The organism is Agaribacillus sp. DX54, assembly GCF_056858335.1.
Genome location: NZ_JBXEQE010000041.1, coordinates 1 through 49509 on the forward strand (window position 1 = coordinate 1; position 49509 = coordinate 49509).

The window sequence follows — 49509 nt, forward strand, 5'->3', positions numbered from 1 at the left end:
GCACAAAGAGACACAAAGCATTTTGTCGAAAACGTTTCGCAACAACCACGAGACGCTTGCGCCATCCGTTTTTTCGCTTATAAGATAAAAAGGTATAAAGGCGGCCTGCATAGATGGTCGCATCCGTGATACGCAGCAGATTTTCCCGTATTCTACAAATACCGGTCCTCCAATGATAGCCTGGGGCGATGCCTGATCACACATTATCAGATCCCGCTGCAGATTGATCAGGTGTTTATTAAACCCGGCGATGTGGTACTTGGTGATGTTGATGGCGTTTTAGGCGTACCGAGGGATATTGCCTGTCGGGTTTTGTTGCGTGCCGAATAAATCAAAGCCAATGAGCGGAAGATTTTCGGATGGGTCGGGCAAGGCAAATCCGTGCGCGGGATTGCGGACAGGGGAGGATATTTTTAGCAGGAGGCAGTTTTAAACCCAGTCCGCAAGGCAACCGCCAATTATTTTGGTTTTTGCCGCACTGTTAATCAAAGGCAACGGTAAATGATACATGTGGCCGGCATTGTCAAATAAATTGTTGCCGGAATTGACACTTTCAGGTAGATGTTTTAGCACATATTAATTATATTGCCGGCAGGGAAAAAAATTACAACATTCAACGAACTGCCTCCATGTTTTACATTGCCGACCTCCATGTACACTCTCACTTTTCCAGAGCTACCAGCAAAGATCTTAACTTAGAGTCCCTTTACCAATGGGCGCGTATTAAAGGAATTAATGTGGTAGGAACCGGTGATTTTACACATCCTCAGTGGTTCAGGGAGCTAAAGGAAAAGCTTGTTCCGGACGGAAATGGCTTTTTTAAGCTCAAAAATCCACCCCGGGAGCCGGCCATACCGGGGATAAAAGTAAAGGATATAGACGTGCGTTTTTGTCTGACTACCGAAATCAGTTCTATCTATAAACATGGCGATAAAGTCCGTAAAAACCATAACTTACTATATGCCCCGGACCTCGATACTGTGGCACGACTGAACGCAAAGCTGTCAGCTATAGGTAACCTGGAGGCTGACGGACGCCCGATTTTAGGACTTCCTTCGCGGGATTTATTAAACATTGCCCTGGAAACCTCCGAACAAATGCACCTGATTCCAGCCCATGTCTGGACGCCCTGGTTTTCTACCCTGGGTTCCAGGGGTGGTTATGACAGTGTCGGTGAATGCTTCAGGGACTTGACAGCATATATTTTCGCCCTGGAAACAGGCCTTTCCTCAGATCCGGCTATGAACTGGAAGTGGAGTGATCTGGACCGTTACACGCTTGTTTCCAATTCCGATGCCCACTCTCCTCAAAAGCTGGGCAGGGAGGCTAATTTATTCGATACCGAACTCAGCTACCAGGCGATGTTTGACGCCATAAGAACCCGGCAGGGTTTTGTTGGAACCTATGAGTTCTTCCCCGAGGAAGGCAAATACCATTTAGACGGCCACCGTAACTGTGGAATTGTACTCGAACCTGAAGCCACCGAGCAGTATAAAGGCCTTTGTCCCAAATGCAACAGGCCACTGACCGTTGGCGTATTGCACCGGGTCGAAAAACTGGCCGACCGTGCTTTACCCCAAAAACCTCAGGGCGCGGCGGACTTTCATTATATCATCCCCTTACCGGAAATGCTGAGCGAGATAGAGCACGCAGGTCCGGGTAGTAAGAAAGTATTAAAAGCCTTTCACAAGACCATATCTGCTTTTGGAAATGAGTTTACCCTGCTAAACCAAGTGCCTGTGGAAGATATAGAACGATATGGAGGGGCAGTGATCGCTGAGGCTGTCCGCAGGATGCGTGAACAGCAGATCAGACCGGTTTCGGGCTACGATGGTGTTTACGGGGTCATCCGGATTTTTAATGAAGGGGAAATCGAAAAGCTGCAGGGGCAGCTTAATTTTTTCGGCGCCGCTGCGACAGAACCTGTGAAGCAGCGACAAACAAAAGCCACAACTTTGGTCGGTCGCAAAGAGAAAAAAGCCGATGAACCCCCCGCTCCCCAATTGCTTAATGACGAACAATTATCGGCAAAGCACCATACTTCCGGGGCGGTTTTGGTGAAAGCAGGTCCGGGAACCGGAAAAACCAGCACATTAATTCACTGGATAGCCAATCAGATTAACGGGGCTGGGGTTAAACCTTCCGAAATAATCGCGCTGACATTCACCAACAAAGCCGCCGATGAAATGAAGGAACGTCTGGCCACGCTTGTAGGAGATCAGGCAAGAGGGATCACTGTGGGCACTTTTCATGCAGTTGGCTACCGGTTTTTGCAGGAGAGATACCCTGATTTAAATACAGTGTATGATCAGGAAAGCAGACAACTGGCTTTGAGCATTCTGTTTCCAGAGTTGAAGGAAGCTGCTTTGATAAAGCTAGGTAAAGCATTGGCCGGATATTTTGAACTGGGTGAAAGTGAGGAGGAGCAACACATACAGGAACAGGCTTTAAAATACCGTAATTTTATCCATGAACGGGGTGCTGTCGACCTCTCCGATATTATCTCCCGCCTGTTACAGCTATGGCAAAATGAGCCACAATGGCTGCACCATGTCCACGGTCTTTACAAGGCTATCGCTATCGATGAGTTTCAGGACATCAATGCTGTTCAATACAAACTGATTCAACAATTAGGACAGGGAAAAAACCTGCTGGCTATAGGTGACCCGGATCAGGCTATTTACGGTTTCAGAGGTTCTGATGTAAAGCTTTTTTTCAGGTTTAAGGAAGCATTCAAGGTACAGGAAATCAAACTTGTGCACAATTACCGCTCTACGGCAACCATCGTGCAGGCTGCGGCAAGTCTTATTGAAAATAACAGCCTGAACAGCGGTTTAAAACTGATACCCCATCGACCCGGAAGTAAGAAGATCAAAATCCACCATGCTTCCGATACCATCAAAGAAGCCAAATACCTGATAAAGCAAATTGAAAGTTATGTCGGCGGTACAGAAAACCTGACCATCGGAACCCCTTTGGAGCACAGTGACTATGCTTTTTCCGATATAGCCGTACTTTTCAGAACCAGAAAGGTGGGCGATGAAATTCTGAAGCAACTCCGCAAAGCCGGTATTCCTGCTCATTTTGGCGATAATACTTCCTTCCTGTCCGATCCACCTTTTACGATCGTAGCTGATATACTCAGACTTTACATCAACCACCATGATCTAATGGCGCTGAATGGGATCCTGACCAATGGTCTGGCATGGCCTAAGAAGGAGATCAGAACATTTTTAGGCACACTGCATCATGTAGCGGAAGATTGGATGGAGCGATCATCTTCGGTCCTTAAAACAAACCTGCAACAGGGCTGGGTACGATGGCTGGAATTTTTCCATTCACTTCCCAAGGCTTTTCAAAATAAAGGTGTCGAAGGTGCCTTAAAACTTATTTTTGAAGCATACCTTCCGGAAAACAAATTAAATGATGCTGAAAAACTCAAGCAAGAGGCTATTTTAGATTTGGGCAGGGAGTGTCAGGCTGATGTTCAGGATTTTTTGGAGAAGATGATTCTGAACCCATATACCGATGTAGGCCGTCTCCGCACAGAAGGTGTGCACCTGCTGACCTTTCATGCCGCCAAGGGGCTTGAGTTTCCGGTGGTGTTTCTTATCGGCGCTGAAGAGAGCATCACACCGTTACAACGGGAAGGTGTGGATGTTGAAGAGGAACGGCGGCTGTTTTACGTTGCACTTACCCGGGCCAAAGAAGAATTGCAGATCTGCCATGTGGCCAACCGCAGCCAATATGGCCAGACCAAATCCATGGAGCCTTCCGGATTTATAAGCGAACTTCCCCGGCAGCTCATTGAAAAAATCCACGCCGATGAAAAAAAGGTACCCAAAGAAACCCAGCTCCGGCTTTTGTATTAAACGAATAGATAATATCCTGTGTAAGCCTGTCATGGATTGGGCCTGGCCGTCCTAGCATGGCTCCAAGCCATACTATGACTATCATCCAAATAGCACAAACATCGCATTCGGGCCTTCCCGGCTTTACATCATTTCCAATTACCAAAACCCTGGTCAGCAATTACATTGAAATCCGTAGAGCCGTTGATGGTTAATATATAGTTATCGAATATATAAGACACGCCTCGCACAGATCGTGCATTCAAAACCTCCTTAATATCAACAAAAAAGTCTTGATCAAACGTACCATCCCGGTTTACGCTAAGTATTCCCCCTGTTGTAGGATGATCTGTACTGTTGCCATATCCGAATGTCAACTACCTATTTTGAGTGGTGATGAGTCAACCCCTCATCCAGGATTTAAAAACCGGCACCCTGGCTTTACTGATAAGAACGGTTTCCGGGGTAGGTGGAGCGATCTTCAGAGACAGCCGTCCATTAAAGAAAAACTCCATTTCCAGGATGGCTTTACGATTTACTATGTATTGGCGGTTGGCCCTGAAAAATTGGTTAGTTTCCAATGACTCTTCCAGTTCATCCAGTGTATGATCGATAGGATATAATTGATTCTGATGACTACAACCGCGAACCAGCCCCTCCCGAATATAGAAATAGGCCATGTCTTTGGCAGAAACCGGAATTAATTTATCCCTCAAATGAACCAGGAAAGTGGTGGCTTTTTGCTCTGACCGGATACTACCGAGGATCTTATCCACTACCTCAAGCTCCACGTTTCTTTTATTCAGCTTTTCATATTTTTCCAGGCTGAAAATAAGGTCATCTTCTTTGATAGGCTTAAGTATGTAATCAATACTATTCACCTTGAATGCTTCAATAGCATACTCATCAAAAGCGGTGGTAAAAATGACGGGAAAATCAACTTCCGCTTCTTTGAAGATCTCAAAGGACAACCCGTCTTCCAATTGAATGTCAAAGAAGGCAAGATCAGGATGTTTATTGGAGGAAAGCCACTCCAGGCTCTTCTTAATACCAGGTAAGATGGCCATGACGTTAATGTCAGTATCTATCTCCTTTAACATGAGCCGGAGGTTTTCCGCCGCCGTTAACTCGTCCTCAACGATGATCAGGTTCAGCTTCATAATAAAGGAAGTTTAACTCGGAAATAATGCTCATTTCTTTCAATTTCAATAGTGCTCCCCGCCATGAGATCATATCTTTTCGACAGGTTGGCTAATCCGATTCCGTACCGTACGGTGACTTGGGTCTTTAATTGGAGATCATTCTGAACTATGAGCTTTTGATCATTGGAAACTATACTTACATGAAGGGGTTTGGACTGACTGATCAGGTTATGCTTAACGGCATTTTCTACTAACAATTGCAGGGCAAATTGGGGCAATCTTTTGTCCAGGTGAATATCTTTCACCTCCGTTTTAACCTTCAGGGCATCACCAAACCGGGCCTTCATCATAAACAGGTACGAATCCAAAAAGCGAAGCTCCTCTCTCAGTGTTACTGCTTTTTGCTTTTGATTGTCAACTGTATATCGGAAGGTTTCCGAAAGACTGTTAACGAATTTAATGGCCTCGCGGGAATTGGTCCGGATCAGGCCGGTTAATGAGTTGAGTGCATTAAACAGAAAATGGGGGTCGATTTGTGATTTTAACATCGCCAACTCCGTTTCCACTTTTTCTTTATTAAGGGTGAGGATGCGGATTTTGTCAGATCTCGATTTAATCACGAGGTTGTAGACATAAACCACGATCATCACCACAAAGTCTGTCCCCAAATGCCTGAAAAAGTAGATAGTGAGGTACACTCTTCTGTGTTCCACTTCGAAGAGCCTTGAGGATATTCCGAAGAGTAATACGGTTAAAATTAAGACCAGCAAAATGTTGCTGACGAAATCCAGGCTAACCTTAAGCCAATTTTTCTTAATCCTGAAAAGCTTGTCCTTCCAGTGAAAATTGTATTGAAAGAGCAACAATGAAACCAGAAAGATAGAGATGGCCATATATCGCAAGCGGGTATGGGCCATGCCATCAGGCACAAATTTTTCAAGGCTAAATTGTACTTCCTGGAAGAGTGATATCCAGGGCAACACAAAAAACAATGTGATTAATAAGGAAACACTTATCGATATTTTGGTTTTGGTACTCACTATTTACTCTATAATAACCCGATCAGTAAAGCTTTTTTCACCTCCGGTGAACTTTACGATGTGCTTACCGGGCACTTCTCCTGTTTGTTTAAGATCGATTTTTAAACAGGCTTCGTTGAAAGCCTTCCCTTTAAGATAAATTCTTTTTCCGTACATATCAAATACTTCCGGATTTCCTGTATCAGCGGGCATAGTCGCCGTTACCCTGCCGGCGCTGGAAGGATTAGGAGCCTCATATCTTTTCACCTTTGAAAAGCCTTACTATAGGTGTTATCAATACCTTGAGAGGATTGTGACCTACAAAACCAGTAGTGACACCGTACTCAACTTTTTCCTGCTCTGGCACATAAGTCCCGAATATTCTGTCAAAGAGGATAAGTGTACCTCCGTAATTCTTGTCGATGTATCGCTCATTAGAGGCGTGATGTACCCGGTGTGCCGATGGTGTATTAAAGAACCATCCCTCTAAAAAGGGCAGCTTTCCTACAATTTGGGTGTGGAGAAATATTTGGTAAAACAAGCTGAAAGCTAATGACCCAATCACCACTGTCGAGGGAAACCCAATGAACACCAGCGGAACATAGAATACAATACTGGTAAATTTACCCAGCCAATGCAGTCTTCCGGCTGTCGATATATTCAGCCAGGGACTTGAATGGTGTGTGTGATGCAAGGCCCAGAGAAATGAAATCTCGTGGCTCAAACGATGATACCAATAGTAAACCAGTTCCGATAATAGAAAAGTCACGATTACCGTAAATACATTGATCGGTATTTCAAACAGCCTGATGGGCTCCACCAAACCAAAAAGCCAGGCTCCCCAAGCCAACGAGAGAGGTTTAATCAGTCTTCCTCCGAAAATGATAGTAAAATTGGCCAGTGAGTCTTTCCAATTATAAATGTCCTTCTTTTTATATATTGACCACAGAATCTCGATGACCATGGCAGCAACATATATGCCCAAAAAAATTCCTAAAGTTTCCATTTTTTTCCTTTTGTTTTTTAATGTTCACCATCTATTGGCCGAAAAACCATGTAATTATTCGGTGCGATCTTTTACCCGTTTCCATTTTTTCGCTTTTCCTTAAAATCTTCTTTCATCTCGGCCTGGAATTCCTTATAGGCCTCATATTGTTGATCGTCCAATACCGTTTTCATTTCCTTGTCCCTGGTTTTACTCAGGTTTTTCCATTCCCTGTACTTGACGAGACGGGTTTTATTTGACTTCCTTAATTCACTCAATCCCTCGAAATAAATCATGTTGATTTCCTCCACTTTTTCGGATTGCTTTTCGGTAAGGTTCAATCGCTCCTGATAAGTCTCATATCTCGCCCTGGCTTCGGCTTTCTCTTCTTCGGTCAATCTCGATCCCGTTTGTGCCTTGACGGTACTTGTCATTACTATTACTGCGAGTAGCAATAAAATCTTTAATGTATTTTTCATTTCTTTTCGATTTAAAGTGATTTTCTATGTTTTGTAAATTTAACGTTGCTTATTCCTGTTCTTCCCTGAAATCATGGTGAAGCTGAAACTTCGACCATTCATGCTGACATTTCAGGATGTGAATTTCTGAGCGTATTCGTTACCCGTCATCGGGAAATCGTAGGACAACCTCAGAGATCTTGCCGGCCCTCAGAATTTTAAGATGGAAGACCTTCCTTTCATTATCCTTCATGAAGAAGATCGATCTGATCAGCTCGATGATGCTATCTTCCGAAATAATCGATATGTTGTTTACCTCCAGAATGATATCACCACCGATAGTTATGGTTTGCCCTTTAAGATTTAATGGCACATTACCTCCTTTGAGATCCGCCATAAAAGCCGGAGATAATGCTACCACGCTTTGGATTAAAATACCACCAGGCTGAGGGACATTGAGTAATCGGGCCAGTTCTTCATCTACCAGAACACCATTAATACCGGTCCATCTGCGATCACTATCTATCACCAGTTGACGGGTAATATTGCTGGTGGCGGCAAATCCGATTCCATCGAAACCACCTGACTCCGTCAAGATGTGACTCACCAAGCCAATGACTTCTCCGTCCATATTAAACATTGGACCGCCGGAGTTGCCCTGATTGATAGCAGCGTCGGTTTGGAAAAACTCGGCAAATGTAAATCCGGCCATCCGTGATTGTTCCAAACTGATCCCGCTGATGATCCCTTTGGAAAGAGAAAATTCCAGTCCATACGGCGCTCCTATCACAAAAATATCATGCCCTACATCAACCAAATCCGAATCTCCGAGTTTGGCCACCGGATAGGTCCCGCGGTAATAAACCAATTTAATAAGGGCCACATCAGCTACCGTGGCAAGACGTGAAATCTTGGCGGGAAACGTCTCGCCATCATGAAATGTTACCCGGATATTTTCGGCGTTGGTTACTACATGAGCGGCGGTAAGGATATCTCCCTGCTCCGAAATTAGTACCCCGGATCCCTGGGAGCCCAGGTAACTGACGTGACCGTCACTGTCTTCTACCTTTTCATCTGTTTCTATCACTACTACGCTGGGACTCACTTTTTGGTAGAGCTCGCTTAATGATTGACCGAATAGGAAATCTGGCGCTGATATGGCTACTATAATGATCAAATGCTTCATAGTGTCCGAATATTTTTTAAAATGAAAAGACCAGACGACCGGTAATGCCCCTGGTCTTCATGATGGCTGTTCTAAGAATCAAGATGTTTTGTTAATTTCTCCGGTTTTCATATTGAGCGTGTAAGTTCCCCCATTGGTGAATGCTACCTCGGTGGCTTCCGGATCGCTGAAATTAATGGTGCCTTGAAACGTCTGACCATCAGTATCGATCTGGCTTCCTGATAATTCAAATTGCGACGTGCCTCCCACCAAATCGCCTGATGATTTATCAACCTTCAGGTCGGTAAAGCTCAGGTCGACGGTAATGAATGCCGAAGGTAATTCGTCGGTCTTGGAATCCCAGTCGGAACTCCTCTCATACACGCCGCTTAGATTGTAAGAGGGTTCGGAATTATCAATATCTGTTACGGTCCAGATACCGGAAATGTTAGAATCAATATCAGACCGCAACGTGGTGAGCTGCTGTTCCGCTATGAATGAATAACTCACAGAACCACCTTCACTATCACAGATATAGGAGTACGTCTCAGTAAAATCGTAGCTATATGAAATAGTCCCATCAGAAGAAGTTTCATTGATGATACCCGAATCCTGGGTTTGACTCCCACACAACAAGTTATCGGCCACTTCTTCACTAAACCGGATCGCATTGGATGAAAACCCATAAGTGTTTACTGATAATATCACTGCGACAAATTCTGCAGCATCTTCCTCGTTGACCACAAATACTACCGGTTCGTCGTCATCATCGCTGCAGGAGGAGAACAGAACGGCACTCAAGGTTAGTGCCAAGAGCATTAGCTTAAATTTCAACTTCATGTTTGTTGTTATTTTTTTCATCTTTCAAAACTTTTATCCAAAATTACGTGGCGTTTAAGGTGACCTTTTTGAATAATCTTGTGAAGCTGAAGAATCGAAGGGTGAAGTTCCCATAGAAGGGGTTGAAATTAATTGTCAGAACCTTGAAATGGCAAAATCCGAAAATTTTGCTAGCTTGAAAATACCCAAGTTTGGGTATTTCCGGATTGGTAACTACCTATCCCAAACAATCTACTTAATTGGAGCCCGGTTTGCTTAGTACGATACTGATTTCGTATCAACGGTCAGATAGTAATCCGTTAACTATACCACTGCTATGGTTTATAAATGGGGTCGAACGCTAATTTATACTTACTAAAGGACGGCCTGTCTTTTAGTAATTCCAATTTATTCTTTTCACATATTTTAAGGATTACCTGTTCTTTTTCATCCTCAATGCTCGAACCTAAAAAAACCTTGCTTTGGCAATTCATCTCATAAATTTTGCACAATCGATCTATCAATTTCTCGTGGGCGACCCACGGCATTTTTGATTTTAAAATTTTGATAGATTTTGGTTTTGGGTGAATCTTTAAGAGTTTCCTGAATTAGCCTTATTGTTTTTTCGAAACTTTTACCTTTTTTCATGGGTGGTGTTGGCTAATTTCGTAATAATAGCGAATCGATCATTTTTTTCGACTTTTTCGTGCCTTTTTTGCTGTTCAAACTCTTTTGATCCGGTCAAATTCCCATTCGCTTTCGAATATTACTTCTATCGGAACGTAAACCTTGCCTCCAAGCCTTTGAAAATTAGGAAGTGTATCTTTTTCACAATGGATAACATAAAACATGGCGTTGCGGTAGGTATCAGTCCCAACTATGATACCTTCTACATAACGATCAGGGATATTCAGAAAATCGTATGCTCTCATTTTATGTGGCCCCTTAAATTGATCATCATATTTTAACTTTTGCATCACAGCAGTAGATCTTAATTAGTTAATAGCATGTTTCTCGCGATGAGCAACTATATGCCCATTTAAACCCTTCACTGAATTAAATCCTATTCCACATTCCTGGCGCTTAAAGACCCGTTTTCCTGTTTACCGGGTCCGTTGATCGTAAACTGCTCAGTAAACAAGTAAATGGAGATTACCAGCATTTCAATAATGCCAGCAAATCCAAATCAATAACCTAAGGAGAGCAGAAAGTCAGTTGTATTCAACGACATCGAGTTGTAATTTTACAACCTACTAATTTGTAATCTTACAACCCCAAAAAGCACTTTGGAACAACCCTGGAAATTAATATATTTGGCTTATGGAACATAGAACCAAAACCCCATCGAAACACCTGGGAAGAAAGATTATGCAAATGCGTGAACTACTGGGTATCCGGCAGGAAGCAGAGGCCGAAAAGTTAGGTGTAAGCCAGCAGGCAGTGTCTAAAATCGAGCAGAACGAAAATGTGGACGATGCTATGCTGGAAAGGGTGGCTAAAGCAATGGGAGTTAGTGCTGAAGCGATTAAAGATTTAAATGAGAAAGCAACCGTTTATAATATTGTTCATAACAGTTCAATCAGTGGGTCTGTAAGCGGGCAGAACTATAACTGTAATTTTAATCCATTTGATAAGTGGGCGGAGGCCATAGAAGAAAACAAAAAATTGTATGAGGCACTCCTGGAAAGCGAGCGGAAGAGAATAGCTTTATTAGAAAAACTTTTGGAGGAGAAGAAGTAACTTTTAAACTTTAAAAGTGAGGCAAATTAAATGTGAGACTGTAAAATTCCGCCAAGCAAATCATCCATTGATTGAATTACAATGATTCTTCTTCACAGTTATGTCCAATTATTTTAGGAATAAAATTTGAACTCCCCAGCAAGGAGACAGCCCGAATTTCTCGTTTACGTTCTTGCCAGACTATCGTTTGTCGGAAATACTTTATTTAAATACTACCTTACCATGCTGATCATGAATAGCAGTGTAGACCTCCTTCTGGCCACCTTTTTTAAGGAGATTAATGTTGGTAAGCTCATTTATCATCAATAACGATTTAGTTATGTAGCTGCTACATACCTCCTTCCAGTGTATTATTTCAATACCCAAGAAAAATATGAACCAGGCAGCTTAGATTTTTTGGCTTTTTTCTTGAGTTTTTGTGATTTAATATAAAACTGAATCATCCTGACCGACATTTTTATCCTCCTCTTCTCAAAATGGAAGCAAATACAACTAGGTGACCTTATGTAAAGATGGCAAAAAACTTGTTTATTTTCAGTATCCAAATTACAAAAAACAGGCCGTAATTAGTTAAACATTTTGCGGTTCTCCCCACTATTTAACGCTCTTAAAACGACCCTCCGAATTTTAAAATCGCTTATTTTAGCTTGTTTATGCCGATTTGGGAATGATAGAGGCTGGTCTTTCTTTGGCTCATCAACGGAAAGTCGCAGGTTAAAGTCCTGCCCCGCTATTGCCTGCCATGCCAAACCGGGGTGGCAATTTGTCCCGAAAACCATAGGCCCATGATAATCACTGTGCTCGATAAAAAACATAATGTGCACGAACACAATTGTTAAAAATCACTAGGATTTGTAAAAAAAAATTGGTTTATTGCTTGCTAATATTAACCCCAATGGATGATGAAGATTAAATTTAGCCAGGATGCCTCCGCCACTATGCTTGAAAGGATGCCCGTAATCATAAAAGCCAGTGAGGAGGCCGCATGCCTTGACGTAGCCGACGCTATTGCCAGGTTGATCATTAACAAACAAAAGAACAATCAAACCGTAGTATTAGGCCTCGCCACGGGAGTCACGCCCATCAAAATTTATCAGGAACTGGTGAGAAAGCACCGGGAAGAAGGGCTGAGTTTCAGGAACGTAGTGACTTTTAACCTCGACGAGTATTATCCCCAGAGTAAAACTTCCAAGCTCAGTTATCATTATTTTATGCATTACCATCTTTTTGATCAGATTGATATTCCTGCTGAAAATATCAACATCCCGGATGGCGAGCTTGACAGCGATAAAATTGCAGACTATTGTAAGTTTTATGAGGAAAAAATCGATGCTTACGGTGGCATTGATATTCAAATCCTGGGTATTGGGCGAACCGGGCACATCGGATTTAACGAACCCGGATCAAGGGAGGAGTCACTAACCCGGCTGGTCAAGCTGCACCCCATCACAATCATGGATGCTACCAGGGAATTTATCCGGGAAGATCTGGTTCCCAGAAGAGCCATTACCATGGGCATTAAAACGATCAGTAAGGCCCGCAAGGTGTACTTACTGGCCTGGGGTGAAAAAAAGGCCCCCATCATTAAGCAAGCCATAGAAGGCCCCGTTTCTGAGGAAATCCCGGCCACATTCCTGCAGCTCCATCCAAATGTATCGGTTTTGATAGACCCCGATGCTGCGGTTGAGTTAACAAGAATCAAGACACCCTGGGTGGTTTCAGTAGTAGACTGGGACATCGATATAGCCAAAAGTGCTGTGATCTGGCTGGGGCAAAAATTAAAAAAGCCTATCCTGAAGCTGACCGAGGATGACTACCGCAAAAATGGCCTGGGTGACCTGCTGGGCTTTGCCGGGGATTCCCAGAAGCTGAATGTCAGGATTTTCAACAGCCTGCAGCATACTATTACAGGATGGCCGGGCGGAAAACCGAATTCCGACGACACACACCGGCCTGAAAGAGCCAATCCAGCCAGGAAAAGAGTGGTCATTTTTAGCCCACACCCCGACGATGATGTGATTTCGATGGGTGGCACTTTCAGAAAACTGGTAAAGCAGGGCCATGATGTGCATGTCGCGTACCAGGTTTCGGGAAATATCGCTGTGTTTGACGATGATGCCCGGAAATATGCCGAATTCATAAAGGATATTTCCGGCGCTCTGGACATCGCTGCGGGGGAATTTTCGAGGATTCATGATGAATTGGTGGAAGCCATCAATTCGAAAGAAGAGTCGTCGAAAGATACAAAACTGATGCGTTCCGTCAAAGGTTTTATCAGAAAAGGTGAAGCATCGGCGGGCGCCAGGTTTATTGGGTTGAAGGACGAAAATATTCACTTTTTAAATCTTCCTTTTTACGAAACAGGTGAAGCGAGAAAAAATGGTTTGGGACAGGAGGATATCGATATCATTAAAGAACTGTTGACCGCAGTTAAACCGCATCAGATTTTTGCCGCAGGAGATCTGCGGGATCCGCATGGTACACATAAAGTTTGCTTTGATGCTATCCTCATGGCCCTTGAAGCATTGAAGCAGGAGGCATGGATTAAAGACTGCTGGTTGTGGATGTACCGCGGGGCATGGCATGAGTGGGAAACCGATGAAATTGAAATGGCCATCCCTTTAAGCCCTGTAGACTTGATGTATAAGAGAAAAGCGATCTTCAAACACCAATCCCAAAAAGATACCCCTGTATTTCCCGGAAACGACCCAAGAGAATTCTGGCAAAGGGCTGAAGACAGAAACCGCCAGACCGCACAATATTTCGATCAGTTGGGTTTAACAGAGTATGAGGCTATCGAGGCTTTTGTAAGATATCATTATTAATCATTATTTTTGGGCTGAAATATTCTAAAATTCTATGGATGAAGTTGTAGTAGGAATAGATATCGGGGGTACTGTAACTAAATTCGGACTGGTGACGAAAACAGGAAATGTGGTTTTACTGGATCGTATGCCCACCACCGGTTTCGATGGTTTTAATGATTACTTTAAGACACTGGTGCACAAAATAAGTGTAATGACCGGAAAGATGTCCGATCGTGTGACAGGGATTGGTATAGGAGCCCCAATGGGAAATTTTTTGGAGGGAAGTATCGATATGGCCACCAACCTGGGTTGGGGTAAAAAAATTATGGTGGCAAGAACGTTTTCCGAATTCTTTAATAAACCTGCCTTTTTGACCAACGATGCCACCGCTGCCGCCATCGGCGAGAAGACCGGCGGAGTGGCTAAAAACATGGATGATTTCCTGGTAATCACCCTTGGAACGGGCCTTGGCTGTGGTATCTATGTGAATGGCACGGTTTTGCATGGAAAACATGGTTACGCGGGAGAGCTGGGGCATGTTATTGTCGACCCAAAAGGAAGAAAGTGCAATTGTGGCAGGCGGGGATGTCTTGAAACTTATGTGTCAGCATCCGGGATTATGAAATCAGTCAGGGCGTTTAAAAACAAAAAGCTTTTTGAAGGCAGTGTTTTGCATGATCGGACTGCCTATCCGGACAGTAAAGCAGTGGCCCGGGCAGCGGCTGCAGGGGATCCTTTGGCAGAATATGTTTTTGAATTTACCGGGAAGGTATTGGCCGATGCATTAGCAAACATTATCGCGATGTTTAACCCGGAAGCTATTATTCTTTCAGGAGGCCTGGCCAATGCCGGTAACCTGCTTATCGACCCTTTGGAACAATTCCTCAATCAAAAAGTGTTGACCAACCTGTGTGGCAAAACTAAAATACATATCTCAAAACTCGACAGTGAGAAAATAGCTGTAATGGGTGCTGCCTCTTATGCCTGGCAAATGATCAATGATCACAGCCATAGTAATTCCCTGATGGTGTGTTGACAGGGGACATTCCCCTGAATTGGAATGATCATCGGAAAATAATTATTCACCGATTCGGTGAAATATTGTTGTTATTCTGCAAAAAATAATCACATAAGATATTGTTTTTTTATAAAGGAGTGATAAGTTAGCCTTTTTAACTGTAAACGGATCATAGGAACATGCTGCAAAAGATACTTTTTGGCTGTTTATACCTGCTGACATTATTGATTTTCATCGGATGTAAGGGGCCTGAAAAAAAAACCGATACTCAGTCATCGCCGAATATCATACTATTTTTGGTGGATGATATGGGCTGGCAGGATACTTCAGTCCCTTTTTGGTATAAAAAAACGGATTTCAACCATCGTTACCGGACTCCTAATATGGAAAGGCTGGCCAGTCAGGGAATGAAATTCACCCAGGCATATGCTACACCGGTTTGTTCTCCTACACGGATCAGTCTTATGACCGGCATAAATGCTGCACGCCATCGCGTAACCAACTGGACACTGCACAAGGATAAATTGAAGCCGGCAGAAACCAGCCATGCCACGCTTGATTTTCCGCGCTGGAATGTAAACGGCATGACACCGGATTCAACCATTGACCATGCTGTTTACGCTACTTCTTTTCCTGCTCTTTTACAACAGGCAGGCTATTACACGATCCATGTCGGTAAAGCCCACTTTGGCGCGATTGGCACCCCGGCAGAAAACCCTTTAAATATTGGTTTCCATATCAATATTGCCGGTCATGCAGCCGGAGCACCGAAGAGCTATCTGGGAAGCCAAAATTTTGGCAATACAGACGAATTTAAAACGAGTCCCTGGCCCGTACCGGGACTGGATAAATATCATGGCAAAGACATATTTCTGACAGAGGCCCTGACCCTGGAGGCGCTTCAGGCGCTGGAAACCCCCGTCAAGCAGAAACAGCCTTTTTTTCTTTATATGTCCTATTATGCGGTACATACCCCTATTATGTCCGACAAGCGTTTTTTGCAAACCTACCTTGAAATGGGACTGGACTCCGTTGAGGCCAGCTATGCCACCCTGGTAGCGTCGATGGATAAAAGTCTGGGTGATCTGATGGACTACCTGCAGGAAAAAAAAATCGAGGATAACACGATTATTCTCTTCATGTCTGACAACGGAGGGCTCAGCGCCGTAGCCAGGGGCGGGGAGCCTCATAGCCATAACCGGCCTCTTTCAAGCGGTAAAGGATCAATCCATGAAGGTGGTATAAGGGAGCCTATGCTGGTAAAATGGCCCGGAGTTGTCAAACCTGAAACAGTCAATGATAATTACCTGATTATTGAAGATTTTTATCCGACTATTTTAGAGATGGCTGGTGTACAAAACTATCAGGCTGTGCAAAAAATTGATGGTCAGAGCTTCGTCCCTTTACTCAAGGATACCACACCAGGTCAAACAGACCACAGGCCTTTATTCTGGCACTATCCGAACGACTGGGGAACTGCAGGGCCCGGCATAGGCGCATTCAGTGCGGTTAGGTTAGGAGATTGGAAATATATATATTATCATCTCGATCAACGTATTGAGCTTTTCAACCTGAAAGATGATATAGGGGAATCTGTTAACATGGCCGGGTCGGAACCGGAGAAGGTGGCTGAATTGGCTGCTTTGTTAACCTTACACTTAAAGCAAACGAAAGCACAGATGCCTTCATTCAAATCAACAGGTGCCCCGGTGCCTTATCCTGAACAAATTTTAAAATAACTACGCAAATAATGTATTATTTTCCCAGATTACTGCTTATTGTTATAACTACCACACTCCTGATGAATTGTTCAACCCGTCCGGCCACCAATCCGGATGAAGAAGAATGGCTCCAATTATTCAACGGACAAAACCTTGATCACTGGTCCATAAAGATCAGAGGCCAGCAACTGGGGAAAAATTACAAAAATACCTTTCTTGTCGAAGATTCCCTGCTGAAAGTGCGCTACAATGAATACGATAGTTTTCAGAATGAATTCGGCCACTTGTTTCATGACCGGGAGTTTTCACACTATAGACTGAGAGTGACTTACCGGTTTGTAGGCGATCAGGTGGAAGGTGGTCCCGGCTGGGCTTTTCGAAATAACGGTCTTATGTTGCATGCCCAATCGGCCGAAAGTATGGGACTGGATCAGGACTTTCCGTTATCACTGGAAATGCAACTGCTGGGTGGGAATGGAACGACACCACGTGCCACCGCCAATTTATGCACCCCCGGCACCCACGTGAACATGGCTGATACCTTGTTTACCCCCCACTGTATCAGTTCATCTTCCGAAACTTTCCATGGCGACCAATGGGTGGAAGTGGAAGCTTTGGTATTAGGCGATTCCATCCTGCAACATATCGTGGGAGGGCAGCCTGTTTTAACTTACACCCGGCCGGTAATAGGAGGGGGTAATGTCAGCGGTTTAACCCCTGAAAAAACCACCCTCAGCGGCCCGGTATCCAAAGGCCATATTGCCATTCAGGCCGAAAGCCATCCCACTGATTTCAAAAAAATTGAAGTGCTGAACCTTTGTGGCTGCATGGACAAAAAAGCCACCAATTACAAAAGCTACTATCTAAAAGCCGACAACGAACAATGCCGGTATGAATAAAATTGGCATGAAAATGAAAATAAAAATGAAAATGGGGGCGGGGATGTAATCCAAAACTTTTCATTTTTATTTTTACCTTTACTTTCCCTCCCCGTTCGTGAACAGGGGTTTTGAATTGCCAAATAATTATCTTATATTCCTAAGCTTTCACGCAATACTTTTCTGATCAGTAATACAAAGATGATAGGCATCAGTCAGGGAAAAAACCGTCTTATGGTGGCAGTTACCCTCCGGTTTATCGGGCTGGGATGGTGTGTTTTTATTTGGGGGTGTCAAAGTGAACCGGCAATGTATTTAACCGGGGGGCTTTTTATTCCGGATAATTTTGAAGCGGTAGTGGTAGTCGACAGTTTGCAGGGAAAAGCAAGGGAAATAGTGGTCAATGACAATGGTGATGTTTATGTTAAGTTACGGTATTCCTTTGAAGATGGGGGTATAGCTGCCTTGAGGGATACAGATGGGGATGGAAGGGCAGATATTATAAAGCGGTTTGGCGATTATGAACATAAAGGTAACTGGGGTTTTCAAACGGCTGTAGAAATCTATAACGGCTATCTCTATTTCAGTACCGAACTGGCGGTTTACCGTTACCGTTTAACGCCTGGCCAACTGGTACCTGACAGTGAGTTAGAATTAATAGTTTTGGACGATCATGAGCATGGGGATCATGAACACAACGGAAAGCCCATAGCCTTTGATGACGAGGGTCACCTGTACGTACCTTTTGGTGCCCCCTCCAATGCCTGCCAGGAACCGAAAAGAACACCTGAACAGCCCGGTCTGGATCCCTGTCCGGAGCTTGAAGATCATGCGGGAATATGGCGTTTTAATGCCAACAAAACCGGCCAGACTCAAAAAGACGGCTACCATTTTTCGACTGGCATTAGAAGTGTAGTGGCTATGGATTGGAACAGCGAGGACAGAAACCTGTACCTGGTAATGCATGGCCGTGATGACCTGTTGCGCTTATTCCCAAAGCTGTACACGCCCTGGGAAAGTGCCATGCTGCCTTCCGAAGAGTTTTTGAGAGTGACGGAAGGTGCTGATTTTGGTTGGCCCTATTGCTATTATGACCAGTTGCAGGAGAAAAAGGTGCTTGCGCCGGAGTATGGTGGGGATGGTGACTCAATCGGGAGGTGCCGGGATTACGACCTTCCGGTCATGGGATTCCCCGGGCATTGGGCGCCTAACGGACTGTTGTTTTACACCGGGGATCAATTTCCTGAACGATACAAAAATGGGGCATTTGTGGCTTTTCACGGATCGACCATCAGGGCGCCATACCCGCAGGCTGGATACTTTGTGGCCTTTGTCCCCTTTCAAAACGGCTTGCCTTCGGGAGAGTGGGAGGTATTTGCTGACGGTTTTGCCGGGGTGGATACGATCGTAAATGTGAGTGATGCCGTATACCGGCCCATGGGACTGGCCATGGGGCCAGATGGCTCATTATATATAAGTGAAACAGAGAAAGGTAAAATATGGAAGATCACCTACCGGGGCAATAAAGATGATTTTGGGGAAAAACAACTCGCGGCTATGGAAAAGAGAAAACAAAGGCCCCACCTTAAAACCCCCCATGAACAGGAAGATAACCTGATGAAAATTCTGGCAAATGCCGGCGAAGGCTTGTACTTTCAATATTGTGGTATTTGTCATCAGCGGAATGGCAGAGGCGCCCCGGGCCGGTATCCGCCGCTGCGGGGTACGGATTGGGTTACTGGTAACAAGGAGCGATTAATCAGCGTGGTTTTAAATGGTTTGGAAGGTGGTATTGAGGTAAATGGGAAGCAATATAACAATGTTATGCCTCAACACAGCTTTCTTCCTGATGATGAAATTGCAGATATTTTAACTTACATAAGACAAAATTTTGGGAATGAAGCCAGTGCGGTTTCCGAAAATGAGGTAAGACAGGTAAGGGCTTCTATGGAATAAAGCATAAAAATGATTATATTATTTTTTTAACTTAAATATTGCTGTTTTGAATAGTAGGATAGGTAAAAAATACTTCATTAAATGCCTGTTACCGGTATTGTGGTTGGGTTGTCAGGCTCCCCGGGGTGGCGAAGACAGTAGGGAAGCAAACCTGTACCGGAGCCAGGATTTTACCGCGCCAGGCGAGTTCACATCAGGTATTGAAGGGCCTGCAACAGATGGGGAAGGGAACATTTATGTGGTAAACTACGGCAGGGAAGGCACCATTGGGAAGGTAAACCGTGATGGAAAAAGCAGCCTTTTTATAAACCTGCCCGACAGAAGCACCGGCAATGGGATTCGCCTCGATAACCAGGGAAATATGTTTGTGGCTGACTACACCGGCCACAATGTGCTGAAAATAAATGTTTTTTTAAAGGAAATCGATGTGCACGTACACAGTGACGGAATGAACCAGCCTAACGATCTGGCTATTAGTAAAACCGGTATAATCTACGCCAGTGATCCGGATTGGCAGGCATCTACAGGTAACCTGTGGCGGATTGATACTGACGGGTCGCTGACGCTTTTAGAGGATAATATGGGGACTACCAATGGCCTGGAACTGAGCCCTGATGAAAAAATCCTCTATGTCAATGAAAGCGTGCAGCTCAAGGTATGGGCATACGATTTGTCGCCGGCTGGCGAGCTATCGGGAAAGCGGTTATTCATCGACTTCACGGATTTTGGGATGGACGGCATGCGTTGTGATGTGAAAGGAAATATTTACATTACACGCCATGGTAAAGGTACAGTGGCTATGGTTTCACCTGAGGGAAAAATATTGCGTGAAATTCGGTTGAGGGGCAAAAAACCTTCAAACATCACCTTTGGCGGTGAAGACGGTAAAACCGCTTATGTGACTTTGCAGGACCGGGGTAACCTCGAATCTTTCCGGGTTGAATACCCGGGAAGGGAATGGAAGTTGCGCCAAAAACAATGATTAAAAACCGATATATAATACTTGCAAGACAGCTCCAAATCCTGGGTTCAGGTTGTGACCGGCGTCAAATCCCGTTCCGATACCAGCCTGGGTTCAGTCTCTGACTGAAGCTGGAAATGGATGAAGTTTTTAACTTCAGTGAGTCGGGTGTAGACTAAAAACCGGCTCGATTTTTACGCATAGATTAGTCATAGTAGTCATAGTATGGCTAAGAGCCATGCTATGACTGGTAAGGGATTAATTAAATTTAAAGGATGACAAAACTTACCCTCTTTTTTACGGTACTCAGCTTTCATTTTATGGGTACAAAATCGCAGCCGTTTGATATGCTTTTAAAAGGTGGCCATGTTATTGATCTCAAAAACAATATCGATGGCGTAATGGATGTGGCCATTTCGGGAGAAAATATAGTCAGGGAGGGATATTCCTTCTGCCGATGCCGCCAGAACAGTGGATGTCAAAGGCTTGTTGGTGGTGCCCGGATTAATTGACATCCACGCTCACAACTTTTTCGGCACCGAAGAAGATGCGTACTTAAGCAATAGCTATACCGCCGTGCCACCCGATGGTTTTAGTTTCCGGTCCGGGGTAACTACCATTGTAGATGCCGGTGGAGCTGGTTGGCGCAATTTTAAAGTTTTTAAAAAACAGACCATTGACCACTCCAAAACCAGGGTTTTATGTTTTCTGAACATTGTCGGCGCAGGCATGAAGGGTGGGGCGGTGGAGCAAAACCTGGCAGACATGGACGCCAAGCTGACGGCTATAGAGGCCAGGAGGTACCCCCAGTATATCGTAGGGGTGAAAGTAGCGCATTACCAGGGGGATGAGTGGGCGCCGGTTGAAAGAGCCGTGGAAGCCGGAAAACTGGCAGATATACCAGTGATGATTGATTTTGGAGGAAGCCAGCCTGCGTTGTCGCTGGAAACACTGTTGCTGGAAAAGCTCCGGCCCGGAGACATTTTCACCCACACTTACGCACATGTGAACGGCCGTATGCCAATCGTTGACCGAAAAGGTAAGCTATACCCCTTTGTGCCGGAAGCGCAAAAACAAGGAATCGTTTTCGATGTAGGACATGGTGGGGGAAGTTTTATATTTGAGCAGGCCATTCCTGCCATTGAACAGGGGCTGAAGCCCAACAGTATCAGCACGGATTTACATACAGGCAGCATGAACGGAGGCATGAAAGATATGACCAATGTGATGTCAAAATTTTTGAATATGGGATTAACAGTGCAGGAAGTGGTCGAGTGTGCCACCATCAATCCGGCCGTTATTTTAAAACGGCATGAACTGGGACATTTAACCCCGGGTGCTGTCTCTGATGTGGTCGTGTTAAAGATAGAAAACGGAAAATTTGGTTTTGTGGACACGAAAGGATTTCGAATGGATGGGAACAAAAAACTGGTCTGTGAACTGACCATCCGGAAAGGAGTGGTCGTCTGGGATTTAAATGGAATTTCAAGGCCTCATTGGGAATAAGATCATACTTTGCAGAATATTTACCAAAAAATGTTGAATATGGAAAAATCAAACAACAGAAGATCGGTTTTTAAAAAAATAGGGGCTACATTACTCGCCGGGTTCGGCATAGGTGCAGCCGGGGCGGCGGATCGGTCCCAACCCCAAAAACCTGAAAAAAGGGTAGTAGGGGATATCGTCACCGATGAGCAGAATATACCTTTGTTTTCCGGGGCCGTAGCCCATGGCAATACCTTGTATATCGCAGGAAAGGGGGCTCATTTTGAGGGAGACATCAAAGCCCATACGGATCATGTACTGAAAGCGCTGGAAAAAGAGCTGGTAAAACAAGGATCATCGATGGAAAAAGTGCTCAAAGTCAATGTCTATCTCCACGACCTGGCTGACTATCACAAAATGAACGAGGTTTTCAGGGGTCGTTTTGGCGCAAATCCACCGGTTCGTACCACGGTGGCTACCTATGGTGGTGTACCCGGTGATTCATTGGTGGAAATGGATTGCATTGCCGCTTTATAAAAACTTTAAAATAGCTAAAACCATGAAAAGAAGGCAACTTATTAAACAACTTTCTGCCTTGCCACTGATAGGTGGGTTATTTACGCCTGGTGAGGTGGCTTCCGCTGTTCTTCCCGACACCGTCGAAAGGAGGGATTATTACAAGGAACTAGGTTTGCGTACCTTCATTAATGCCGCCGGCACTTACACCGCATTAACCGGCAGTTTGATGAAAGAAGCCGTGCTCGATGCCTACCATTATGCATCAAAACAGTATGTTGCCCTGGATGAGTTGCAGTACAAAGTAGGTGAACGCCTGGCGCAACTTATTGGTTGTGAGGCGGCAACAGTAACCGCCGGTGTCGCATCGGCTATCACGCTCGGTACCGCCGGGGTATTGACAGGTCTTGATCAGGAAAAAGCATCCCGCATCCCTACGGACCTGTCAGGTATGAAAACAGAGGTGATCATGCAAAAATCCCATGTAATAGGTTATGCGCATGCGCTCAAAAACTGCGGCGTGAAAATAGTCGAAGTGGAAACCCGGAAAGAACTGGAAAATGCTATCAATGAACAGACGGCCATGCTTTGGTTTCTCAACGCCAATAACTTTAAGGGAAAAATTCAATACCAGGAATTTATCGAGGAAGGTAAAAAATATAACCTACCCATGATGAATGATGCCGCAGCAGATGTGCCACCTGTTGAAAACCTCTGGAAATATACTGATATGGGTTTTGATCTTGTTTGCTTTTCCGGTGGTAAGGGGCTAAGGGGCCCGCAGAGCTGTGGTTTGTTACTGGGCAGGAAAGACCTGATTGCAGCCGCCAGACTCAGTGCTCCGCCCCGTGGTGATAGAGTGGGTAGGGGCATGAAAGTCAATAAGGAAGAAATTCTTGCCATGTTGGTGGCTGTGGAAGACTATCTGAAAAGGGACCATGACGCCGACTGGAAATTTTGGGAAGGGCAGATTAGGCACATTCGCGAAAAGGTATCGACAGCTCCCGGGGTTGAGGCGAAAACCCATGTTCCTGATATTGCCAATCACGTACCTTCGCTGAAAATCAGGTGGGATCAAAACAAGATAAAAATGACCCCCGATGAAGTGAGACAGGCCCTGAGGGATGGCCACCCCTCCATAGAAACAGTAGGGGGCGACGAATCGGTTGACATCACCACCTGGATGATGAATCCCGGCGAAGAAAGAATAGTTGCCAGCACCATGTATAAAATATTAAGTAAAAAATCCTGACATCCTTATTAATGATCTGACTATGATAAAAAAAACTATTTTGGGAATAATCCTTTTGACGGGTTATGCCTGCGCACAACAAAACGCTGAAAATAAAGATAACAAAGTTATAAAAGCCCAGGTGACCGATTATGATCCCGAAGCCCGGATCAAAGCCCTGGGCATTGAACTGAGAACACCATCCGCCCCGGTCGCCAACTATGTAAATGCCGTTAGCACCGGTAACCTGTTTTTCTTGTCCGGCAAGGGACCTTTGCAAGCCAATGGAGCGTATATCACAGGAAAGGTCGGGGCAGACCTGACAATTGAGCAGGGCTATGAAGCGGCCAGGGTCACCGCAATCAATCAACTGTCTGTATTAAAGGCCGAATTGGGCGATCTGGGCAAAGTGAAACGTGTGGTAAAAGTGTTGGGCATGGTGAACTGTCCGCCTGACTTCAATGATCAGCCCAAGGTGATCAACGGCTTTTCTGATTTAATGGTGGAAGTTTTTGGCGATCGTGGAAAACATGCCCGCGCTGCAGTCGGCATGGCCGCTTTGCCCGGCAATATTGCCGTGGAAATTGAGATGATTGTGGAAATTGAAAACTGATGTCCACAGTTCGTCGCGTTTTTAACAGCCTGTTTACAAAGGCTTAACCATGTTGCTGCTGAAAACAGAAGTAGCCGGTCTTGACTATCCACCGGATGGCCTTGTAACACAGCCGGGTAGACGTGGGCACCGGATAGTAAGATTTTTATCAAGATGTTAAAACGATGGCTCGACTTATTTTTGCTTTTATCATTGTAATAAACGCCTGTAATTTGAAAAAGGAAAAAACCTATATTGCCAGCAAACAACCCACCGGTGTGGTAGGTCCGGATTGGACCAAGGCCAACAAACTTTATGACTTTATTTATCCTTGGCGGAATGACGTGCCTTCCCGCACAAATTTTCAGGCAGTGCATGATGGTCACAAATTCTATTTCAGGTTTGAGGTTGAAGACAACAATATTTTGACTTACCGCGATACAGATCACAAAGAAGAGGTAGTATATTCCGACAGGGTAGAAATTTTCTTCAAAAAAGATGATCGAATGTCTCCTTATTTTTGCCTGGAAATGGATGCTGCAGGCAGGGTACTGGATTATGAGGCCCATTATTACCGTAAGATGAATTTCAACTGGCAATGGCCTGAAAACGGACTATCAGTGGCTTCAACCCAATCCGCCAACGGCTACACGGTGGAGGGTAGTATCAGCCTGGCCTCATTAAAAGCATTGGGAATTTTGGATAAAGGCCGTATGCTGACCGGTTTGTTTCGCGGTGAATGTGTCGGACTTAACGGTAAAAATGCCGATTTAAAATGGATAAGCTGGATAAATCCCGGAACACCAAAGCCGGACTTTCACGTTCCCTCGGCTTTTGGGGTAATTGAATTAGCCGAATAAAAATCTATGGAATTCTTGGTTAAATAAAAAAAACAGTAATGTGTTCGTGCACAATAAAATAAAATTTTATATTGTCTCTGATTTTATTAATATCTTTTGCTGGCTGTATGCTTGGTACCTGTGCCCGGGCCGCAGATGATATGGAGGTATTAAAGCATTTTTACAGACAAACCAGGCCTTGGGGCTTCTGGAAGCCTGTAATTGAAAAAATACAAGAGGAGGATCGGGATTTTATGCCAAACCGGGATTTCACCGGTGATTTGATCAACGTAGTCGTTGGCATCGCCTGGCAAATGGCGCTTGTGGTGATGCCAATATATCTTTTGATAAGGGCAATGGATGATTTGGCAGTAAGTGTGGTGGTCTTTGTGATTACAAGCTGGTTATTGAAAAAATATTGGTATGATAAGCCGGATGATGATAAGACAACTGAAAAAACAACTTAATAATTATGATACGAAAACAGATTTTATGGCTATCTTTTATTTTGGTATTGATGCCGGGATGTTCCCGTAATGACACAAATACTGAAAAAAAACCAAACTTTATCTACATTTTGGCCGATGACCTTGGCTATGGTGAATTAGGTGTTTATGGTCAGCAGATCATTGAGACACCCCATATTGACGCACTGGCCGCCGAAGGCATGAGATTTACACAACACTACTCCGGTGCCCCCGTATGCGCACCCGCCCGGTGTGTATTGCTTACCGGGCAACATACAGGTCATGCCCACATCAGGGGTAATGATGAGTGGTCATCCAGGGGGGATGTCTGGAATTACCAGGCCATGTTTGACAATCCTTTGCTGGAAGGCCAGCGCCCGCTTCCCGACAGCATCGTTACCCTGGCAGAAATTTTACAATCAGCAGGCTATCGAACCGGTGCAGTCGGTAAATGGGGCCTGGGGGCGCCATCTACAGAAGGCGTTCCCAATAAACAAGGGTTTGATTTTTTTTACGGTTACAATTGTCAAAGACAAGCGCATACTTACTATCCCCTGCATCTGTGGAAAAATGAAGAGCGGGTATTATTAAACAATAAATCTGTTGCTCCTCATAGCGCATTGGCTGAGGGAGCCAGCCCCGATGACCCGGAAAGCTATGCGGATTTTGCACTTACCGATTATGCGCCGGACCTCATGCATAATGAGGCATTAAAATTTATAGCCCAAAATAAAGACCGGCCATTTTTCCTGTATTATGCCTCACCTATTCCCCATGTACCATTACAGGCACCGAAGTACTGGGTGGATCATTACAAAAAGAAATTCGGAGAGGAAAAGCCGTACACGGGTGAATCCGGGTATTTTCCAAATCAAACCCCCAGGGCTACCTATGCAGCCATGATCAGCTACCTGGATGAGCAAGTGGGTGACCTGGTAAAAAAATTAAAGGAAGCAGGTGTTTATGAAAACACCCTGATCATTTTCTCAAGCGACAACGGCCCCACGCATACCGGTGGCGCAGACACACCTTTTTTTCAAAGTGCCAAACCTTTTAAAACACAGTTTGGATGGGTAAAAGGTTTTACACACGAAGGAGGAATAAGAGTACCTATGATCGCCACCTGGAAACATAAGATCGAACCTGGCAGCCAGAGTGATCACATATCGGCCTTTTACGATGTGTTACCTACTTTTTGCGAAATTCTCAACCTGCCCCCACCTGAAAATACCGATGGAATCAGCTTTTTACCTACCTTACTGGGAAAACCTCAGACTGCCCATGACTATTTGTACTGGGAGTTTTCCGCCCATGGTGGCCAACAAGCGGTAAGAATGGGAAAATGGAAGGCGATCCGTAAAAGTATACGGAAAGGAAACACGGACATTGCATTGTATGATTTGGAAGCAGATGAACAGGAACAAAACAATGTGGCACCCGGCCACCCTGAAGTGATTTCGAAAATGGAGGTGATTATGAAAGAAGCACGCACTACTCCACCTATTAAAAGGTTCAAAATGGCGCCTCTGGGCGATGAAAAAAACTAATTGGAAAAAAGGTGCAAAAGGCTGTTAGCCGGGATATAAGAGGCAATGAGGCTTTTAACGAATTTAAAGCGTAAAGTTTAAAAAATGAATCTGAAAGATTTACGTGTGTTAGTTACAGGAGGCGGAGGTACCGGCATCGGAGGAGGCGTTTGTGAGGCCCTCGTTGGTTTCGGCGCTACCCTGATTATCAATGACCTGGACCCCGAAAAAGCAAAATCAGCGGCTGAAAAGTACCCAGGAGCCATACCTGTTGGTGCCGATATCAGCAAAAGGGAAGAGGTAGCTGCCATGTTTGAGGAAATAAAAGAAAAAGCGGGTGTAATCAATGGCCTCGTCAACAATGCCGGGGTAGGATTGAGCCGTCTTTCCTATGAGGTCAGTGACGAGGAATTTGACAAGCTGTATAACATCGATATACGGGCAGTTTGGCAGGTTTCCAAATTTTTTGTCAGACAATTGATTGACAATCGATCTACAGGCAACATTGTGAACATTTCATCTGTCCATGCCTTTGCCACCCATGCCAGATATGCATTGTATTGCAGTGTGAAATCAGCAGTGGAGGGACTAACCAAAGGAATGGCCTGCGAACTAGGCCAGTACAATATCAGGTGCAATGCCATTGGACCGGGATTAGTGAAGGCCGAACAGAATTATGACCTGATCAAAACCTGGGCAGATGATCCGGTACAATGGGAAACTGATTATGTAAATTACCAGCAGGTCATTCCAAAAAACATCTACCCTGTTGATTGTGGGAATACAGTGGCTTTTTTACTGTCAGACTATAGCGCTGCCATCACCGGCCAAACAATCTATGTTGACGCCGGTACGACTGTCATGCTATTTAACAGTGATTTTATTGAAAGAAGCTCATCATAAACTATAAATCTTTTTTAAATGCAAATCAAACATTTTACATGTTACGAGGTCATCGTCCCCACACATACCGGGGTCATTGAAAGCGAAGGCATCCATAAACCGCTGCATAAATTACCTGTGGGGATCAAGTCAGGCTGGTCTATGCAGTTTGACGAGCTGCCGAAGCTTTTAATCAAGATGGAGCTGGATACCGGAATTATTGGGTGGGGGGAGTTGTACAGGGACCATAACTGGCCGGTAGTAGAAGGACTTATTGACAGTTTACTGGGAAAAGATATCCGGGACATTTGCCTGCAAAAGCTCCCTTTTAATTTTTGCCGGGAATATGATGGCTTTGAATGTGCCATTTGGGATGCCTATGCCAAAGCGCACCAGATGCGCGTGGTGGATTTGCTGGGAGGTGCTGTCAGGGAAAAAGTCAAAGTCGGCGCCTGGTCCAGCCACAGGAAGGTGGAAGACATTGGTGAACTGGTGCAGGGGTTTGCCCGCCAGGGGTATGATTGTGTAAAATTTAAAACAGATTTGGAAGATGATGTGGCGGGCTGGTGTGAGGAGATTAAAAAAGCCGCGCCACATATGCAGGTAATTCTGGACCCCAACGAAAGATGGTTGTATCCTGGTGAAGTGCGAAAACGGGCAGATTCTCTTGCTGCGACAGGCAATGTGCTTTGTCTTGAAGACCCGCTTCCCCGGTGGATGCTTCCCGAGTATGCTTTACTCAGGCAGTATAGTTCCATACCCATCGTTTTGCACGTTTCCCTGCCTTATATTTTGCACGGACAACGCATAAAAGATGCCATTCAGGCCTTGAATGCCGGGGCTGTGGATGGGTTTAATTTTAATGGCGGACTGGCGAACTTTCAGCGGCTGGACCATATCGCTTTTGCCGCAGGACTTCCATGCTGGCATGGTTCGGAAGTTGATCTGGGCATTTTAGAAGCCATGTATGTACATTCAGCCGCAGCGGCGGAGTCCTGTATCTGGCCCAGCGATATATTCGGAAGGCTGATACGCACTCATGATCTTTTGGAAGAACCCCTGAAAATGGAACCGCCCTTTGTCCATCTCCCGGAAGGGCCAGGTTTGGGTGTGTCGCCAGATGAGGAGGCAATTAATCATTTTTTAAAACAGAAAAAAGCATTCAGTCTATGAGTTTTTACAAAAATCCCTTTCCCGTTACAGACGCCGACCGCCATGAAATATGGCAAATGCTGGTAGAACGGGACATTAGCGCCTTTTGCCGGGAAAACTGGGAAATGGTTGCCGACGATTTCATCGGGGAAAACTTTATGGGAATAGACGCTGCCAAACGCCACAATCCGGATTCTTGGCAGCTGGCCTTTCCGGACCTGCAGGCATATAAAACAGCATGGCTAAAGCAGGCCCACGATTTTGCCCAAACCCAGTGGGCCGAAGACCCCGAGAAGGCCATTTACCGTGCCACTTCTTTGAGAGATATCGATATCCGGGGAGACAGTGCCCTGGTGCATAAAAAATTCGATGGTGAAATCTTAAAACAGCAGGGAGAAAAAACAGTATTGAACTGGCAGACACTTTACCGCTGTCGCAAAGTAGCAGGGCAATGGAAAATTGCCGGTTTTACCGGTTACCTGCCCCATCCTATGGGCTTTAGCGGGAACCTGAAAACCCCCGGTAAACAAATTCCTTCTGGCGCAGCACAGCATGATACCGCAGGACCTTACTCTCCGGTATTGCAGGTAACGCCTGGTCAGTTGGTCGTGATATCCGGACAGGCCGCCATTGACAAAAAAGGCCAGGTAGTCGGTGATACCATTGAAGAACAAGCCCATTACACCCTGAAAAATTGCCGGCGGCAATTACTCACTGCCGGATGTGACTTCAACGATGTATTCAAAGTCAATGTTTATTTAACCGACCTGGCTAACTGGCCCCGTTTTAATGAGGTTTACCAAACCTATTTCAATGAGCCCCGTCCGGTGCGAACCGCAGTGCAAACGCCTCTTTTGTTCACTTTTTTAGTGGAAATTGAAATGTGGGCAGTTAAAAAGTAACGCCTAATTCAGGTAGTAAAAAAGTAACCCTCCGGTTATGACAGTTAGTATAAAAAGATTTTTAAACCACTTATAATTATGTATTGGGAACAACTTACCTCACCTCAGGTGAAAACAATGGATAAGAACCTGCCTGTAATTTTGCCGGTAGCCGCTGTAGAACAACACGGGCCCCATCTGCCCCTGGCCACTGACAAAATGATTGGGGAACATTTTTGCAAGGTGCTCAATGAAGAGATCCCGGATGATGTGGTCATCCTTCCTACCATTAGTGTGGGCTGCTCCGAGCATCATATGGACTTTGAGGGCTCCCTGAGTGTGCGGCATGAGACTTTATTGCGTCAATTACAAGACATCTCCGGCTGCGTGGTAAAGTATGGTTTTAAAAACCTGCTGATCTTAAACAGCCATGGGGGAAATCAGGCAATTGGACAAACTTTTGTCGAAACATTCGGTTTCAGAAACCCGCAATGCCGGATAGCCTTGGCTACGTGGTGGCGCATATCTTTGGAAGCGTTAAACCAAATTACCCAAACCCCACCGGGGGGCACCGGCCATGCCGGGGAATTTGAAACCTCATTGATGCTACATATCGCCCCTGATCTGGTCCAACTTGATAAAATAGCGTTAAAATCAAACGTCCCCACCTTTCGCTGGGCAGAAGGGGATTTGCTGAGAGCAGGCAACGTGAGCCTTTACCGCACAATGAAAGCCATGACACCCAATGGGGTCTTTGGAGACCCTTCAGCCAGTACCATGGAAAAGGGAGTTGCCATTACAAGGGTTGTTGTCAAGGCTTTGAGAGAGATAATCATGGATTTAAAAGAAAGCGTATTGAATTGACAATTTACAATAACCCTTGGGGTGGATAGCCTTTTTCATCAAGAAAATAAAAAATGCCACCATACTTTCTTAATTTGCCCGAGGATTTTATCCCACTCCGCCTCGTGTTGTTCCGGCGAGAGGTGGTCGTTTTTGGTGCGTTCAGAGGTATGCGCCATCAACGCTTTTTTCCCATCGATGTAAGGGTAGGTGATACATTTTTTATAGCCACATCGTATCAGGATCACTGTGTCTATCCCAATTGATTTCATGGCTTGAAAATCCTTTTTCCATTCCGTTTCTCCCCAGTTTTGGTGGTTGATGTCATGGCTGATTTCATCCGGAAATGTACCTGTAATACGCAATTTTTTTTCTTCCATATATGTTTTAACCATTCAGATAATTCATTTTTCGCTCATTTTATACTACCTTTGGATTCACGAAAGTTACTTAACCGGCAATATTAAAGAAATATTGCTTCCTTTCACACTTGGAATTGCCCCGCGAATAGGAATCATTTTCAAACGAAGGTTTAAAAATGAGCGAGGAATATATGTTTTTAGACATTTTCATACACAAGCATTGACTGGTTTGAAGAACCGGTTTTATAGTCAGACCGGTTCCTTCATCAAAAAAACACCTGAGCCAGGGTTTTTGTAAGCTCCGGCTAACAAGCTGTGATGCCTTAGGCTAACCGTGAAAAGCAGGCCGCTGCCCGCTTTGAAAAATAAAAGTACGAAAAAACAATTTGTTCGTACATAAAATAATTTTTGCTCGTGCACAGAAAAATCAAAAATAATTATTAAATTGTCAATAAGTTGCCGAAACCTTAAGCCATTTAAGAGATCTAACAAAAGAAAAAAAGCGATTTGATATCGAAAATCCGGTTGTGATACACCGGTGATTCATGTTTTGTTCATGTTGAAGTTCAATTTTTTTCACATAATCTAAATTTTAAATATGAAAAAAAACTTACAGACGACAGACCTAACCGGTCGGCGCCCGTTATTGGTGCTTACATTAGGTATACTGCTGTTAACCGGTTTGACTTCGTACGCGCAGCAACGGGTTACGGGAGTAGTAAAAGATGAAACAGGATCAGGATTGCCAGGTGCGACAGTCCTGATAAAAGGAACCACTAACGGTACCGTTACTGATGCTGAAGGAAAATATAGCCTGACCGCTAGTGGCGATGCTACGCTGGTTGTTAGCTACACAGGCTATCTGGCCCGGGAAATACCGGTTAACAACAGATCGGTGATCGATGTGAATTTAGAGGCAGATCTCACCACACTTTCTGAAGTGGTGGTGACCGCTTTTGGACTTGAGAAGGAAAAAAAGGAATTGACTTACTCTACACAAAATGTCAAATTGGAGGGGCTGGCAGAAGCGCGTCCTAACCAGAACCTGGTGAATGGTTTGCAGGGGAAAGTAGCAGGGCTATCCATTCAAACATCAGGTAACGGTGTAAGTGGAGGTTCTAAAGTTGTTTTAAGGGGCAACAGGTCTATCAATGGCAACAGTCAGGCGCTGTATGTGGTCGATGGTGTTCCGCTGGGAGGAGATATCAGTAATATCAGTCCTGATGATGTTGAGTCTATTTCGGTCTTAAAAGGGGCCAATGCCGCTGCACTTTATGGGAGCCGGGCCAATAATGGGGCTATCATTGTTACCACAAAAAAAGGAAGAAGCGGATTCAATGTAGACCTCAACTCTACTTTTACCGTGGACAGGGCCTTGCTTTTATGGGACTATCAAAATGAGTTCGGCCAGGGCAGTGAAGGTACCTATCTACCTAATTCAACCTTTAGCTGGGGACCGCGCCTGGATGGCAGGCAGGTGGCTCATTGGTCACCTTCTCCGGAACTGGCCGGAACTACTTATCCTTTCAACGCACATCCTGACAATGTAAAGGATTTCTACGATACCGGCACAAGCCTGGCCACCAACCTGGCCATCTCTGCGGGCAATGAAAAGAACAGCACCTACTTTTCCTACACCTATGAAGACAGGGCAGGCATTGTACCCAATAATGAACTGGAGCGTCACAATCTCAATTTAAGGCTTCAAAATAAAATTTCCGATAGGTTAACCCTTAACGCAAAAGCCAATTTTGTGCGTACGCTGATAGATAATGAGTTGGTTACCGGTGAAGCCTTTGACAATCCAAATCGTCATGCTTACAGGTTGCCCCGGAATATTAGTACCGCTCAGGCAAGCAATTTTGAATATATTGATGAATTGGGTCGACTAAGGCAAAACTTTTGGGTACCCGGAGACAATGGTGGTGCCAACCCTTATTGGACTGTCAACAGAAACATCAACGAGGTCGAAGATGACAGAATTATCGCTTTTGCCTCATTGAGCTACGAATTACTGGATGGTTTAACCGTGCTGGTTCGCAGTGGCCTTGACAGAACCAACAGGTTTAAGCAGGAAAGCTGGTATAACGATACCTACGTCATAGCCCAGAATGGTAATTACAGATCCACTTCATCGGTAACTTCTGATTGGAACACCGACGCGCTGATAACTTACAATAAAAGCTTTGGTGATTTCTCTGTTAATCTGAATGCCGGGGCCAATGCAAGGCAGCAGAGGTTCAAAGATGTAGAAACTGAGAATCAGGCGCTTAATGTACCCAACTTATTTACGATCGGTAATGCACAAAATCTTAGAGGCAGGGAAGAACTTACCAGGTCAAATATCAATTCCTGGTATACTTTTGGGAATTTTGGTTGGAAAGAGGCGATTTTTCTCGATCTGACCTTCAGAGCTGATTACAGTTCGACCTTACCGAGCCCCTATCGGTTTACCTATCCTTCGGTAGGGCTTTCAGTGGTAGCCAATGAGTTGTTACAGCTTCCCTCAGCTATCTCTTTCCTTAAACTGAGAGGATCTTATGCAGAAGTGGGTAACGATACGGACCCTTTCTTGTTGAACAGGGAGGCAGTAACCGAGAATGGCCGCATATTCCTGTCGCCCACTAATCCTGTGGAAAATCTGCTTCCCGAGCGGACCAGGTCAGTTGAAGTGGGCTTTGATGCCAGATTCTTAAATGATCGTTTAGGGATTGATTTTACCTATTATCAAACAAATTCCGAGGATCAGTTATTCCGTCAGGACGTAACTTCTGCCGGAGGACAAAGCAGGAACTTTATCAATGGAGGAGACATTCAAAACAAAGGTGTGGAGGTAATTCTTACAGCGACCCCTATTCAGGGCAGTGAATTCACCTGGGATCTGACTTTCAATTTCGCCAGAAATATCAGTGAAGTAGCCAGGTTAGCGGAGGGTATTCCGGAAATCAATTATGGTGCGAATTTCATGAGATCTTTCAGACTAATTGAAGGTGAAGAGTGGGGGGATATTTATTCGAGAGGTTTCCAAAGAGATGATCAGGGCCGTGTATTGGTAGATGCCGATGGCTTACCCCTTATCACTTCCGGACTGGATGTGGTGATTGGAAACTTTAACCCCGATTGGCTTGGCGGTATTGTCAGCGCCTTTACTTATAAAAATTTCAATGCCAACTTTGTAGTAGATATCAGACAGGGTGGCGATGTGGTTTCTTTTACCGAGGCGATATTGGCCGCTGACGGATTATTGGATTATACATTAACGGGCCGTGACGGTACGCTGGTTTTCGGTCAAAATGTTTTTGGCGGTGAAACGGCCGTACAAGAAAACGGCATACCTAATAACGTTGGGATAGATGCAGAGACCTTCTGGACAAATCTCGGTGGGAGAAATGCACCGATCGGAGAGGCTTTTGTGAGGGATGCTTCAAACGTCAGAATGAGGGAGATAAGCCTTGGCTATCGACTACCTGAATCCATCCTGGCCAATTTACCTTTCAAACGTGCGAAAATTTCCTTGGTGGGCCGGAATCTGTTCTTCTTCAGCAACCAGGCAGAGGTACTGGATCCGGAGGTAGTAACGAATGCAACCACAGCTACTGCTTCCAGGGACAGGAACGGTAACCGGGACGCCATTGCCGGTATCACTTCAGATGGGTTTGAGTCATTTGCCCCGCCGACCACAAGAAGTTTTGGCGTGAACATTCAACTTGGTTTTTAATTATATGAAGATGTTAAAAGTAAAATCAATGAACATGTTTAAAATATATATGATCAAAGTATTGGCGGTCGTGATGGTAATTACCATGTTTAATGGCTGTACAGGAGACTTTGACGAAATAAACACGGACCCACAAAGCTTGACCCGGCCATTTCTCGAGGAAAATCCGAGTGCGTTGGGACAGGTTTTTACACATGCCCAATATTTTTCCATCAACGGATTAAATTGGAGATTCCAGATTTCTCAGAACTTGTTTTCTGACCTTTGGTGCCAATACTATGCCACCACTGCGGTAAACTTTGATTCCGACCGGCTCACGCAGGTAGGGCGCTGGGCTGAATTGGCGTGGGAGTCTTTCTATGAACAAACCGCTCCCCAGGTCAAGTTGGTAGAAGATTTGTCGGAGGAATTCGGACTGGTTGGACTGAATGCCGTAGCCAAAATCTGGCGGGTACATGCCTACCATCGTATTACCGATTATTGGGGCCCTGTTCCTTACAGCCAATTTGGCAATAACGAACTCGAGGTTCCTTATGATAATCAGGAAGATATGTATGCTGATTTTTTTACCACACTTGATGAGGCGGTAGCAGTGTTAAGTGCCAATCCGGATTTGGAGATACTTCCCGTTCCCGGTGAAGATCGCATTTATGGGGCCGATGGCGCCAAATGGATCAAGTTTGCCAATAGTTTAAGGTTGCGGTTGGCCATGCGGGTCAGGTTTGCCAATTCTTCACTGGCACAGGATGAAGCAGAGAAGGCCATTGCCGCTGGTGTGATTGAAGATAACGCTGATAATGCTTTTGTAGAAACCTCCTTACAAGACATGAACCCCATGAATACGATCACCAACTGGGGAGAATTCAGAATGAGTGCGGCTATGGAAAGTGTGCTGAAGGGTTATGAAGATCCTCGCATCGGGATTTACTTCAGCCCTGCTGCAGAAGGTGATTCGGACAATGACGGTGATCCCTATGAAGGTTTATTGAACGGTCAAACCAGGGTAGGTCTCGGTACCGGCCAAAACGACATTAACTCGGATGTCGGACAGCAGTTTTTACCCCTGCCTACCGGTTCAAACCCTCCAATCGTGGTTTTAAGGGCTTCTGAAGTATATCTTTTGAGGGCCGAAGGTGCTTTATTGGAATGGAATATGGGGGGTAATGAACAGGATCTCTACGAAGAAGGTATCCGGCAATCTATGCTGGAGTATGGTATCACCGACGAAGGTGCCATTGCGGCTTATGTAGCAAGTGCGGCAACACCTGTTCCTTATGCTCCGGGTACCCAGCCTTTGACGGACATCCCTGTGGCCTATGAGTCCGGTGGATCAATTGAGAGAAGGTTAGAGCAGATTATCACCCAAAAATGGCTGGCCCTTTATCCTAACGGGTGGGAAGCCTGGGCAGAATTGAGAAGAACAGGTTACCCCAGGCAATATACCAGGGTCGCTTCCGATAATCCCGATGTAGGACCGGATGAGGTGCCCAGTAGAATGGTTTACGTTGCCAGGGAATTTACCACCAATGAAGGCGCTGTAAATGATGCCATCGGCAGGATTACCGGAGGAGACAGGAATAACTCCAAAGTGTGGTGGGATCAGCGGTAACATGGGTTCAGTTTTTATGAAATAACTGCGAACCATGTTGTGACATTCACAACCGGGAGCATGCCGGTAATGCTCCTGGTTTGGTTTCAAACCGGCAATTTGTCACGGTCTACCAGCAAAATTTTTTGTTTATAGATAATTTTCTTTCACTTATGAGGCATCCCGGATTCTATGTGGTATGTTTTTTCGCTTTCCTTTTTTCCTGTGGTGAAAACAACAACCAAACCCTGTTTAAGCGAAAGCCCAAAAATGCGACAGGCATAAAATTCAGAAATACACTTAAGGAAACAGAGACGCTCAACGTGCTCAACTATGGCTATTTCTACAATGGGGGAGGGGTAGCTATCGGTGATATCAATAATGACGGGCTTCCGGATATTTATTTTACCGGTAATATGGTTAACAGCCATCTTTACCTCAATAAAGGCCACCTGAAATTTCAGGAAATCGCCGGGCCTGCCAACGTCCGGGCCGGAGGACTGTGGAATACCGGCGTAACCATGGCAGACGTAAACGGTGATGGCTGGCTGGACATATATGTCTGCAGGTCAGCCGCAACGGCCGAAGTCAACCGGCAAAACCAGCTATTTATTAATAACGGTGATTTGACTTTCACTGAAAAAGGGGAAACATATGGACTTAATGATACAGGTTACTCCACGCAAGCCGCGTTTTTCGACTATGACGGCGACGGTGATTTGGACATGTTTTTGATCAATCATTCTATTCAGAAGTACGCCGGACTCAACCGCTTTACCGCAGGATACAAACAAAGATCAGATCCCAACTATGGTGACAAACTCTACCGCAACGATGGAGACCGCTTTGTGGATGTCAGCCTTAAGGCAGGTATCAGGCAAACGCTGCTGGGCTTTGGCCTGGGACTTGCTGTGGGTGATATCAACGATGACGGCTGGCTCGACGTTTATGTGGGCAATGATTACAACGAAGAAGACTATTTATACATCAACAAGGGTGATGGCACCTTTTCGGAGTCTCTCAGAGATTATGCCGCCCAGGTCTCCATGTTTTCGATGGGCTGTGATGTAGCGGATATCAATAACGATGGCAACCACGACATATTTACACTGGATATGCTTCCGGAGAGCAATGAAAGGCTGAAAATGTCACTGGGCCCTGAAAACTACGACAAGTACAACCTGCTGATCGATGGTGGGTTCTTCCCGCAGGTGGGCAGAAATATGTTACACCTCAATAATGGCCAAAACAAATTTAACGAAATCGGCCAGCTCAGTGGGGTGTCGAATACCGATTGGAGCTGGGCGGCCTTGCTGGCTGACTACGATGGCGACGGTTGGAAGGACATGCTGGTGACCAATGGTTATGCGAGGAATTACCTTGACCTGGATTTCCTCAACTATATGGTCGCTGAAAAGGTCAAAGCCAGTGACGGGCAGACCGGGTTGGATGTTTTCAACATGATTTCCCGGATTCCCCCCATCGAAGTTCCGAATTATATTTTCAGGAATAATGGGCATCTGGGATTTGATGATGTAAGTGCGGCCTGGGGGCTGGACGAAAAACTGTATTTGACCAATGGTGCCGCTTACGGTGACCTGGATAATGACGGGGATCTGGATTTGGTGTTGAACAATGTCAATGACTTTGCGGCTGTCTATGAGAATACCAGCCGTGAAAAACAAGGAAGTAATTTTGTGAAAGTCAGGTTTTCAATGAAACATAAAAATACTTTTGGTATCGGCACCAAAGCAGAGTTGTTTAGCGGAGGATATCGTTATATGCAGGAGTTGATGCCCACCAGGGGATTTCAATCGTCCGTAAATCCGGAACTCGTTTTTGGCATCGGGAATAACCCTGTGGTTGACTCGCTGGTGATACGCTGGCCGGATCGAACAGTAGACGTGATCAGGGATATTAAGATCAATAATACGCTGGTGATTGAAAAGTCCGACTCAGCCGTTCCATGGCTACCTGCTCAGGACACTGCCGCGATGCTTTTTTCCGATGTTACCGGTAAGCTCGGGTTTGATACCGTCAGCCAACCCCGGTCTTTTACATATACCGACTTCAAGCACAAGCGATTACTCCCTACAGGGGCACTCAATAACGGGCCATCGCTGGCAAAAGGCGACGTTAACGGTGATGGATTGGAAGATATCTATACAGGCGCGACCCCAGGGATACCGGGGAGACTATATGTTCAAACCAAAGCAGGAAGGTTTGCCATCGCCCAGCAATTTGAAACAAGCCCGCTGACTGCCGATGTCGATGCTTTGATATTTGATGCGAATAACGATGGATTCAACGATTTGTACCTTGTGAAAGGGGCCGCCGCCTTTACTGCAGCACCTGAACACTTGCAGGACAGACTTTATCTCAACAACGGAAAAGGCCAAATGAAGTATCGGACGGAGCTATTGCCTGAGATGTTTATCAGCGGCTCCGTTGTTACTTCGGCCGATTGGGATGATGACGGAGATGCCGACCTGTTTGTAGCAGGACAGATCAATTTACAGCAATATCCCCATGCTCCGCAAAGTTTTCTGCTGGAAAATAATAATGGCTCATTTAAAATTGTCACCGCACAAATGGCCGGGGGACTTGAGCAGGCCGGTATGATCAATGCCGCTGAATTCGGCGATTTTAACAACGACGCCAGACCCGACCTGATCGTAGCTGGGGAGTGGATGAAGCCCATGGTTTGGCTCAATCAGGAAGACACATTTGTTTTACATGAGCAGGAATCACTGGAGCAGCATTATGGCTGGTGGAAGTCACTGCATGTCAATGACCTGGATGGTGATGGCGACCTGGATGTGGTGATGGGGAATTTTGGGATAAACAACTATTTTCAGGTGGATCAAGACTACCCGGGCATGATGATATACAAAGATTTTGACGGAAACGGGGCGATCGATCCCTTGTTTTTCCACTATATTTCAGGAGAGTTATCCTTTGCATTCAGCCGTGATGAGTTGATTAATCAAATAGCCGGTTTCAAGAAAAAATCACCTGACTATAAATCATTTTCACAATTGAAACCGGGCGATTTTTTCATCCCTGCTCAATTGTCCAATGCCGACACCCTGATTGTCAATAATCATACATCGGTTGTCTTGCTTAATAATGGCGACGGGAGCTTTCAAGTTTCGCCACTACCTTTGCGTTCCCAGTTTTCACCCATATATGCGATCAAATCAACGGATTTTAATGGGGATGGTATCCCCGACCTGGTTTTAGGCGGAAACCAATCATTATCGAGGGTAAGTACCGGGAAGTTTTCTGCTAACTACGGCATCATACTTCTGGGTCTGGGAAACGGTCGATTTGAATACCATGCCGAAATGAATGTCGATGGGGATATAAGGGATATAGCTATGGTCCGGACCGGTGACGGGCACTTGTATTGTCTTATGAGCCGGAACGATGCCCGTTTAGCAGTATACGAGCTTTTAATACCATACAATACCCCGGGTTAATTTTTATCCTTTCAACTGCCATCTGCAAAACTTCAAACCCGGCACCTGCAACCCCGAAACCCGGCCACCTCGCAACCCACCTACAAATAAAACGCCAGATTCTCTACCGTAATAATATCCAGCGGGAGCAAATTCGTTCGGTCGATTTTTTTGCCGAAAACAAGAAAATCCGACAGGTAGGAAATGCCCAGATAAGTCTGGCGTTTCGGGTTTTGATTGATTAAAAAATTAATTTCTCCTGATTTGAGAAAACGGATGTTTTGATCGATCAAATCATAGCCAATCAGTGGAATGTGGTGCAGTGAGTTCCTTTTCAGGTAGTCAGCAATCACGTGGGCCTTTGACGTGCTTACATAAATTCCGCCCAGGTCATCATGGGCAAAGATTTCTGCTATCTTTTCCTCCACATGATTACCCTGCTTTGAGGAAAGCCGCATAGTCTGTAATTCTGCCTTTTCACCCTTTTCTTTAAAGTATTGCCGGAAACCTATTTCCTTCTCTTTCAGGTGATTGGCAATAGCAGGATCTTCATCAAAATGAATGATCAGCATCTTTTTCCCAGGAATTTTAATACGATTTAACAGGTCGGCAGATACCCTGCCGCTGGCAAACAAATCCTGGCCAATGAAACACAGCGACTGTGAATCTTCAATATGGGTGTTGAATAAAACGTAGGGAATTTTAGCGGCGATGCACTTGGCCAGGAAATCCAATGATTCGTGATAGAACAAAGGTGCCAGCAAAATACCGTTTGGTGGATTTTCAAGTAACTTATCGATGAGGTGGTTAAAAAGATCGACATTGCCAATGTCGTACTTTTTTATTTCAATGGTAACGTTGAACTCATTGGCTTTTTTAGCGGCCTCGAGTATGCCGTTGATCGATTGATTCCAGTAATTATCCTTTTCGTTGGAGGGTAGGATAGCGACAATTCTGCTTCTTTTGTTGGCCTTGAGCGACCGTGCGATGATATTGGGACTGTAGTCGATTCTTTTTAAAATGCCTTCTACTTTTTGCCTGGCTTTCTCAGAAACATTGCCACGCTGGTGCAGGATTCGATCCACAGTCCCCCTGGAAACCTCGGCAAGCTTGGCAATTTCCTTGATGGTGTAATTCTTCTTTTCCAAATGTCTTTTGCTTAAATAAAAATGACACAATAATATAAAAAAAATATACCATTTAAAGTCTAACAATGCAAACTTTATTGGCATTATGTTGTGCACGAGCACATTATTGTGTATATTACCAAAAAAAATACTGCCGGCCACAATTTGGTGATCATGTGTTATTTTTTACATTTATTTTGATGGGGAGGGGTGAGGTTTGCTGAGAATACACTAATATCAGATTTTTTAACTGAAAAAGAACCGGATGGATTGCCTGATGATTTTTGTTTTGAATGATCGGGTTGGTTCACTGTTGAGAGAAACTATTGCCAGGGAATGAAACAACTGTTATTGACCAAAGCTTTTGCCATTGACGGTATCATTAAGGAAATAGTGCCTTTTGGAAACGGGCATATCAATGATACCTATCGATTGGTTAACGAAAATGCCGGTAAGCCGGATTATTTGCTGCAAAGGATTAATCATCATGTATTCAGGAACATTCCTGCTATGATGGGCAATATTCAACTGGTTACTTCCCATATCAGAAGAAAGCTACTTTTTGCCGGCGAAGATGTCTGCACTAAAGTTTCCACCCTGATCCACACACACGACGGATCACATTTTTTAAAGGAGGAAGGGGAGTATTGGCGGGTTTTTAAGTTCATGAAGCATCTCCGGTCTTATGATAAGCCGTATAACCCGGAGCAAATGTATGAAGGGGCCAGGGCATTTGGCGAATTCCTGAATTATTTGTCCGATTTTCCAATACAGGAGTTACATTACACATTGCCTGATTTTCATAATATGAAATTCAGATTGAAGCAGTTCATGGCCGCCAGAGACGAGGCCGGAGAACACCAGCGAAATCAGGCCCGCGATGAAATCAGGTATGTACTGGAAACAGCGGATTATGTTACTGCTATTCAGGATATACCGGTCAGACACTATATGCCGCTCAGGGTAACACACAATGACACCAAGTTTAACAATGTACTTCTGGATGCCCATGACAAAGGGCAATGTGTCATCGATCTGGATACAGTGATGCCGGGTTATGTGTACTTTGACGTTGGGGATGGCATACGTACAGGGGCATCGACGGCCGACGAGCATGAGCTGGATTTACAAAAGGTAGATGTCGATTTGGCTATGATCGATGCTTTTGCAGAGGGTTATCTGAATTCAACCGGAAATTTGCTTGGTGAAGCAGAGATGTCTATCTTGCCAAAATCAGGAATTTACATGAGTTTTATTATGGGGCTTAGGTTTTTAACCGATTATTTACAAGGGAATAAGTACTACAAAACCGATTTTCCCGACCATAACCTGCACCGCGCAAGGTGTCAGCTTCATTTAAGTAAACTGATGAGAAAAAGACTTCCTGAAATCACAAAGGCTTTTGGAAAAACGACATTAATTTAGCTTTAACCTGTAAAACATGAAACAACTCATCCTGTTGTCTTTTTTTGTGATTTTATTTTCCTGTAAAACGAGTAAAAAAGAACAACCTGCTCCGGAAACCCACAGATGGTCCGAAGAAAAAGCATGGGCCTGGTATGAAAAGTATGAATGGCTTGCCGGGGCGAATTTTAACCCCAGCACATCGATTAACCAATTGGAATTCTGGCAGCCAGATACTTTTGACCCGGAAACCATCGACCGGGAATTAGGCTGGTCGGCTGAACTGGGATTTAATTTACACCGGGTTTATCTGCACAATTTGCTTTGGGACCAGGATTCCACAGGATTTCTTGAAAGATTGGATAGTTATCTGGATATGGCTGACAAACACGGTATAAAAACCATGTTTGTTTTACTGGATGATGTGTGGCACCCGGTGCCCAAACTCGGCATACAGCCTGAACCGATACCCCACGTACACAATTCGGGCTGGGTGCAGGCACCCGGCGCGGCTATACTGGGAGATAGTACCCGGCACGACGAACTGGAGGCATATATTAAAGGAGTAGTGGGTAAATTTGCCAATGATGACCGGGTGATTTGCTGGGATGTTTACAACGAACCCGACAACGTAGCAAAACGACCGGGCCGCGAGTCATTCGAGGTAAAAAACAAGCACATCTTCTCCCTTGCATTACTGAAAAAAGTATTTGCCTGGGCCAGGGGAGCCAACCCCTCACAACCCCTGACATGTGGTATGTGGAAAGAAAAAGTTGAAAACTGGGGAAATCCCGAAAAATTGCCACCCCTGGAGAGATACATGCTGGAGCAATCGGATGTTATCAGCTTTCATGCCTACGACAATTCGACCGAAGCCGTACAACAGAAAATCGATCAACTTAAAAAGTATAACCGCCCCTTGTTATGTACCGAATACATGGCGCGTACCCGCAACAATACTTTTGAAAATATGATGCCACTATTGAAGGAAAACAATGTAGCGGCGATTAATTGGGGTTTTGTGTCCGGAAAAACCCAGACTATTTATCCCTGGAAAAGCTGGGACTCTACATTTACTGCCGAGCCTGAAGTGTGGTTTCATGATGTTTTGAGAGCTGATGGTACTCCTTTTTCCGAAGATGAGGTGACACTGGTAAAGGAGCTGACCAATCGTTAGATCAGCCCGGTTTGCTGGTGCTGGTCTTATGCAATGGGCCTGCAGGAACAATTCAAGCGTATCGACAAACATTTACACTATGAAAGGAGCAAAACGCTATCTGATTTTAATTGTCATATTGCCGATGTTGATTTCCTGTGGGAAAAAGGACAAAGCCGGCGCTTTGCTGGCAGACAAAAAGGTTTTGTTTCTTGGCAATAGCATTACCCGGAACGGTGCTTATGTCAGTTACATCGAATACTACCTGCGCAAAAAGTACCCCAAAAACAACATCGACATCATCAGTATTGGCCTTAGCAGCGAAACAGTGTCCTGCCTGACTGAAAAGGACCACCCTTTTCCACGTCCTTGTCTTAAAGAACGGCTTACAAGAGCCCTGGAGAAAGTCCGGCCTGAGGTCGTTGTTGCCTGCTACGGTATGAATGACGGCATTTATCATCCGCAATCGCCCGCACGTATGCAAAAATTCCAGGAAGGTATTCAAAATCTGTTGCAGCAGGTCGATCAGATCAATGCAGCCGCTGTGCTGGTGACCCCGCCTGTTTTTGACGCGTTGCCAATTGCTGACAAAGTAGTAGACGCCACAGCAGAAGAATTTGGTTATGCCCACCCTTACAAAGGTTATGATACCGTCCTGGAAGACTACAGCCACTGGTTAAGCGCCCTGAAGATGCCTGACGTGCAAATTATTGACATTCATGGCCCTATGAGAGACTGGATCGGAGCAATGAGAGTGCAGAATCCGTCATTCACCTTTGCCGAAGATGGCATTCACCCGTCACCTTCAGGACACCTTTTTATGGCACGGACGTTTTTGAAGCACTTTGATTTTTCATTTACCGGTGACCTTCGATCCGAAAGTAACAAAATGCAATCGGACAGCTTGTTTCAACTGGTAAACAAAAGAAGAAAATTACGCTCCGACGGATGGTTAAAGTATGTTGGATATATCCGTGGCGATACTGTAAGCCACACCTCTATTGAAGCAACAGAACTGCAGGCCACCCAGTTGAATCAGCAAATCATGGCTTTCAATGACTAACCCGTCTAAACCTGTTTTTGATTGCTTCAATGCTATCGCATACAAACCGGCCACCTTGTTTCATTTATTTTGTTTGCGCTTTGATGATTCTCGGAAGGAGTGACTAACACTTAAATTTTCTTTCCTATATAAAACACATAGCCGTAAAATGCTTTGTATTGATCATACAATTGCATTTCATACTGTTGATTTGCAATGAAGTCTTCGGCAACTTTATTACCGACATGTTTTTTTAAAAAGACCTCCTGTACTGGGACTTGTGGTGCATAGAAATGCTCTATCCAGCAGTTCTCAGGCAGAATAAATGTAGCTACAGGAATGTATCCGGCTTTTTGCATTTGTTCGACTTTGTTGGGGATAGTGTCGATTTCAGGATAAGCATCCATCCAGAATTCATCTATCTCGTTCGGTCGTTCATCTGTAAACCACGACACTTCCGAAACAGCAATATAGCCACCGGTTTTCAGGAATTTTCGCCATTCGTTAAGTCCGCGTTCAAAACCGATATTATAAATAGCACCTTCCGACCAGATGAGGTCTAATTCTTCATGCTGAAAAGGGAGATTATGCATCGAACCGACAATGCCTTTTACCCGCTCCTTAAGATTGAGTTTATCGGCATTTGAATTGAACAGATTTATAAAATCAGGAAACAGGTCGACTCCTGTAATTTTTCCCGGTGTATGCTGTGCGATTACCATTGTTTGACTGCCTGTTCCACAACCTATGTCAGCGATGTAAGATGCCGTAGAAAGATTTTCGATAAAGCTTAATGCTTTAATCGTTACCTCGGGGCTACCGGGACCCTGCCGTTCTACATTCGAATAATATTCGCAGATTAAATTGAAGTCGAATTCGTGGATTGATTTATTTTCGTCACTCATGATGTTTAAATTTAAAATGTTGGCGAATAGCCTATGGATACGCATTATCCTTTGCCAAGCCTCAAAACTATAGTATATAGATAAGAAAATAACTCAGACAGGAATATGACTGAGTTTTATAAAAGAGCAACCTTGGGCAGCATACCAAAGGTTATTTATTTTACCGAATCCATTTTAAATCTAAACATCCAAAATTTTTATTTTGATAAAGATAGCAATTTTTTTTGGTAACGGCTATGTGGCAGTAAAAAACTTATTTTTCAAAACTATGGATGATTACAAAACACCCGGCAGTGCTACCTGATTATGCTGTTGTTGTTGAGGTCATGGATACATCTTACTCATAAATCCTGGAAAACCGTTATCCTTAGTAGTCATAGCATGGCTCTAAGCCATACTATGACTTTCCCACCATTGCTAAGCCTAAAACCTGTTCTTACTTCATCAGAAATTGCACTCCCCATACCATACCGTCTAAAATTCTAAGAGGATACCCTTGTTATTACAGAACTACCTTTCGAAGATGCGGGTTTTCGGCTTATCCCCGATTCTATTGCAAGTTTCAATCCTTATTATCACGGAACTACATCTCGAAGTGTTTGCAGGGCAAAGCGAGGAATTTTTCAGGGTGGAGGCAAAGCGTTTCAATCCTTATTATCACGGAACTACATCTCGAAGATTGGCAAGCATTAAAACACCATTCTCCGTGAATACAGTCGGGAGAACTCTGCTTTTGGGCGAAATATTTGCGGTCACAAATTGTGATCGCAAATCATCAGTTTCTTTTTGAGTAAGCTTAAACATGAAATCGCTTGGAAATTTATCGCTATTTCTTTTCACTTGTTGGCCTAAGACCCTGTTGTCCACTCCATAAAGTTCTGCCAAATCTCTGTCCAACATTACTTTTTTTTCTCTGATAAGATATATTTTTTTTGTTATGGTAGCTTCTGATAGGTTTGTTAAGTTCGTCATTCTTTATTTTAGTGTCCGGTTTGATTTGGCCCATAACGTTTCGTACTGTACCTTCAATGGAGACGGTAAATTTTCATTTTCTTACCCCAAGGGACCAAAATTTGCCCAAATATAGTGATGAGAATGAATTATGCGGGACTATGGCCGGGGAAACTTCCTATTTGAGAAGCTTCGGGCCTTCCGGAGAATTTATTTCAGATATCCATTGAAACACAATTTCTTTTGAGTCCTTCCGGACCTCCTTGATCAATCCTTCATCGATCATTTGCCTCAATACCTTCTCATCTTGTTTAAATCCAGATGATGGGCTTCTATAACGATAAGACAAAAGGTAAGGTTTGTTAATTAGAAACATTTGTTTCAATTTCTCCTTGGTCCGGCCCTGGGTTGTCATTAGGGTATCAACCTCTAAATACTTTATCTTCCAACCTGGCTACCCTGTCCTCAATCTTATCTTGCCGCGTCAACAAGTGATCGTTCATCTTATGAAATTGATCGACAAGCGTTTCAAGTAATTTGGTTTGCTTATTCAAAATTTCTTCTTGCCGATCTTGTCTCATCAGGCTTTCAGATAAGAGTTCCACTATTTTTTCTTCGTTTTTCATATTCTTATTTTAAAAGTTGACTTAATTATGGTTTGGTCAAATCCCATTCAAGCATCAGGGCAAATGCTATTTCTTCAAGGAATTTCCTGCCGGGTTCTCTACGCCGATTCAAAATTTCGGAAAGATCCTTTCGTCTGGTTTCATTGTCTCCGGGTAGCATCCGGCCTAGTTCGGATATACTTATCCTCCTTTGTGACATTACCGTTTTAATCTTATCGATCATATCTGTTTCACCCATAAAGACAAATATACTAAATTTAGTACAGTGTACCAAATTTAGTACGGGTTCTTAATAAGAGGCTTTGCCGTCGGGGATTGGCTGGCTCTTGGGCGGTGCAATAATTAAAGCCTGTCCTTAAGAATATTCAGAATTCTCCCCTTCGGAGGAATATTCATTTAAATTTATTTATTGCCTTAACAGTACCTAATACTATTAATATTAATCCCATCGTCCAAATCGAAAATGCTAGTCTATGATATATTCCGGGATAACTGAATATTGCATACAATAATGCTGCTGCACAAATAGCGACGATTTCCAACACATTGAATTTTATATTTTTCACCCACGCATATATGTACAGTCCAAGGATAATTGGAATAGGCAGCAAGTAAATAATTGAGTCGTTCATTTTCAATTTTATGAATGCCCCCGATAACTTACCTTATGGGAGGTGAAGTGTTTAATCCTCCGGGTCTGTCAGGATAAGAGGCTCATTATTATCTATTTTTACAATCGCATCAAAATTTTCCGCCAAGAAAATCATAAGTTCGGGCATGGTATAATCTGAATTAGCCAATACGACTGCCTTATCGTTTATCTTGACAATAAACCCACCGTCCCTAAATACATTAATGATCAATTTATCAATTTTTATAATCCATCTAAAAATAGTGATAAGTTAACTTAATTCAAACCTTTCTGGCCTGGGGTGCTTTTCGGTGATTTATACTCTTTTGTCACACTATTTTACCACCTGACTAAGGTGGTTTGGCGGTGGATGTTGAAGTAAAAAAAGAAGCCTTTGAGAAAGGCTTCTTTTATAACAAATAAATTTCACTGACTTTATTGAGCCATTCTTTCCAGATCACTTACACCTAGTTCATTTAGTTGCTCAAAAAAATCAGATTGCGATGTGTCAGTTACCCTGCCACTCTCTGGAAGATTACCTTCCTCTTTAGCTTTTAATCGAGCCTGGGCAATCATATCATTGAAAACTTTATTTTCCCTTAATGTGATCTTGGCCGCCTCACTAATTTGATTTTTATCCCAATAACCTTCTAGTTTTTTTAAACTTTCAGCTATAGGATAGACCCGATTGTATTGATAATCCAGCAACGTTTGAGTATACTCAGACAAGCTTTTCAATGCTTCATCGCTCAAGGATTCCTCCTGTGTAAGCAAATCTATCATGGCCAAAGCTTCAACCTGCTTGTAATAAAACTCATGTTCTGTCCCATCAAATTGTTTAATATAGGGAGTAACAATCTCTTGTACGGATTTCCAGCCTTTACTTTTACTTCTTTGAAAAAGCTTCATGAATTCAAAACCCTTAACATGTAGATCGCTCTCTTGCATATACTCTCTCGGATTGATCATATCAGGAAATCTAGGAGGGAAAGCACTTATTTGAATATTTAATTGAGATAACATTTCAGCCGTTTGCTCTGGTGTTTTTTCTACTTTCTCCAGAACAGGGGGTGTTGGCTCTAATTCAACCCCTTTCTTTTCATCACTGTTACAAGCGTATAGAAACAGTGTGATTATGATACAAGATATTAGATTTCTATAATACATAATTCTATTGGTCTAAGTAGTTAGAGATAAAATCAATCAAAAACAAAATATATCATCTACTGTACCCCCATAACTTCCACAACAACAAGATGGTGCTAAGCTGATAGAACAAATAAATGCAGGAAAGGGACTTCGGTAAAGCGGATAGGCTTGATAAAGTGGAAACCCAGTGAAGATATCATATGCCCAAAACAGACAAACATCAGTATAATCACAACAAAATCCTGAAGAAGCGCCATTAATGGTTAACGAATTCCATACCCAAATAAATTCATATGCAGTTGAACCCTGTGGCACACCATACTCATAGCATTGAAATGTAGCAGCCTTAACGGACCCAAAAGCCGCTAGCAGGCTAAACAAAATACACAAAGAAATTAATTTTCTTTTCATAATTGAAATCATTTGAATGAATTAAACATAGTACTGCATGAAAT

The 49509-nt window shown here is 44.2% G+C and carries 44 protein-coding genes; 27 read left to right on the forward strand and 17 right to left on the reverse strand.

The window, feature by feature from the left end:
- Positions 1-195: 195 nt before the first annotated feature.
- Both AC04NP_RS27135 and AC04NP_RS27140 read left to right on the forward strand, forming a co-directional pair.
- The gene (locus tag AC04NP_RS27135; RefSeq protein WP_482863264.1) at positions 196-330 is read left to right on the forward strand and encodes a hypothetical protein; all 135 of its coding nucleotides are present in this window, start codon (positions 196-198) and stop codon (positions 328-330) included.
- 299 nt (positions 331-629) lie between these two features.
- Positions 630-3872, forward strand: a complete 3243-nt coding sequence (locus AC04NP_RS27140) for a UvrD-helicase domain-containing protein (protein WP_482863221.1) — start codon at positions 630-632, stop codon at positions 3870-3872.
- Positions 3873-4000: 128 nt separating this feature from the next.
- Here the strand turns inward: AC04NP_RS27140 and AC04NP_RS27145 are convergent, their stop codons facing one another.
- The 9 genes from AC04NP_RS27145 to AC04NP_RS27185 form a co-directional block, all read right to left on the reverse strand.
- Positions 4001-4228, reverse strand: coding sequence for a hypothetical protein (locus tag AC04NP_RS27145; RefSeq protein WP_482863222.1), 228 nt, complete (start codon positions 4226-4228; stop codon positions 4001-4003).
- A gap of 24 nt (positions 4229-4252) precedes the next feature.
- Positions 4253-5011, reverse strand: coding sequence for a LytR/AlgR family response regulator transcription factor (locus AC04NP_RS27150; protein WP_482863223.1), 759 nt, complete (start codon positions 5009-5011; stop codon positions 4253-4255).
- The gene (locus AC04NP_RS27155; protein WP_482863224.1) at positions 5008-6033 is read right to left on the reverse strand and encodes a sensor histidine kinase; all 1026 of its coding nucleotides are present in this window, start codon (positions 6031-6033) and stop codon (positions 5008-5010) included. Before AC04NP_RS27155 ends, AC04NP_RS27150 begins: the two co-directional genes overlap by 4 nt.
- Before the next feature lie 3 nt (positions 6034-6036).
- The gene (locus AC04NP_RS27160) at positions 6037-6279 is read right to left on the reverse strand and encodes a T9SS type A sorting domain-containing protein (protein WP_482863225.1); all 243 of its coding nucleotides are present in this window, start codon (positions 6277-6279) and stop codon (positions 6037-6039) included.
- On the reverse strand, positions 6266-7018 hold the full coding sequence (locus tag AC04NP_RS27165) for a sterol desaturase family protein (protein ID WP_482863226.1): 753 nt from the start codon (positions 7016-7018) through the stop codon (positions 6266-6268). The genes AC04NP_RS27160 and AC04NP_RS27165 overlap by 14 nt, the downstream gene beginning before the upstream one ends.
- A 71-nt stretch (positions 7019-7089) precedes the next feature.
- Positions 7090-7476 (reverse strand): hypothetical protein, encoded by a 387-nt coding sequence (locus tag AC04NP_RS27170; RefSeq protein ID WP_482863227.1) that lies wholly within the window; start codon positions 7474-7476, stop codon positions 7090-7092.
- Positions 7477-7615: 139 nt separating this feature from the next.
- Entirely contained in the window at positions 7616-8641 is a 1026-nt protein-coding gene (locus AC04NP_RS27175) for a S1C family serine protease (protein ID WP_482863228.1), read from the reverse strand.
- A gap of 78 nt (positions 8642-8719) precedes the next feature.
- Positions 8720-9460, reverse strand: a complete 741-nt coding sequence (locus tag AC04NP_RS27180) for a hypothetical protein (protein ID WP_482863229.1) — start codon at positions 9458-9460, stop codon at positions 8720-8722.
- A 701-nt stretch (positions 9461-10161) separates the two neighbouring features.
- The gene (locus AC04NP_RS27185; protein ID WP_482863230.1) at positions 10162-10416 is read right to left on the reverse strand and encodes a hypothetical protein; all 255 of its coding nucleotides are present in this window, start codon (positions 10414-10416) and stop codon (positions 10162-10164) included.
- A gap of 343 nt (positions 10417-10759) precedes the next feature.
- Here AC04NP_RS27185 and AC04NP_RS27190 point away from each other — a divergent pair, with 343 nt between their 5' ends.
- From AC04NP_RS27190 to AC04NP_RS27280, 19 genes are all read left to right on the forward strand, one after another.
- The gene (locus AC04NP_RS27190) at positions 10760-11179 is read left to right on the forward strand and encodes a helix-turn-helix domain-containing protein (protein WP_482863231.1); all 420 of its coding nucleotides are present in this window, start codon (positions 10760-10762) and stop codon (positions 11177-11179) included.
- A gap of 899 nt (positions 11180-12078) precedes the next feature.
- Positions 12079-14004, forward strand: a complete 1926-nt coding sequence (gene nagB, locus AC04NP_RS27195) for a glucosamine-6-phosphate deaminase (protein WP_482863232.1) — start codon at positions 12079-12081, stop codon at positions 14002-14004.
- Positions 14005-14038: 34 nt separating this feature from the next.
- Positions 14039-15022: an ROK family protein gene (locus AC04NP_RS27200; RefSeq protein WP_482863233.1), complete on the forward strand. Its 984-nt coding sequence runs from the start codon at positions 14039-14041 to the stop codon at positions 15020-15022.
- A gap of 161 nt (positions 15023-15183) precedes the next feature.
- Positions 15184-16743, forward strand: coding sequence for a sulfatase (locus AC04NP_RS27205; protein ID WP_482863234.1), 1560 nt, complete (start codon positions 15184-15186; stop codon positions 16741-16743).
- 62 nt (positions 16744-16805) lie between these two features.
- Positions 16806-17624 (forward strand): 3-keto-disaccharide hydrolase, encoded by an 819-nt coding sequence (locus AC04NP_RS27210; RefSeq protein WP_482863235.1) that lies wholly within the window; start codon positions 16806-16808, stop codon positions 17622-17624.
- 180 nt (positions 17625-17804) lie between these two features.
- Positions 17805-19559 carry a PQQ-dependent sugar dehydrogenase gene (locus AC04NP_RS27215; RefSeq protein WP_482863236.1) on the forward strand — a complete coding sequence of 585 codons (1755 nt, stop codon included), beginning with the start codon at positions 17805-17807 and terminating at the stop codon, positions 19557-19559.
- Between the two features lie 46 nt (positions 19560-19605).
- On the forward strand, positions 19606-20541 hold the full coding sequence (locus AC04NP_RS27220) for an SMP-30/gluconolactonase/LRE family protein (protein ID WP_482863237.1): 936 nt from the start codon (positions 19606-19608) through the stop codon (positions 20539-20541).
- A 254-nt stretch (positions 20542-20795) separates the two neighbouring features.
- On the forward strand, positions 20796-21032 hold the full coding sequence (locus AC04NP_RS27225; protein ID WP_482863238.1) for a hypothetical protein: 237 nt from the start codon (positions 20796-20798) through the stop codon (positions 21030-21032).
- Entirely contained in the window at positions 20992-22026 is a 1035-nt protein-coding gene (locus tag AC04NP_RS27230) for an amidohydrolase/deacetylase family metallohydrolase (RefSeq protein ID WP_482863239.1), read from the forward strand. The genes AC04NP_RS27225 and AC04NP_RS27230 overlap by 41 nt, the downstream gene beginning before the upstream one ends.
- Before the next feature lie 39 nt (positions 22027-22065).
- Positions 22066-22542: a RidA family protein gene (locus tag AC04NP_RS27235; protein WP_482863240.1), complete on the forward strand. Its 477-nt coding sequence runs from the start codon at positions 22066-22068 to the stop codon at positions 22540-22542.
- A gap of 22 nt (positions 22543-22564) precedes the next feature.
- Entirely contained in the window at positions 22565-23773 is a 1209-nt protein-coding gene (locus AC04NP_RS27240) for an aminotransferase class V-fold PLP-dependent enzyme (protein ID WP_482863241.1), read from the forward strand.
- 22 nt (positions 23774-23795) lie between these two features.
- Positions 23796-24365 carry a RidA family protein gene (locus AC04NP_RS27245; protein WP_482863242.1) on the forward strand — a complete coding sequence of 190 codons (570 nt, stop codon included), beginning with the start codon at positions 23796-23798 and terminating at the stop codon, positions 24363-24365.
- 212 nt (positions 24366-24577) lie between these two features.
- Positions 24578-25204 carry a carbohydrate-binding family 9-like protein gene (locus AC04NP_RS27250; protein WP_482863243.1) on the forward strand — a complete coding sequence of 209 codons (627 nt, stop codon included), beginning with the start codon at positions 24578-24580 and terminating at the stop codon, positions 25202-25204.
- A 107-nt stretch (positions 25205-25311) separates the two neighbouring features.
- Positions 25312-25650, forward strand: a complete 339-nt coding sequence (locus AC04NP_RS27255; RefSeq protein ID WP_482863244.1) for a hypothetical protein — start codon at positions 25312-25314, stop codon at positions 25648-25650.
- A 5-nt stretch (positions 25651-25655) separates the two neighbouring features.
- The gene (locus AC04NP_RS27260) at positions 25656-27197 is read left to right on the forward strand and encodes an arylsulfatase (protein WP_482863245.1); all 1542 of its coding nucleotides are present in this window, start codon (positions 25656-25658) and stop codon (positions 27195-27197) included.
- A gap of 84 nt (positions 27198-27281) precedes the next feature.
- The gene (locus AC04NP_RS27265) at positions 27282-28079 is read left to right on the forward strand and encodes an SDR family NAD(P)-dependent oxidoreductase (RefSeq protein WP_482863246.1); all 798 of its coding nucleotides are present in this window, start codon (positions 27282-27284) and stop codon (positions 28077-28079) included.
- Between the two features lie 18 nt (positions 28080-28097).
- Complete coding sequence (locus AC04NP_RS27270) at positions 28098-29231, forward strand: mandelate racemase/muconate lactonizing enzyme family protein (protein WP_482863247.1); 1134 nt, start codon at positions 28098-28100, stop codon at positions 29229-29231.
- Positions 29228-30112, forward strand: coding sequence for a RidA family protein (locus AC04NP_RS27275; protein WP_482863248.1), 885 nt, complete (start codon positions 29228-29230; stop codon positions 30110-30112). The genes AC04NP_RS27270 and AC04NP_RS27275 overlap by 4 nt, the downstream gene beginning before the upstream one ends.
- Before the next feature lie 78 nt (positions 30113-30190).
- On the forward strand, positions 30191-30955 hold the full coding sequence (locus AC04NP_RS27280; RefSeq protein WP_482863249.1) for a creatininase family protein: 765 nt from the start codon (positions 30191-30193) through the stop codon (positions 30953-30955).
- Positions 30956-30993: 38 nt separating this feature from the next.
- Here the strand turns inward: AC04NP_RS27280 and AC04NP_RS27285 are convergent, their stop codons facing one another.
- Positions 30994-31314: a DUF4434 domain-containing protein gene (locus AC04NP_RS27285; protein ID WP_482863250.1), complete on the reverse strand. Its 321-nt coding sequence runs from the start codon at positions 31312-31314 to the stop codon at positions 30994-30996.
- A gap of 580 nt (positions 31315-31894) precedes the next feature.
- Between AC04NP_RS27285 and AC04NP_RS27290 the strand changes: the two genes are divergently transcribed.
- The 3 genes from AC04NP_RS27290 to AC04NP_RS27300 all read left to right on the forward strand — a co-directional run bounded on the left by AC04NP_RS27290 (position 31895) and on the right by AC04NP_RS27300 (position 40084).
- On the forward strand, positions 31895-35014 hold the full coding sequence (locus AC04NP_RS27290) for a SusC/RagA family TonB-linked outer membrane protein (RefSeq protein WP_482863251.1): 3120 nt from the start codon (positions 31895-31897) through the stop codon (positions 35012-35014).
- A gap of 34 nt (positions 35015-35048) precedes the next feature.
- A complete protein-coding gene (locus AC04NP_RS27295; protein WP_482863252.1) occupies positions 35049-36623 on the forward strand; it encodes a SusD/RagB family nutrient-binding outer membrane lipoprotein in 1575 nt (524 codons plus the stop codon).
- A gap of 152 nt (positions 36624-36775) precedes the next feature.
- Positions 36776-40084, forward strand: a complete 3309-nt coding sequence (locus AC04NP_RS27300; protein WP_482863253.1) for a VCBS repeat-containing protein — start codon at positions 36776-36778, stop codon at positions 40082-40084.
- 80 nt (positions 40085-40164) lie between these two features.
- Here AC04NP_RS27300 and AC04NP_RS27305 read toward each other — a convergent pair whose 3' ends face one another.
- Positions 40165-41211 carry a LacI family DNA-binding transcriptional regulator gene (locus AC04NP_RS27305; RefSeq protein WP_482863254.1) on the reverse strand — a complete coding sequence of 349 codons (1047 nt, stop codon included), beginning with the start codon at positions 41209-41211 and terminating at the stop codon, positions 40165-40167.
- Between the two features lie 315 nt (positions 41212-41526).
- On the opposite strand from AC04NP_RS27305, the gene AC04NP_RS27310 reads away from it, so the two are divergent.
- From AC04NP_RS27310 to AC04NP_RS27320, 3 genes are all read left to right on the forward strand, one after another.
- Positions 41527-42615, forward strand: a complete 1089-nt coding sequence (locus AC04NP_RS27310; RefSeq protein WP_482863255.1) for a phosphotransferase enzyme family protein — start codon at positions 41527-41529, stop codon at positions 42613-42615.
- Positions 42616-42631: 16 nt separating this feature from the next.
- Positions 42632-43771 carry a cellulase family glycosylhydrolase gene (locus tag AC04NP_RS27315; RefSeq protein WP_482863256.1) on the forward strand — a complete coding sequence of 380 codons (1140 nt, stop codon included), beginning with the start codon at positions 42632-42634 and terminating at the stop codon, positions 43769-43771.
- A 79-nt stretch (positions 43772-43850) separates the two neighbouring features.
- Positions 43851-44813 (forward strand): SGNH/GDSL hydrolase family protein, encoded by a 963-nt coding sequence (locus AC04NP_RS27320; protein WP_482863257.1) that lies wholly within the window; start codon positions 43851-43853, stop codon positions 44811-44813.
- A 110-nt stretch (positions 44814-44923) separates the two neighbouring features.
- Here AC04NP_RS27320 and AC04NP_RS27325 read toward each other — a convergent pair whose 3' ends face one another.
- The 6 genes from AC04NP_RS27325 to AC04NP_RS27350 all read right to left on the reverse strand — a co-directional run bounded on the left by AC04NP_RS27325 (position 44924) and on the right by AC04NP_RS27350 (position 49465).
- Positions 44924-45697 carry a class I SAM-dependent methyltransferase gene (locus AC04NP_RS27325; protein WP_482863258.1) on the reverse strand — a complete coding sequence of 258 codons (774 nt, stop codon included), beginning with the start codon at positions 45695-45697 and terminating at the stop codon, positions 44924-44926.
- A 657-nt stretch (positions 45698-46354) separates the two neighbouring features.
- A complete protein-coding gene (locus tag AC04NP_RS27330) occupies positions 46355-46669 on the reverse strand; it encodes an ORF6N domain-containing protein (protein ID WP_482863259.1) in 315 nt (104 codons plus the stop codon).
- Between the two features lie 401 nt (positions 46670-47070).
- Positions 47071-47274 (reverse strand): hypothetical protein, encoded by a 204-nt coding sequence (locus AC04NP_RS27335; RefSeq protein ID WP_482863260.1) that lies wholly within the window; start codon positions 47272-47274, stop codon positions 47071-47073.
- Positions 47275-47299: 25 nt separating this feature from the next.
- The gene (locus tag AC04NP_RS27340; protein WP_482863261.1) at positions 47300-47512 is read right to left on the reverse strand and encodes a hypothetical protein; all 213 of its coding nucleotides are present in this window, start codon (positions 47510-47512) and stop codon (positions 47300-47302) included.
- An 828-nt stretch (positions 47513-48340) separates the two neighbouring features.
- On the reverse strand, positions 48341-49072 hold the full coding sequence (locus AC04NP_RS27345; RefSeq protein WP_482863262.1) for a hypothetical protein: 732 nt from the start codon (positions 49070-49072) through the stop codon (positions 48341-48343).
- Positions 49073-49108: 36 nt separating this feature from the next.
- On the reverse strand, positions 49109-49465 hold the full coding sequence (locus AC04NP_RS27350) for a hypothetical protein (RefSeq protein WP_482863263.1): 357 nt from the start codon (positions 49463-49465) through the stop codon (positions 49109-49111).
- Positions 49466-49509: the final 44 nt, after the last annotated feature.

Coding starts and splice junctions, on each gene's coding strand:
- AC04NP_RS27140 (WP_482863221.1), top strand. CDS start 630: ATGTTTTACATTGCCGACCTCCATGTACACTCTCACTTTTCCAGAGCT.
- AC04NP_RS27150 (WP_482863223.1), bottom strand. CDS start 5,011: ATGAAGCTGAACCTGATCATCGTTGAGGACGAGTTAACGGCGGCGGAA.
- AC04NP_RS27165 (WP_482863226.1), bottom strand. CDS start 7,018: ATGGAAACTTTAGGAATTTTTTTGGGCATATATGTTGCTGCCATGGTC.
- AC04NP_RS27170 (WP_482863227.1), bottom strand. CDS start 7,476: ATGAAAAATACATTAAAGATTTTATTGCTACTCGCAGTAATAGTAATG.
- AC04NP_RS27175 (WP_482863228.1), bottom strand. CDS start 8,641: ATGAAGCATTTGATCATTATAGTAGCCATATCAGCGCCAGATTTCCTA.
- AC04NP_RS27180 (WP_482863229.1), bottom strand. CDS start 9,460: ATGAAGTTGAAATTTAAGCTAATGCTCTTGGCACTAACCTTGAGTGCC.
- AC04NP_RS27185 (WP_482863230.1), bottom strand. CDS start 10,416: ATGCAAAAGTTAAAATATGATGATCAATTTAAGGGGCCACATAAAATG.
- AC04NP_RS27190 (WP_482863231.1), top strand. CDS start 10,760: ATGGAACATAGAACCAAAACCCCATCGAAACACCTGGGAAGAAAGATT.
- nagB (WP_482863232.1), top strand. CDS start 12,079: ATGATGAAGATTAAATTTAGCCAGGATGCCTCCGCCACTATGCTTGAA.
- AC04NP_RS27200 (WP_482863233.1), top strand. CDS start 14,039: ATGGATGAAGTTGTAGTAGGAATAGATATCGGGGGTACTGTAACTAAA.
- AC04NP_RS27205 (WP_482863234.1), top strand. CDS start 15,184: ATGCTGCAAAAGATACTTTTTGGCTGTTTATACCTGCTGACATTATTG.
- AC04NP_RS27210 (WP_482863235.1), top strand. CDS start 16,806: ATGAATTGTTCAACCCGTCCGGCCACCAATCCGGATGAAGAAGAATGG.
- AC04NP_RS27215 (WP_482863236.1), top strand. CDS start 17,805: ATGATAGGCATCAGTCAGGGAAAAAACCGTCTTATGGTGGCAGTTACC.
- AC04NP_RS27225 (WP_482863238.1), top strand. CDS start 20,796: ATGACAAAACTTACCCTCTTTTTTACGGTACTCAGCTTTCATTTTATG.
- AC04NP_RS27235 (WP_482863240.1), top strand. CDS start 22,066: ATGGAAAAATCAAACAACAGAAGATCGGTTTTTAAAAAAATAGGGGCT.
- AC04NP_RS27240 (WP_482863241.1), top strand. CDS start 22,565: ATGAAAAGAAGGCAACTTATTAAACAACTTTCTGCCTTGCCACTGATA.
- AC04NP_RS27245 (WP_482863242.1), top strand. CDS start 23,796: ATGATAAAAAAAACTATTTTGGGAATAATCCTTTTGACGGGTTATGCC.
- AC04NP_RS27255 (WP_482863244.1), top strand. CDS start 25,312: ATGCTTGGTACCTGTGCCCGGGCCGCAGATGATATGGAGGTATTAAAG.
- AC04NP_RS27260 (WP_482863245.1), top strand. CDS start 25,656: ATGATACGAAAACAGATTTTATGGCTATCTTTTATTTTGGTATTGATG.
- AC04NP_RS27265 (WP_482863246.1), top strand. CDS start 27,282: ATGAATCTGAAAGATTTACGTGTGTTAGTTACAGGAGGCGGAGGTACC.
- AC04NP_RS27270 (WP_482863247.1), top strand. CDS start 28,098: ATGCAAATCAAACATTTTACATGTTACGAGGTCATCGTCCCCACACAT.
- AC04NP_RS27275 (WP_482863248.1), top strand. CDS start 29,228: ATGAGTTTTTACAAAAATCCCTTTCCCGTTACAGACGCCGACCGCCAT.
- AC04NP_RS27280 (WP_482863249.1), top strand. CDS start 30,191: ATGTATTGGGAACAACTTACCTCACCTCAGGTGAAAACAATGGATAAG.
- AC04NP_RS27285 (WP_482863250.1), bottom strand. CDS start 31,314: ATGGAAGAAAAAAAATTGCGTATTACAGGTACATTTCCGGATGAAATC.
- AC04NP_RS27290 (WP_482863251.1), top strand. CDS start 31,895: ATGAAAAAAAACTTACAGACGACAGACCTAACCGGTCGGCGCCCGTTA.
- AC04NP_RS27295 (WP_482863252.1), top strand. CDS start 35,049: ATGTTTAAAATATATATGATCAAAGTATTGGCGGTCGTGATGGTAATT.
- AC04NP_RS27300 (WP_482863253.1), top strand. CDS start 36,776: ATGAGGCATCCCGGATTCTATGTGGTATGTTTTTTCGCTTTCCTTTTT.
- AC04NP_RS27310 (WP_482863255.1), top strand. CDS start 41,527: ATGAAACAACTGTTATTGACCAAAGCTTTTGCCATTGACGGTATCATT.
- AC04NP_RS27315 (WP_482863256.1), top strand. CDS start 42,632: ATGAAACAACTCATCCTGTTGTCTTTTTTTGTGATTTTATTTTCCTGT.
- AC04NP_RS27320 (WP_482863257.1), top strand. CDS start 43,851: ATGAAAGGAGCAAAACGCTATCTGATTTTAATTGTCATATTGCCGATG.
- AC04NP_RS27325 (WP_482863258.1), bottom strand. CDS start 45,697: ATGAGTGACGAAAATAAATCAATCCACGAATTCGACTTCAATTTAATC.
- AC04NP_RS27330 (WP_482863259.1), bottom strand. CDS start 46,669: ATGACGAACTTAACAAACCTATCAGAAGCTACCATAACAAAAAAAATA.
- AC04NP_RS27335 (WP_482863260.1), bottom strand. CDS start 47,274: ATGAAAAACGAAGAAAAAATAGTGGAACTCTTATCTGAAAGCCTGATG.
- AC04NP_RS27340 (WP_482863261.1), bottom strand. CDS start 47,512: ATGGGTGAAACAGATATGATCGATAAGATTAAAACGGTAATGTCACAA.
- AC04NP_RS27345 (WP_482863262.1), bottom strand. CDS start 49,072: ATGTATTATAGAAATCTAATATCTTGTATCATAATCACACTGTTTCTA.
- AC04NP_RS27350 (WP_482863263.1), bottom strand. CDS start 49,465: ATGAAAAGAAAATTAATTTCTTTGTGTATTTTGTTTAGCCTGCTAGCG.